Below are 57,671 nucleotides of genomic sequence, written 5' to 3'. Positions count from 1 at the left end.
CCAAACTGGGAAAGATTATATCGATTTTGCAGGTGGAATTGCCGTTAACGCTTTGGGCCACCGTCATCCAGAGGTGTTGCGCGCGTTAACTGAACAGGCTGATAAGGTATGGCATCTTGGAAATGGTTATACCAATGAGCCAGTCTTGCGTTTGGCCAAACAGCTGGTAGATGCGACCTTTGCCGATAAGATTTTTTTCTGTAACTCCGGGGCTGAAGCTAATGAAGCTGCCCTTAAACTTGCGCGCCTTGTCGGTCACTCTAAAAAGCCGAATGAAAAAAATGAAATCATTGCCTTTAAGAATGCCTTCCATGGTCGCACTCTCTTTACCGTTACGGCTGGGGGACAACCCAAATATTCTCAAGATTTCGCTCCGTTGCCACCTGCCATAACCCATCTGCCGTTCAATGATTTACAAGCGGTTGCCGAGCATATCTCCGCGCGAACCTGCGCCGTAATTGTTGAGCCGGTGCAGGGTGAGGGCGGTGTTGTACCAGCCAATCCTGAATTCCTGGCTGGGCTGCGTGAACTTTGTTCTCAGCATGACGCCGTGCTGATTTTTGATGAAGTCCAAACCGGCGTCGGCAGAACGGGTGACCTTTACGCCTACCAAACTTACGGTGTTGTTCCCGATATTCTCACCAGTGCCAAAGCCTTGGGAGGTGGTTTCCCAATCGGCGCGATGCTAACAGTCGACAGCCTTGCTAGCCATTTCCAACCGGGTACGCATGGCACAACTTATGGTGGCAACCCCTTGGCAACTGCGGTGGCAGGCAAAGTGGTTGAAATTATCAATACTCCGGAAGTTCTCGGCGGTGTGGCTCTGCGACATCAGTGGTTTATCGAAAGGCTTAATCAAATCAATCACCAATTCCACGTGTTTTCTGAAATACGCGGGTTAGGTCTGCTGCTTGGTGCCGAGATGAGCGAGCGGTATGCCGGACAGGCCAAGCACTTGACCCAGTTGGCTGCTGAAGAAGGGCTTATCGCGCTGATTGCCGGAACCAATGTTTTACGTTTTGCTCCTTCGTTGATTATCCCGCAGGAAGATATCGAAGAGGGACTTAACCGACTGGAACGTGCCGTTGCCAGACTCTGTGCCTGAAGTGGGCGTTATCCATTAGTAATGAGGTAATTATCATGATGTTGATTCGTCCTGTGAGGCTCGGCGATGTTGCCGATATCCTGCTGTTGTCAGGCAAGACCGGCATCGGTTTGACGTCTCTGCCTAAAGATGAAGCACATTTACGTAGGCGCATCGAACGGTCGATTGCGACCTGGAATGGCCATCTGGATAGGTCAGAGCAGGGATACCTGTTTGTGCTCGAGGATGTGAGTCAGCAGAAAGTAGTCGGCGTCAGTGCGCTGGAAGTGGCCGTCGGTCTGAGCGAGCCTTGGTATAATTTCCGGCTTGGTACATTGGTTCATGCCTCAAAAAGCCTGAATATCTATAAACCGGTGCCTACCTTGTTTCTCAGCAACGATCACACTGGTTACAGCGAGCTGTGCACGTTATTCCTTGATCCGGACTATCGGCACAGCAGAAACGGGCAATTATTGTCAAAAGTTCGCTTCCTGTTTATGGCCGCGTTTCGCGATCGTTTCTCACCTAAAGTTATTGCCGAAATGCGCGGCGTTTCTGACGATAACGGGCATTCGCCTTTCTGGGACAGTCTCGGGCAGCATTTCTTCGGCATGGAATTCGCTGAAGCCGATCGACTCACCGGCATGGGGCAAAAATCCTTTATCGCCGAGCTGATGCCGAAACATCCGCTGTACACCGATTTGCTTAGCCCGCAGGCAAGAGCCGTGATTGGGGAAGTGCATCCGCAAACCGCCCCAGCGAGGTCGTTGCTTGAAACCGAGGGTCTGCGCTATCAGGGATATGTCGATATTTTTGATGCTGGCCCAACCCTCGAAGGAGAGGTTGACCAGCTTAGAGCTGTCAAAGAAAGCCAGCTTATACCGGCGACCATAGCCTCTCGTGAATCCTCGCAAGAGGATGCTTTCTATCTGGTCGCTAATGAAAAGTATGCCGATTTCCGTGCAGCCTTAGTCATGGGGCCTGCCGATATCGAACACCTAACCCTTGATCCGCACACCGCAGAGACACTCGGTATTGCCTCCGGTGCCGCCATACGCGTGGTCCCGCTTTTCCCGCAGTCCGGGCAAAGCGTTATTACCCGACAATTATCACAAGCGAGTGAATTATGACCCATCCAGCGTTATTTATTAATGGACAGTGGCGCAGCGGACAAGGCGCGCTGCTGGAAAAGTCTAATCCTGTCAGCAATGAGAAACTGTGGTCAGCTCTGAGCGCCAGCACTGAAGATGTTGAATCTGCCTGCCTGGCGGCCCGAGAAGCCTTTCCGGCCTGGGCGCGTCAAACCGTGGCGCAACGAGCTGAAGTTATCCAACGCTTTGCCACATTATTAACCGAAAACAAGGCTAAACTGGCCGAGATTATTAGCCTTGAAACCAGCAAGCCGCGTTGGGAAACGTTAACTGAAGTGCAGGCAATGATAGGTAAAGTGGCAATATCACTGGATGCCAACCAGCAGCGTACCGGTGAAAAACAGACACCAATGCCTGATGGGCAAGCGGTGTTGCGTCATCGTCCGCACGGGGTATTGGCGGTGTTCGGACCCTATAATTTCCCCGGCCATTTGCCAAATGGTCATATTGTTCCGGCATTGCTGGCCGGAAATACGCTGGTGTTCAAGCCCAGCGAACTGACGCCGTTCACTGCAGAGGAGACTCTCAAGCTTTGGCAACAGGCAGGATTACCGGCTGGCGTGCTGAATCTGGTTCAAGGTGGGCGCTCAACCGGTGAAGCTCTGGCCGCGTCTTCACAGATTGACGGATTACTGTTCACCGGCAGTGCGAATACTGGCTATCATCTGCATCGCCAACTAGCTGGACAGCCTGAGAAAATACTGGCGCTGGAAATGGGCGGAAATAATGCGCTCATTGTCGAGCCGGTAAACGATGTGGATGCTGCAGTTAATCTGGCGATTCAATCGGCGTTTATTTCGGCTGGCCAGCGCTGTACCTGCGCCCGTCGTCTGCTGGTGAAGCAGGGAGCAGCCGGTGATGCGTTCCTCAAACGCCTGATTGAGGTCACGGCTACTCTGCGAGTAGGGGCATGGAATGATGAGCCGCAGCCGTTTATCGGTGGCGTTATCTCTGATGGCGCAGCCCGCAATTTACTAAAAGCGCAAGATAATCTGCTGCAATTGGGCGGGAAGTCTCTGCTGACTCTGACCCGTCCTGACCCTCAAAGCACGTTATTAACCCCCGGCATCATCGATCTAACCGGTATTAGCGGCGTTCCTGATGAAGAATATTTTGGACCGCTGCTTAGCGTAATTCGCTATAGCGATTTTGATCAGGCGATCGAGTTGGCTAATCAGACTCGCTTTGGCTTGGCAACCGGGCTTATCTCGCAACAGCGCGAACAGTTTGACCGCCTGCTGCTGGAAGCCAGAGCCGGGATAGTTAACTGGAATAAACCTTTGACAGGTGCTTCGAGCAATGCGCCATTCGGTGGCATTGGGGCATCGGGCAATCATCGGCCAAGCGCCTATTATGCCGCAGATTATTGCGCCTGGCCGATGGCTTCTCTGGAAAGCGAAACTTTGGAGTTGCCCGCTGCGCTTTCCCCAGGAATCGAGTTTTCCGCGCAACGTTAACCCTCGCCATCAGCAATGGAGATCATGATGTCTGGATATGAAGTAAACTTTGATGGCCTGGTCGGACTGACACACCATTACGCAGGTCTGTCGTTTGGCAATGAGGCTTCAACTCGCAATCAGAGTGCGGTAGCAAACCCCAAACTGGCCGCCAGGCAGGGTTTGTTGAAAATGAAGGCCTTGGCAGATTTAGGCTTTAAGCAGGGAGTTTTGCCGCCGCATGAACGGCCGCACCTTGCCACTCTGCGCCAAATGGGTTTTCACGGCAACGACGCTCAAATATTGGCGCAGGCCAATGCCTATTCGCCACGGCTGTTGTCCTCTTTGAGCTCTGCTTCAGCGATGTGGGTTGCCAATGCAGCCACTGTTTCCCCTTCGGCTGATAGTGCCGATAGACGCGTGCATTTTACCGTGGCGAATCTGAACAACAAGTTTCACCGCGCGATTGAGGCGGAAACTACCTCTGCTATTTTGCAGGCGACCTTCAAGAATTCACAGCATTTCGCTCACCATTCTGCCCTGCCGCAGGTAGCGAGTCTGGGTGACGAAGGGGCGGCCAACCATAACCGCCTTTGCGCCGAGTATGACAAGCCCGGCGTGCAGGTGTTTGTTTACGGTCGTGACGGGTTAGTCAATGGTGAAAATGAACCCGTGCGATATCCGGCCAGACAAACCCGTCTGGCGAGTGACGCAATTGCCCGTTTGCATCAGCTGGACGCCAGTCAAACGGTGTTTGTGCAGCAAAATCCTACAGCTATCGACCACGGCGTATTTCACAATGATGTGATTTCAGTCAGTAATCGTCAGGTGTTGTTTCATCACCAGCAGGCGTTTGTTAATCAGCAGAGTGCGTTCGACGAGATCCGTCGCAAAATGGCGAAACTGGAATGTGAGTTTCAGCCAATTGAAGTGCCTCAGGCGCGTGTGACTCTTGATGATGCCGTCGCAACTTATCTGTTTAACAGTCAGCTGCTGAGCCGGGCAGACGGTAAAATGACTATCGTGGTGCCAGAGGAATCGCGCCAGCACAAGGCTGTGTGGGATTATCTATCTGATTTGCGTGACAGCGGTGGTCCAATCGATCAGATTCAGGTCTTTGATTTGCGTGAAAGTATGCGCAACGGCGGCGGTCCAGCCTGTTTGCGCCTGCGCGTGGCACTTAACGATGACGAACTGCACGCGGTGAACCGTGGCTCGCTGATCGATGAAACATTGTTTAATCGCCTCAATCAGTGGGTCGATAAACACTATCGCGATCGCATGCAACAGGAAGATTTGGTCGATCCTCAGCTGTTGACTGAAGTGCGCCACGCCTTGGATGAGCTGACGCAGATCCTGCATCTGGGCAGCATTTACCCTTTCCAGCAGGGCTGAGTGCGGTGAAGTGATTTGAAAAAGGAACCTGTGTGATGTTTGATGTTTTAGCACAAACGCTGGAGGGCAGGCCGCCGTTAAATCCGGTAGGGCAATTGCCCCATCTCGACTGGCAGTGGCATGGCGAAGGGGTTCTTGAACTGTCGCCGCGCCACGCCTGCGAAAAGGCCGTGGTGATTTCAGCTGGCGTTCATGGCAATGAAACCGCCCCAATCGAGCTGCTCAATCAGCTGGTGGCCGAATTGCTCGCGGGGTCACGCCCGTTGAATGTGCGCCTGCTGGTGGTGCTGGGCAATCCGCCGTCAATGCGCGCCAACAAACGTTATCTGCATGCCGATATGAACCGGATGTTTGGCGGTCGCCACGCCCGTTTCGACGTTAGCGATGAAACAGTTCGCGCGCAGGAACTTGAGCAACTTTTAGCCGAGTTTTACCACAATGCTTCGGCGGCGGGCGCGACGCAACGATTTCACTACGATTTGCATACCGCAATCCGTGGTTCACTGCATCTGCGTTTTGGTCTATTGCCTTTCCAGCCACGGCCATATTCGGCAGAGATGCTTCATTGGCTTGAACAGGCGGGGCTTGATGCGCTGGTTTACCATCGTTCCCCCGGCGGCACTTTTACTCATTTCAGCAGTGAAGTGTTCCAGGCCGAAAGCTGCACGCTGGAATTGGGCAAAGCACTGCCATTTGGACATAACGAACTCAGCCAGTTTCGTCAGATTAGACAGGCGTTAGAAGCATTGGTGAGTGACTTGGCGCCTCCACAACGACGCGGAGAATCACTTAAGCACTATCAGGTGGTGCAGGATATTATTCGCGAACAGCCAGACTTCGTGCTCAATATTTCGCCAGAAGCTTTGAATTTTACCGCTTATCCGCAGGGTTATATTCTCGCCGAACAGAGCGGCAAGATTTATCGCGTCGAGCATGCCGAAGAGGTGGTGCTTTTCCCTAACCCCAACGTAGCGTTGGGGCTGCGGGCGGGTTTGATGCTGACGCTGAAGGATTGATAATAACCGTTAAATCAATGACTACCTGATCTCATTAACATAGATATAGTTGTCCGTGCTGAACCGGTGGTGGGCCAATATCACCGGTAAGGCACTTTGATCGAAAGATACCTCATCAATCACCATTACCGCGTGGGGCGCACTCAGTTCCAGCAGTTTAAGATCCTCTTCGTTCGCCAGCACGGCGGTGATTTGCTCACGCACTGCCACCACCCGCACGCCATATTTCTCCAGCAAAAAACGATACAGCAGCGGCGGCAGATGTTCCGCAGTCGGGAAATCTGGCAACCGCTCGATACCTGTTTCCCGACGGGCAGTGGATATCCCGCATTTGCTGACTTGATGCAGAACCTGCTTGAGCCGGTGAGATTCTCTTTCTCACGGGCAGTGGTTCCAGAGTAGGGTGAACACGTTAACCTGATAGCCAGCCTGGATAGCGGGCCGATCGTTCGCTCGGTGGGCGACAGCGATTTTTCATGCCGTTTCTCGCCAACGGCGGCGTGCGCCTGAGTCAGTTGCCGCGACAGATTTTCTCGTTATAACTGTTATCGCCAATTTCGATGATGTTTCAAAAGTTCTTATTCCACCATTAGCGAGTAATGCTATGATTTGTTCTAAAGAAATTTGCCATTACTCGCTAATCAATTTGGGAAATAATGAGCTTTAAAGCCCTGCAAAAATCCGATTGGGTGAATCTGTTGATTGCCATTCCTGCCGGGATCATAGCCGCGTTGGTGACAATCGGTTTTCGTCTCGCCATTAGCGGCATTAACGGGCTGATGTTTACCGACGGCAGCGATATCACTCGCGCTTTCAACGAATATCCAAGGCTAGTCTGGCCGATTATCACCACCGTTGGCGGTATCATTGCCGGATTTATTCTCTATTGGGCGCTGCGCTATGAATCGCGCAACGGCAAAATGCCCGACTATCTTGACGTAATCGATAAACGTCTGCCGGGCATTCCGGTCGTCAGCACGCTGTTGCGTTCACTGTCTTCACTGGCCAGTATCGCCAGTGGAGGATCAATAGGCCGTGAGGGGGCGATGGTGCAGCTTTCCGCGCTCAGCGGCAGCCTGCTGGGGCGCTTTACTCGTTTTACTTCGTTACATCAGTCCGATGTGGTGGCAATGGCAGCCGCAGGTGGCTTGGCTGCGGTTTACCACGCGCCTTTTGCCGGAGCGCTGTTCGTGGCCGAGATTGCCTTTGGCGTCACCGCCGTCCAGCGACTGATCCCGCTATTTATCTCTGCCTCGGTGGCAGTGCTTACCGTTCGTTCATTGACCCATTACGCACCGCTGTACCTCTATTCTTCCGCCATTTTCAGCCCAACGCCAGGCGCGATTTTTACCGTGCTGGCCATTGGTGCCGCGACCGGGATCATGGGGCCGATGTTTATTGCCGCTATCGACAGAGTGCGTAAAACTCTACAGCCAATCTCACATCCGGCGCTGCGTCTCGGTGTGGGGGGACTGGCGGTCGGGCTGGTTGCGATGATATCGCCGCTGGTACTCGGCAACGGTTTTGAAGTAATCGATTTGATTTTGAATAATGGCAATCTTCACACCTCACTGCTGGTATTGCTGGTGCTGAAAATTGTGGCAACCGCGATCACCGTGGGTTCCGGTGCGGTCGGTGGGTTATTTACTCCGTCACTGCTGATTGGCGCGGCAAGCGGGGCGTTGGTCTGCACCTGCCTGCAATGGCTTGGATTTGATCCCGGACCGATGGGGTTGTATGCGGCGATCGGCATGAGCGCGCTGCTTGCCGCTACCAGCCACGCGCCGCTAATGTCGATCATGATGGCGTTTGAAATGACGCTAAACAGTTCACTGCTGTTCCCGCTGATGCTGGCGACCGCCATTTCCTATGTCGTGGCCTCGCGCTTCAAGGCCAGTGGAACCTATCCGGTGCTGACGCGCCACAATGCGCGCTTTATGGCAAAAAGTGATTTTGAGAACGGAACCGTCGAGCTGCTGATCTGCCCGTGCTCCAAGATGTATATCGATTCCACGCTGGCCGAGGTCGTCAGCGAAGGGTTAAAGCAGCGCACTCGTTATGTCTATATTGTCGATCGCGATGAGCGGTTCCTCGGGGTCGTCGCAACCAACGTGCTGGCGAGCGGCATTATCGATGGTTGTCTGGATAAGCAGGGCGGAATTGAGACTTATATCGAGCACGAATTTACCGTGCTATATCAAGGGTCAAGCTACGAGCAGGCCTGGGCGGTGTTCAGCACTTCACCGCTTGAGCGCTTGCCAGTGCTGGAAAACGCGCAGTCACGCCGTCTGTTGGGGGTGATTACCAAGGCCTCGCTGTTGAGCAAGGCCAAGGATTTTCTCTAGCTATTGCGGCGCGGAAAATGCGCTCACTCAAAGCCGGGCGGTACGGTTTGCCACTCGCCTTGCCGTTCCAAGGCTTCAGCCAGCGCCAGCAGCGTGCTTTCCCCCTCGGCAGCGGCAATCAGCTGCATGCCGATCGGCAATCCGGCAGAAGAAAGCGCAACGGGAAGCGAAATCGCACAGCCATCAAGATAGTTGACTCCACGGGTGAAGGTAGCAAGTGCGGCCTTTTGCTCGTCAACGTCGGAAAGTGGGATTGCGGTCATGCTTAGAGTCGGGGTCAGAATCGCATCAACGTCGAGCATCATTGTGGCAAAAGCCTGTTGATATTGACGCCGAGTTTCCATCGCGCAAAGGTAGGCCTGACTGCTGGTAGACTGCCCCTGCATTAGTTTGCCGAAAATCACCGGGTCATAGCTTTCGGGATGAGCCTGCAAATCCTGACAATGGTAAGCGTAGGCGTCGGCCGTGATAATTTCTCCGCTCAGGCGTGACAGCTCGGGCAGTGAGAAGGGAGCCTTGATGGCAACAACCTCAATCCCGCACTGACGTAAATCATACTGTGTCTTTTCAAAAACTTGCAAAATCTCGGGCTCTACCGCAACCCCGTCCATATCACCCTGCAAAATGGCGACTCGCATCCTTCCAACCTGCGGTTTAGCCAGCGTGACGCCACTCATCAACTCAAACAGCAAAGCGGCATCTTTTACCGTGCGAGTTAGCGGTCCGATCGAGTCCAGGTTTACCGACAGCGGAATACAGCCCTGATTGCTGACCCGTCGTTGTGTGGGTTTTAATCCTACCAGGCCATTTAACGCGGCAGGAATGCGTACTGAACCGCCGGTATCGGTTCCTAACGAGGCCGGCACCAGCCCGGCAGCCACGGCGACCGCAGAACCGCTGGACGATCCGCCTGGAATGCGATGGCATTTTTTATCCCACGGATTCCACGGTGCGGTAAAGCGTGGATTGGTGCCCCAGCCGCCGAAGGCAAACTCAACCAACTGGGTCTTGCCGACAATGTTCATGCCACCCGCATGCAGTTGTTTTACCACCTCGGCGGTTTCGTCGGAGATTACCCCTTTCAACAGGTTTGACCCGGCGCTGCACGGTGTCCCTTGCCAATGCAACAGATCCTTGATGCCAATCGGCAGCCCCTGAAGAGGGCCGAGATTGACACCCGCCGCCAGCAAATTGTCCTGACCTTCGGCCGCGTCCAGCGCCCGCTGCTCAAAAACGCTGACGAACGAAGCCAGTTGCGGATCAAAACGGTTGATTCGTTCCAAAAAATGGGCAGCGATAGCGACGGCAGTGATCTCGCCGTCGTCAAGTTGCTGCTTCAATTCAGTCAGCGAGCTAAAAGCGTTAATTATCGGCATGAGGCGAGCAAGCCCTTAATGGTTAAGCAGAGGAGGAAGGCGCAGGTGATGCGTCGAACGGCGCTGGTACTGATGAGCGGCGCGTAAAAGCAGCGCTTCCTGACCCGGTGCGGCCATCAATTGCAGGCCAACCGGCAGACCCAGTGAATCGAATCCGGCAGGGAAGCTTATCGCGGGTAGCACCGCCAGACTCGGAATACAGGTAAAAATCAGATTACCCAGCAAGGTTGAGACTTCGCCGTCACCTATTGGCAGCGTTTCCTGACCAATCAACGGCGCGGTAAAGGGCAGCGTTGGGGTGATAATCATATCGACCTGAGTAAACAGCTCGCTGAATTTGTCGCGCAGCCAGGTGCGATAGCGCTGGGCCTGCAAATATTCCACTGCGGTAAAGGTCAATCCGGCCTGAAGCAGAATACGCACGTCGTCGCCGTAATCACTGGCGCGATCTTTGAGCCAGGGCCAATGAATGGCACTAGGTTCGCAGGCGTCGACAATAATCTGCGCATCCACCGCATTTTCCAGCCCCTCGACTTTAAGACTGACAATCTCGACGCCGTGCTGTTTTTCGAAATCGCTTAATGCACCGCGCAAAGTCTTTTCGACACCCGGCTGCAAACTGTAAAAGCTGTAGGGATCAAGCACGCCGATACGCAAACCTTTCAACGGGCGCGCCAGTTGCTGGTCGATATTCGCACGCTGTTTGGCGTCGGCACCTGAAAGCGTGGCATATAAAATAGCGCAATCTGCGGAACGAGCTGCCAGCGGCCCGACGGTATCCATGCTCCAGGCCAGCGGAAATACGCCGTCGGTGCTGATATTACCCACTGTCGGGCGCAAACCTGTGACACCGTTTAGCGCCGCAGGTAAGCGCACCGAGCCGCCAGTGTCGGTTCCCAGTGTGGCAAAGGCACTGCGCACGCCGGCCACGACGCCCGATCCGCCGCTGGATCCTGCGGGCACGCGCTGCGCATCCCACGGATTACGGCACGCCCCAAAGTGCGGATTATTGGTGGTGCCGCCCCAGGCAAACTCGTGCATGTTGGTGGTGCCAAGAATAATCGCCCCGGCCTGCTTGAGAAGGCGAGTCACCGTCGCATCCTGACTGGCGATATTGCCCTGCAAAATTTTGCTGCCGGCATTCATCTCCTGCCCGCAGATATCAATATTCGCTTTCAACCCCAGCGGAATACCCTGCAATGGCCCCAGGTCATAACCGTTTTCCAGCAGGGTTTGCTGCGCCTGCGCCAGCTTGATTGCCGGTTCGGCGTAAACTTCTAGCCAGCCGTTCAGCTCGCGCGTTTTCTGTTCTCTGTCGAGGCAGGCGCTGACTAATTCGGGAAAGCTGGTTTCCCCTGCACGGACTTTGGCACCGGCTTCGGCAATCGATAAATTCAGCAATTCGGTCATGATGTTTTCACCGCCGGAGAGATAAATACGGTAATGGGGGCGACCTCGGGGCCGATATTGGCATTAACAAAATCACTCAGCGCGCTGGCGCGTTCTGCCCAGTCAAGCACGGTAGGCAAAACCGCCTCGGCGTGCGCTGGCGTTATAGGGGTAATGGCTTTAAGGCGTAGGGAGTGGTGGTCAGTCATAGAGGCACACCTTGAGTCAGAAAGGCGGGGCAGGCAGGAGGCGCTGCCCCGTTGGGTTATTTCATTGCATCAACCGCGGCTTTGGCCTTGGTGGCCAGCTCGGTGTTGACGTTGGTTTTATAAGACGTGGCGTCAGACGGGTAGGCCTTGATATTTTTCGCATACAGCGAAATTTTCATGTTGTTATCCCAGGCTTTCTGACTGACCAACACGTTTTCCGGGTAACCCTTGGCATCGATCTCGCGTTTCACGGCTTCACGGACGATGTCTTTTGGCAGGTTCGGGAAGTATTTGGCGGCGATATTTACGGTGTCGTCAAAATTGCTGTAGATATAACGCGAGGCTTCCTCAAACGCTGTTACGACGGCCTGCGCCGCTGCCGGATTCTTGTCGATGTAGGCTTGAGTTGTGGTCAGGCTGGAGAAGGCAAACGGATACCAGTCCTGTGCCGCCGAAAACGAATACACCATGTGCAGCCCGTTTTGACGGATTGCCATGGTTGTTTGCGGCTCTACCGCCAACGCATAGTCGGCACGACCCGCCACTACCGCCGGGATTTCGTTACCGATTGATACGTGTACCAGTTTCACGTCTTTGAGGTTTTGCTGCTTGACCAGATAGCTCATAAACGCCCAGGTGGTGTCCGGCTCAGGGCTGGTGACCACGCGTTTATTGGCCAATGCTGCCAGATTATTTTGCAGGTTGGTGCCGTCTTTGCCGAAGATAAACACCGTTGGCGCATTCTGCACGCCAGCCACGACTACGCCACCGCCGCCGTTTTCATGAGATTTCGGCACAAACACCGGGTCTTGAATCGAGAAATCCGCCGAACCGCCAATCACCGCCGACCACGACTGTGCGCCGCCGCCGCCGGTGCTGATTTGTACCTTCACGCCTTGCTGGGTGAAGAAGCCTTTTTCCTGCGCGACGTACAGTGGCAGGTAAAGCAGTGACTGGAATGCCTGGTTGATGCGAACCGGTGTTTCAGCGGCGCTGGCCGGTTGCAGTGCAAGTGAAACCAATAAACAGCAGGCCGTAGAAGCAGCCAATGTGAAGCCTTTAACTGAGGAGATTGTCATTATTTTACCCTTTCCCATGAGAGAATCAGTCGTTCGAGGAACATCACCACTACGTTAAATACCAGCATCATCAACATCACCAGGACGATACCGGCCAACACGATATTCATGCCAAAATTGGAGCTGCCGAGCAGGATCATGTGGCCCACGCCGACGTCTGAAGAGATGTATTCGCCGACAATAGCGCCGACCAGCGCGAAACCAACGTTAAGGCGCAATCCTGAAACCACCCATAACATCGCTGAGGGCACCACCAGCTTGATGAAGATTTTTGAGCGCGAGGCGTCAAAGGATCGCATCAGGTTAATTAAGTCTGGATCAGTACGAACCGCGCCTTTGTAGGAAGTCGTCAGCGACACCACGATGCAGGAGAAGGCGACAATGACCACCTTCGACAGCATGTCAGTGCCAAACCAGATGATAGTAATCGGTGCGATCGCCAGAACAGGAATCGAACCAATTGCGGCGATAAACGGCGCAGTCAGGTCAGAGATAAACTTCGAATACCACAGCAGCAGGCCCAGAATCGAGCCGCCAACGGCACCAATCACGAAACCAATCAGCGTTTCCAGCGCGGTGGTACCAATATCGGTAAACAGCTCGCCTGACTGAAAACGTTGTACCAACACGTCCCAGACCATGCTTGGACTGGCAAACAGAAACTTGCTGATGAAACCTTCTCGCGCGCCGATTTCCCAATACAACAGGAGTGCAGCGACGATCGTCACCTGCAAAATCAGCAATACGTAACGACGAGAAGTCGGACTTTTGAAAAAGTTGGCTTCCTGAGCCGGCATGCGCGGGGAAATATGCCGCGTGGTGCCCGCTGGCGCTGGCTCGGTGTCTGCTGGTGTATCTTTCAAGGTTTGTTCAGAAGAAAGCGTGCTCATAAGTGAATCCCCGTAAAGGTCAGAACACCACTGGTGCAGCGCCAATGCTGCGCCAGATTAATTCGTAGTAATCGTTAAAACGCGGCGACAAACGGCGTTCGGGAATAATTCGGCTGTCGGTTTCCAAATCAACATTGATTTCATGAATGATTTCCCCAGGCCGTGCCTTCATGACATAGACACGGTCGGACAACGTCACCGCTTCTTCAATGTCATGGGTGATAAAAATTACCGTCTTTTTCTGTTCCTTGACCACGTTCAGCAATTCACTTTCCAAAGAGATCTTCAGTGGATAGTCGAGGGCTTTATAGGCTTCATCCATCAGGATGATTTCCGGATCGGTTATCATCGTGCGCATCAATGCCACCCGCTGTTTCATGCCGCCGGAGAGCTGGGCTGGGTATTTATCTTCATAGCCCTGCATGTGATAGGTATTTAATAATTCCCTCGCGCGTTCTCGAGCATCTTTCTTATTTATGCCGCGTATTTCCAGCCCCAGAATTACGTTCTGGATCACCGTTCGCCATGGGAAGAGCAAATCCTTTTGCAGCACATAACCCATTTTTTCAGAGGCGCTGCCGGTGGTTTCTTTATCACTAATTAAAATGTGCCCATTATCAGGCATTAAAAGACCAGTGATAATATTGAACAGTGTCGATTTACCGCAGCCGCTCGGCCCAACAAATGAAATAAACTCATTCGCATCAGCGTGAAAATTGAGTTCTTTAAGCACCGTGACGTTACCGGCAGCCGTTGAATATTCTTTGGAAATATTAATTGCTTCAAGCGCATGTGCCATAAATTACTCCCTTGAAGATTTAACGTGGCGTTGAGAAACCGTTAATGGGGAAGGCGGCGCATTAACCGGGACATAATCTTTCAGGAAGTGATAGCCGATATAGGCGACGCTGCGAGCCTTGATAATTTCAGCGGAAACATCGACGGTAGCCATTGCGATACCGCTGGCAAATCCGGTATCGGCGATAATTTTTCCGTGCGGATCAATAATGCGGCTGTGCCCGTGATAGTTGAGTTTTCCGTGCGGGCCAAACAGGTTGGATTCAACCATCCAGCACTGATTTTCCAGCGCGCGCACTCGGCCAAACAGGGTATAGGTATCCACCATATAATCCTGCTCCGGATCTTTGGTATCGCCCGCCAAACCCCATGCAGTGGGCATAATCATAATGTCGGCGCCTTTTAATGCCAGCTCGCGGGTGCTTTCCGGAAACACCTTGTCATAGCAAATCAGCATGCCGATCCGGCCAATTTTGGTTGCGAACACCGGAAAGTTGTCGCCAGGATAATAAATATGCTTTTCATCGCCGGGCTGGTGGACTTTACGATAGCGGCCAATTTCGCCTTCTGGTCCCAGCAACACGACACAGTTATATAAAACTTCTGCGCGCTCGGCGTCTCTTTCGGTCAATCCTATTACCGCGTGGACCTGAAGCTTCTTTACTTCCTGTATTAGTACAGCAATACATTCACCCTGCGGTATTATTTCAGCTTGGTCAAACTGGTAAGCAACATTCTCGAAATCATAATTAAGCGTGTCGGATAAATACCCTTGCAGACTTTGCTCAGGAAATACAATCAGATCGGCTCCTTCGCTGGCAGCCTGATTTAATTCTTTAATCATACGACGCATATTTTGCTGTTTATCGTAAACCGCGGGCATGGCGACGGTAGCAATAGTTATTTTGCTCATAACACTCCCTGGAATACAGCCAGAATTCAAGCTAAGTTGGCGGCTCATTGATAATGACGGTTGGCGTTAATAACTGGCCGCAACTCTCAATTAACCTGAAAAATAGTTGCAAAGAATATGCCAGTTTTCATCAATCCCAAATAATGGAACTTAGCCAAAAATACAATTTAACCGAGGTGAATAACGCTTATTAAGCGAAATTTTAATTTAGTGATTGTATTAATTTCACAGTTTGGGATTTTTAAAATTCCCAGCAAACAATGTGGTTTTTTTTAGTGCAGTCAAAGCAGCTAACTCGGTGCATCGTGGTCTAGACCAGAGATAATAATTATATTGATAATTATTTTCATTTAGAATGGATGCGTATCGTTTCCGATTTCGATATTGATAAGGATCTGTATGTGGGGCAGGCGCTCTTGAGGTTGAAGAGCAGACTACCCGGAAAACTCATTTTCTATTTTAAGGATGCATGATGCTCCGCCGTTTCTTCTCTTATTACACTCCTTATAAGAAGCTGTTTTACCTCGACTTTGGCTGCGCGATCCTCGGTGGCTTGTTGGAGCTGGGTTTCCCGATGGCGGTAAAGCTTTTTATCGATAAGCTGCTGCCCGCGCACGATTGGGTACTTATCCTTACCGCCGCCGTCGTGCTGCTGTTTATTTATCTGCTCAATACGGCGTTAATGGCAATCGTCAATTATTGGGGACACGCACTGGGGGTTGGCATTGAAACCGATATGCGCGAGCAGGCGTTTAATCATCTGCAAAAGTTGTCTTTTCGTTATTACGACAATACCAAAACCGGGCATATCATTACTCACGTCACAAAAGACCTTGAAGAAGTCGGCGAGATAGCGCACCACGGGCCGGAAGATCTGTTTATTGCCGTGATGACCTTTATTGGCGCGTTTATCCTGATGGCTACGGTGCATCTGCAGTTGGCGTTGATGACTATTATTATCGTACCGTTTATGGGCTGGTTGGTAGGACGTTATGGTGCGCAGATGACGGAAACCTGGCGACGCCTGTTCGGACAGGTGGGCAACTTTAACGCCCGCGTTGCGGAAAGTATTGGCGGCATACGCGTGGTAAAAGCCTTTGCCAATGAACAGCATGAAGAGAAACTGTTTGCCGGCGACAACAGTAACTATCGCGATACCAAACTTCGCGCCTATCGGATAATGACCGCCAGCATTACTCTCAGTTATTTAAGTACGCGACTGGTGCAGCTGGTGGTGATGATTGCCGGAACCTGGTATGTGGTGAATGGGTCTCTGAGCTATGGCGGTTTTGTCGGTTTCTTGCTGCTGGTAGAAGTATTTTTCCGCCCGGTGGCGAAAATTACCTCGGTAATGGAAAGTTATCCGAAAGGTATCGCTGGCTTTAAGCGCTTTACTCAACTAATCGATACGGCACCGGATATTGTCGATAAACCCGACGCGGTCGAGATGGAACATTTACACGGCGATATCTGCTATCGCGACGTTGTATTTGGCTACACGCCTGCCAGCACTATTCTTGACGGCATTAATCTGCGAATCAAAGCCGGTGAAACACTGGCTTTTGTCGGCCCGTCAGGCGCGGGTAAAACTACGCTGTGCTCTTTGCTACCGCGTTTTTACGATATTAATAGTGGCGCTATCACTATCGACGGTGTCGATATTCGCGATATGACTCAGCGCTCGTTGCGCCATAACATTGGCATCGTGCAGCAGGACGTTTTCCTGTTTGGCGGCAGCATTCGTGAAAACATTCTTTATGGACGACTCGATGCCAGCGATGCTGATATCTGGGAAGCGGCCAGGCGGGCGCGTCTCGATGAAATGATCGCCGAGCTGCCGCAGGGCATGGAGACCATCATTGGTGAACGAGGTGTCAAGCTTAGCGGCGGGCAGAAGCAGCGGCTCTCCATTGCCCGCATCTTCCTCAAGAATCCCCCGATCCTGATCCTCGACGAGGCAACCTCAGCGCTGGATACCGCCACTGAGCAGGCGATACAGCAGTCGCTGTCCGAGCTTGCGCAGGGGAGAACCACGCTGGTCATTGCGCACCGTTTGGCGACCATCCAAAATGCTGACCGTATTGTGGTCGTCGATAAAGAAGGAATAATAGAGCAGGGTACTCATCAGGCATTGTTGGCGAAAGCCGGGCGTTATGCCGCATTGCATGCCGCGCAGTTTAGAGCTCCGAGCTAGAAGAAACGTTTGCAGCCGAAGGCGCAGTTAGCACCTCGGCTGCAAATAATCAGCTCGACTCATTGCATTGCGCACAAATCAATTTTCTCAGCCATTGTTGCGCGTGGCTTTCATTTGAGCGTCGGTGCCAGAAAAGGTGAAACTGTATTTCTGGCAGACTAAGCGGCGGTTGCAGCATTAAGATATCTTCATCCAGATAGTTGAGCAAAACACTGCGTTTTAAAACCGTTGCAACAAAATCGGTGTGCTTAACAATTTCTGTGACAGCAAACATAGTGGGCAACGTCAGCCGCAGTTCCCGACTCAGACCCAACTCTTTTAGCCGTTCATCGACCAGTCCAAAATGATGGCCTTCCGGTGAGACCAAAACATGGCGCATTGCGAGATAGGTTTCCAATGTCATGCCATTTCGAACCGCCTCGCTGTCTCTGCGAACCAGAGTGACAAATTCATCACTGAATAACGGCCGAGAAAATATTCTGCTTTCAGTTTGTGTGGGTGCAATGCCGATCACCAGGTCAATTTTGCCGCTATCAAGCATAGCCACCGACTCATCGCGGTCGATAAATGTGCGTACATGAATTGTCACGCCCGGTGCCTGCAGATTGACAGCCTTCATTATACTGGGCAATAGCACCATCAATGCGTACTCGGGCATTCCCAGTGTGAAGGAGAGGCTGCTATGTTGTGGAAAGAATGCTTCGCCGTTGGCCAACAGGTTACTGAGTTCGCTCAACGCGCGTGAAACGTGCTGGCCAATCTCTTTCGCCCGGACAGTGGGCTGGAGCCCCGAGGCGCTGCGAATAAACAGCGGGTCGGCAAAATGCGTGCGCAGCCTTGAAAGTGCAGCGCTCATTGCGGGTTGGCTGACCGCCGCTTTTATGGCTGCGCGGGTGACGTTTCGTTCTTCCATCAGCGCATCAAAAGCGACCAGCAGATTGAGATCCAAGCCCTTAAAATCCATAAAACGTATATTCCTCTATATGGTTTTTCTATTTCAATTATTGCTGATCCGAATGGGATACTGGCTGCGTACCCCAGATTAATCACATTAAAACGCCATAAGTTAGAGGAACAGAGAGATGTCAGATAATCAAGAGATAACAAATCGTCTCATAAAAGAGCGCATCGCAGTTGAAACCATTTATCAGGCCTTCAGCCTGCATAATCCCGACTTGATTGATGAAGCCGTGACGCCGGACTGGGAGGACATTCCCCTTGCTCCCGGCCAGGCTGCGGGCCCGGAAGGACTCAAGCCAATTATTAGAGGGTTTATTGCTGCCTTCCCGGATGTACAAATCGTCATTCACGATTTGCTACAGGTGCCGGGGCAGATTGCAGTTCGTGCTGAAATTACCGGTACGCACAAAGGGATTTTCATGGGGATTGAGCCGACCGGTAAATTTGTCAGCATTCGGTTGCATGAGTTCCATCAATTGAACGGTGAGCGAATCACTTCAACCTGGCATCTGGAGGACTGGTTTGGTCTATTTATGCAGTTAGGCCAGTTTCCTGCAGTTGAATAAAAAATCCCTTCCAGGCGCTGAAAAACTCGTGAGCTAGCGAGCCAGGCGCCATTTTTTCCCCTATGCCCCTCACTTCTCTGCCTGGTGTTAATAGCAATGCCGCCCGAATTGTCTATTATTCGAACAAATTCGAAATTTCAACTTGCCTATCATTGTTCAGTTTAATAACTCTGGTAATTATGATCTAAATAAAGTGATTTAATATTTGGCTTTATTTTTTACACTATTACTGAAGTTAAAAAATATGACTTATACCAATAACAATATTGTTTACTCGTTAATTTGCATAGCCACCTAATGAATACAAAACAATTACTCTGCTATGCACTTTTTGAAGGCAGGTGATCTATTTCTCATTTAATTTTTTTAACGATTGTTAACAGAAAAAAATGCTTTAAAAAACGTGGCATACAGCACAGTAAAAACACAGTTCTTTAAGCTTTTTGTGGCATAAAATGGCATTGCACTGTTTTGGTGCAATTGGTTATGCGAAAACTGCATAAAATCAGTGAGTTACAACAATTAAAAATACACTTTTTGTTACATATCTTTACTTAATTTTGACCAATTGAACCGAACTTTTCCATTTTAACTTTTCGTGCTTAGTGCTAAGGTTCAAATCGATTTACAGATAGCATCAATTATAAATATTAAGAAACTCGCAGCCTGATATTTAAAATTTGGCACGGGAAACCTATACCTAAATTCTAGGAACTTAAATAATGATGAAGCGCAGTGTTTTGGCCGTAGCGGTCTCTTTAATTGTTGTAACCACTGGGGCGAATGCCGTAGAAATTTATAACAAAGATGGCAACCAGTTAGACCTGTATGGCCGCGTGAATGGCAAACATTATTTCAGCGACAATAAAAGCAATAATGGTGACGGTTCATACATGCGTTTCGGCTTTAAAGGCCAAACTAAAATTAGCGATACTTTGACGGGTTATGGCCAGTGGGAATATCAAAACAGCCTGGCTAACTCCGAAGGCTCGGACGCACAGAGCGGCAATAAAACCCGTCTCGGTTTCGCCGGTCTGAAATTTGCCAAGTTTGGTTCATTGGATTACGGCCGTAACTACGGCGTGGTTTACGATGCTATCGGTTACACTGACATGCTGCCAGAATACGGCGGTGACTCGGCTAACACGGATAACTTCATGGTCGGTCGTTCAAGCAGCCTGGCAACGTATCGTAACAAGAACTTCTTTGGCCTGGTTGACGGCTTGCACCTTGCCTTGCAGTACCAGGCAAAAAACGAAGCAACCAGCTCCAGCAGCACTTCCCGTCCTAACAGCCGCTCAAATGGCGACGGTTACGGCGCATCTCTGACTTACGAAGATATTGGCGGCACGGGTATTGCGGCAGTTATCGCCGGTTCACGTTCTGACCGCACCAATGCTCAGTCTGCGGCGGCCATCGGCGGTGGCAGCGAAGCTTCTGCATGGTCAGCGGCCGTTAAATACGACGCCAACCAGATTTATCTGGCCACCATGGTTGAACAAACTCACAAACAAACCAGCATCACCGCCAATGGTATCTCTGGTTATGCCAACAAAACGCAGATCTTTGAAGCCGTTGCCCAGTACCAGTTCCTGAACGGTTTCCGCCCATCGCTGGGTTATGTGACCAACAAAGCGAAAGACGTAGAGGGTGTGGGCGATGCTTACCTTTATAAATACGTTTCTGTAGGTGCTTACTACTACTTCAACAAAAACATGTACACCTACGTTGACTACAAAATCAACACTCTGAGCAACAGCGACAGCGCTAAACTGGGCGGCAACAAGAAAGACGTGACCACCGTTTCTCTGACCTACCGTTTCTAAGGTTTAAAACGCTTAAGAGTCATCGTATTACCCCTATCTGTGTCTGAAAAAGGTAATCTCAAAGGCAGGGCCAGTGGCTCTGCCTTTTTTATCATTAAAAAAGCCAGCCCGAAGTTCGGGCGATGAATCTAAACCAGGGCCTCGAGTTGATAATAATCAATGCGGGGCTTCTTGCTTTCTGCTCCTTATATAAATTGACTCCATGCTTTGAACTTCGTAAATCGAAACCTTTAAAACAGGTCATGATCGACGGCACGCAGTCTTGGTAAGAGTGAATTTAATCATTGAAAATCGACAGTCTTCAAATCAACAGGAGAATTTATCAATAATATTGAAGTTGAATAATTTGATGTTGCTCACATATAATCAACTGTGATTGAATATAATCATGATCGAGCAAGTTAATCTGACACACTTCATCGCGGAGCCATGATGGCTGAAATAGTGACAATTGCCGAACTGCCGATCCCACCTCAGATGCTGGTGATAGCGGATGACTTTACCGGGGCTAATGATACTGGAGTGGCGTTGGTAGGCAGAGGTTTAAAGGTTTGTGTGCAATTTGATGTTGCAGAAAATAAACCTATTGCTGGTCAGGCCCAGATTTATAGCACCGACAGTCGGGCATTAATGCCGATCCAGGCTGCGCTCAGGGTAACTAAAGTTATTCAGTCGACCCTAGCAGGGCTATCAGACAGCAGCTGGGTATTCAAAAAAATGGATTCAACGCTGCGGGGGAATCCTGGAGCAGAAACCGAAGCTGCTCTGAATGCTCTTGATTGTCGATTGGCAATAGTAGCTACGGCAGTGCCAGAGTTGGGGCGCATCGTGACGGGTGGTTACTGCTACGTCAATGGCTGTCTGCTGACTGATACCGAGTTCGCCACAGACCCAAAAACGCCAGTCAATACGGCCAGTGTCGGTGAATGCTTTGCCGAACAAACCACTCTTCGTCAGCATCATATTTCCCTGGATGCACTGCGATCCGCTGACTTTTCGCAGCGCCTTGCTGCGCTGGCAAACTCTGGCGTGCGTATGGTGATTGTCGATAGTCACACGTCCGCTGACCTGGCACTCATCGTCAAGGCGGCAGAAAGCCTGCCGTTCAGACCGCTGCTGGTCGGGGCTTCGGGATTGAGTCACGCGCTGGCGGAGCACTGCCTTAGTGTTCGAGAGATTTCTGCAACAGTTGTCGGGAGTGAAACCGCACCGGCACTGGCGGTGATCGGTTCGATGAGTGAAACCGCCGCCAGCCAGATTGCCTTTGCGTGCCAGCATCGACCGACGACGGTCATTGATATTGACATCCTTGAGCTGTTTTCTCCTGATGCACAAAGGCTGTTGCCAACACTGTGCGCTCAAATTTGTCGCGCGATGGGGCAGGGTAAACACTGCATCGTGAGCACCTGCCAGAACGGCCAGCAGCGCCAGGAAGTCGCTATGTTTTGCCAGCAAAAAAAAATCAGTCGCTCACAAATGGGAGAGCGCATTGCTGCGTTTCTCGGGCAACTTACTCAGCAGGTTTTTGAGGATTCTCCGGTTATGCCCGGCGGACTTTTTTTGTCCGGCGGTGATATTGCATTGGCCGTTGCACGCGCACTGGGTGCCACCGGTTTTGAGATTAAAGGGCAGATTGCAGGTTGCGTTCCGTGGGGATATTTGCTCGATAGCCAGTTTCAGCGGCTGCCAGTAATGACTAAAGCGGGCGGATTCGGCGCTGAAAATACACTATTTGACGTTTTACGCTTTATTGAGGAGAAGTTGAGTGACTAAAATTATCGCAGTAACCATGGGTGATCCTGCCGGTATTGGCCCTGAAATCATCATTAAAGCCTTGGCTGAAGGTGAGTTGTCTGGAACACCTGCCGTGGTCGTTGGCTGCGCCGCCACTCTGCGTCGAGTCCTGGCATTGGGCATCACGCCGGCCGCGGAACTACGCATTATCGATAAAGTTTCTCAAGCAAGTTTCGCGCCCGGAGTGATTAACGTTATTGATGAGCCGCTGGCAAATCCTGAAGCGCTTGTTCCCGGGAAAGTACAAAAAGAAGCGGGTGATCTTGCCTATCGTTGCGTAAAACGTGCCACCGAGCTTGCGATGGCTGGCGAGGTTCAGGGTATCGCCACCGCGCCGCTCAATAAAGAGGCGCTGCATTCTGCTGGTCATATTTATCCGGGGCATACTGAGTTGTTGGCGAAACTGACGCATAGCCGTGACTATGCGATGGTGTTGTTCACCGAGAAACTGAAAGTCATTCACGTTACAACACACATAGCCCTGCGCAAGTTTCTCGATACGCTTAATCATGAACGTGTAGAAACCGTGATTCAGATGGCAGATACTTTCCTGCGCCGTGTCGGCTATCAAAATCCGCGCATTGCGGTGGCGGGTGTCAATCCTCATGCGGGTGAAAACGGTTTATTCGGCGATGAGGAGATCAAAATTGTTGGGCCATCGGTGGAAAAAATGAAAGCCAGCGGGATTAACGTGACCGGCCCGTGTCCGCCGGATACCGTGTTCCTGCAAACCTATGAAGGCATGTATGACATCGTGGTGGCAATGTATCATGACCAAGGGCATATCCCTTTGAAACTCATGGGATTCTACGACGGCGTAAACATTACTGCGGGCCTGCCGTTTATTCGCACCTCCGCCGATCACGGTACGGCGTTTGATATTGCATGGACAGGAAAAGCCAAGTCTGAGAGCATGGCCATCTCAATTCAGTTAGCCGTACAATTGGCGTAATAAAACGCCAGTGGCGCAGGGAAAAAAGGAATCACGTTGACCGGACAAAGCCGCCTCGATCAGATTATGGACTATCTGAAAAGTCATAATCTGGTCACTGTTGAACAACTGGTTGCCGCTATCACGGCATCTCCGGCGACCATTCGCCGTGATTTGATAAAACTTGATGAGCAAGGCGTGATTAGCCGTAGCCACGGTGGCGTCACGCTTAATCGTTTTATCCCAAACCAACCGACTACCAACGAAAAGCTGCAGCTTAGCCTGCCCGAAAAGCAGGCTATAGCCCAAGTTGCTGCCGCAATGGTTAAACCGGGCGATGCCGTGGTCCTTGATGCGGGTACCACCATGCTTGAGTTGGCGCGTAATCTGACTCATTATCCGCTGCGAGTCATCACCGCGGATTTACGTATTGCACTGTTTTTATCCGAATTTAAGCAGATTGAAGTGACTATTATTGGTGGGCGCATCGACGACAGCAGCCAGTCTTGCGTCGGCGAACATGGCCGCAGATTGTTGAGAAGCATTTATCCCGATGTCGCTTTTATCAGCTGTAATTCGTGGAGTCTGGAGAAAGGGATCACCACACCTACAGAAGAAAAAGCCGGCATCAAGCAAGGCTTGTCTGAAAATGCGCGACGTCGGGTATTGCTGGCTGACAGCAGTAAATACGGGGCTTACTCACTGTTTTGCGTCAACCCGTTGGCTGATATGACCGATATAATTACCGATAAAGGGCTTAGCGCCGAGATCCAGCATTTGTTAGTTGGTCAGCCTTTTACCTTGACGCTGGCCTGAAAGCGCCGCGAGGCGCTTTTTCCCCCTATAACCTAAAGTTATACCCCCCCGCCAAACAAGTATTCGCCGCATTCTCCCCGTCATGAAATAGTCATTAGGTCAGGCAACATCGGTTGCTACCCCTACAACAATTGACGAGAGAAACTCATGCAACAAATCCCGATGCCGTATCTGCTGTTCTTAGGTGATGTGATGGACCCGCTGGCGGCAAAAACGGCGCGCGGTATTCACGTATTTCGCCCTGAGTCCTGTGTGGGCCAGATCCGTCTGGCGACCGATTCCGTATCGCTCGGTCTGGAAGAAATGGATATCGCCACGGCTACAGCGCGTGGTGCAAAAACCATGGTATTGGGCACGGCCAACGCAGGCGGCAAGCTGCCAGCACACTGGATTGAGTCAATCAAAACCGCTATCCGCGCGGGTCTTAATGTGGCAAATGGCCTGCATCAGGGCCTGAATGAGATCCCTGAGCTGGTGGAATTAGCCGCAGAGCACCAGGTGCAGCTGTTCGACGTGCGCCACATGCGCCCGGAACTGGATGTCGGCAGCGGTAAAAAACGCAGCGGCAAACGCATTCTGACCGTTGGCACCGACTGTTCGGTCGGCAAAATGTACACCTCACTGGCGTTGGAATCAGCGATGCGTGAGATCGGCATGAAAGCTGATTTCCGTGCTACCGGCCAGACTGGCGTGCTGGTTGCAGGCGCGGGTATTGCAATCGATGCAGTCATTGCCGACTTTATTTCTGGCGCGGTGGAATCACTCTCTCCTGCCAATGAAGAGGACCACTGGGACATTATTGAAGGACAGGGATCGCTTTATCACCCGTCTTTCGCTGGTGTCAGCATGGGCCTGATCCACGGCGCACAGGCACATCTGCTGGTCATGTGTCACGAGCTGGGGCGCAAACATATGCGTCATTTACCTCATCAATTTATGCCGACCCTCAAGCAGTGTGTGGATACCAACCTCGCGGCCGCCAGCCTGACAAATCCAGACGTAAAACTGGCGGGCTTCTCGTTGAACACCTCTGGAGTTGACGAAGCAGAAGCCAAAGCGGCGCTGGCAGAAATCAGCCGTGAGTTTGGTGTTCCTGCCACCGATCCGGTGCGTTTTGGTATCAGCGAGCTGGCGCAATCAATCAAGGACCGTGGCTTATGATCAAGATGGATTTCCAGACCATCGAGCTGCCATTGGCCCGTCCTTTTGCCATTTCTCGCGGTGTGCGCACTGCGGTAACGGTGGTGCGCGTGACCCTGACCGAGGGTCAGTTTGTTGCGTTGGGAGAATGCACGCCGACGGCGCGTTATCAGGAATCGGCAGACAGCGTGTGCGAGCAGTTGGAAAACGTCCGCGCTCAGGTTGAAGCCGGTTTATCCCGCGAAGCTTTACAGCAGGCGTTGCCGATCGGTTCTGCCCGTAATGCCCTCGATTGTGCAATGTGGCGTCTCGATGCTGCAAAACAGGGCAAGTCAGTTTGGCAACTGCTTGAAATGCAAGCACCTGACAGCGTGATTACGGCAGAAACCCTCAGTCTCGATACGCTGGAAAATATGGCGAAAGTTGCCGCCGATGCCGTGTCGCGCGGTGCAAAACTGCTGAAAATAAAACTCGATCGCGAGCAGATCATCGAGAAAGTGGCGGCTATCCGCGATGCGGCTCCACATGTCACGCTGGTGATTGATGCCAATGAGGCCTGGCATGGTCTGGACCTCGAAAGCCTGTTCCATGCGCTACAAGAATTTAATATTGCGATGATCGAACAGCCATTACCTGCGGGGCAAGATGCAGACTTGGTGCGTTGTTTGCATCCGATCCCTGTCTGTGCCGATGAGAGTTGCCACCAGCGTTCAGATATTGCAGCACTTCGTGACCGATACGAGATGATTAACATCAAGCTCGACAAGTGTGGCGGGCTGACTGAGGCATTGGCGATGGTCACCGAAGCCAAGGCACTTGGCCTGCGGGTGATGGTCGGGTGCATGCTGGGCTCTTCGCTGGCGATGGAAGCTGCGCTGCCCATAGCGGTACAGTCCGAACGCGTCGATCTGGACGGGCCTATCTGGCTGGCTCAAGACTATCAACCGGCGTTGCGCTATGAGCACGGTGAAGTCTGGCTTTAATCTTTTTTAAAACAAGGAGCACGCTTTTGATGACTGAAATGCCCGTTAGTAAGGCGCCCTCAACCGAGTCTGCTGACCCGTCGCTGTCGGAAAGCCGCAACAGGCCCATTCTTCAGGTAAAGAATTTGTCGGTGAGTTTTGCTGGCCGACAGGGAAAGACTCAGGCACTCAAAGGCGTCTCTTTTTCTATTAATAAAGGTGAGGTGGTCGCGGTAGTCGGCGAAAGTGGCTCCGGAAAATCGGTAACTTCGCTAAGCATCATGGGTTTACTGGCCGATTCGGCGCGCATTGACGGCGGCAGCATTGAATTTACCAACCGCGGCGGTGTGAAACATTCGCTGGTCAAGATGGGCCCCGATGCACGTCGCAAATTGCGCGGTCAGGAAATGTCGATGATTTTCCAGGAACCGATGACCTCGCTGAACCCGGTATTACGGGTGGGCGATCAGCTTACCGAAGGCTTGATCGACCACGGCATCAGCAATAAATCCGCTGCATTGAACAAGGCGCGCCAGCTATTGAAGCAGGTGCGTATCCCGGATGTTGAACGCATCCTCAAGTGTTATCCCCACGAACTTTCCGGCGGCATGCGCCAAAGGGTGATGATCGCCCAGGCGCTGGCCTGCGATCCGGCGTTGCTGATTGCCGATGAGCCAACCACCGCGCTGGATGTCACCGTGCAGGCGCGTATTTTACAAATCCTGCGTGACCTGCAACGCGGCTCGGATATGGCGGTGCTGTTTATCACCCATGACATGGGGGTTGTCGCGGAAATCGCCGACCGCGTGGTGGTGATGTATCACGGTGAGGTGGTGGAGGAGGGCAGTGTGGAGCAAGTTTTTGCTCACGCACGTCATCCATATACTCGCGCGCTGCTGGCAGCCGTTCCAAAACTCGGTGACATGCAGGGATTGGAATGGCCTCGTCGTTTTCCGCTGATCCAGAAAGAAGGGACCCCGTTGGCGCAAATTACCGAACCGGCGGCTTCCGGCGATCAAAAAACTGCGGATTACAACGCTGCGCCATTACTCGACGTTCGCGGCCTGCGGGTGTGTTATCCAATCCGTTCAGGGATTTTATCCTGCGTTACTCAGGAAGTGCACGCCGTTGAACAAATTGATTTCTCTATCTGGCCTGGTGAAACGCTGGCGCTGGTAGGGGAAAGCGGCTGCGGGAAATCGACCACCGGACGTGCGATTTTGCGTCTTGTCGGCAGTGAGTCGGAAAGTATTCATCTCGAGGGCAAAGAGATCACTCTGCTGCGCGACAAGCCTTTTCAGGCAGTGCGGCGTCAGATTCAGATGGTCTTTCAAGACCCCTATGCTTCGTTAAATCCGCGTCTGACGGTGGGTTTTTCGATTGCCGAGCCATTATTGATCCACGGGATGGCGCGTTCGCTGAAAGACGCCACGCCAACGGTTAACAAGCTGTTGAAAAGCGTAGGTTTAGACCCGTCTGTTGCCCGTCGTTATCCACACGAGTTTTCCGGCGGTCAGCGCCAGCGAATCGCGATTGCTCGCGCAATGGCATTGCAACCGCAGGTCATTATTGCCGACGAAGCCGTTTCGGCGCTGGACGTTTCGATTCAGGCGCAGGTAGTGAATCTGATGATGGATTTACAGCGCGACACCGGAGTTGCCTGGCTATTTATTTCTCATGATATGGCGGTGGTGGAACGTATCGCCAATCGCGTCGCGGTGATGTATCTCGGGCAAATTGTCGAAATTGGCCCACGCGACGCCATTTTTAGCAATCCGCAACATCCTTACACCCAACGTTTGCTCAAGTCTGTGCCAATTGCCGATCCCACCAAAAGGACGGCCCGCAGTTTTGATGACGCCGAAGTGAAGTCGCCAGTTCATCCGGCCGGTTTACAAGTAGAAAAAGTGAAATACCGTCAGGTGTCTCTACACCATTGGGTAGCAGAAGATGCTCTTCGTTTTTAAACGAACGGTCTAATTATTCAGTTCATTTTGCACGTTTCGGGATACTCACAGGAGAAGTTCATGCATTCGATGTTAAACCGCAAGACACTATTAGCTGCCAGCCTGGCACTGTGCTTTACCACTTCGGCGCTGGCCAAAGATCTGAGTATCTCGATGTATGCGGATGTCACGGGTTTTGACCCGCACGACACTACCGACACGCTGAGCTATTCGGTGCAAACGGGTATTTTCCAGCGTCTGTTTGAATTTGATAACCAGATGAAGATTATCCCTGTGTTGGCGACTGACTACACCAGCAATGACACGGCGACGGTGTTCACCATTAATCTGCGTCAGGGCATCACTTTCCAGGATGGCACGCCGTTCAATGCCGAGGCGGTGAAAGTTAACCTCGATCGTCTGGCTAATCCAGCGAATCACCTTAAGCGTAACGGATTGTTTAGTATGATTAAAACCGTTGAGGTGACCTCGCCTTACCAGGTGAAAATCACGCTTAACAAACCTTTCGGCGCAATGATTAACACTCTGGCGCACCCTTCTGCGGTGATGCATAGCCCGGCATCACTTAAAGCTTATCCAAACGAAGCAGATCTCAGCGTGCATCCAGTGGGCACAGGTCCGTTTAAATTCGTTGAGTGGCAGCAGGGTAAAGACGTCAAGCTGGTTAAATACGATAACTACTGGCAGAAGGGTTGGCCAAAAGTTGACTCTGTAACGTTCTATCCAACGCCAGAAGATTCGACTCAGGTTGCCAAGCTCAAGTCTGGCGCGGTGCAGGCGGTGTATCCATTGCCGTCAGATCTGGTTGATACGGTGAAAAACGATCCGAAACTGGATATTCAGCGCGACCCGGGCATCTACCTTTATTACATCGCGTTCAATACGCAGATGAAAGAATTCAAGGATGCACGCGTTCGCCAGGCGATCAACTATGCGATTGACCGTAATCTGTGGCTGAGAGTCGGTTTTGCCGGTATGGGTGAGACATCGACCTCGCCATTGCCGAGCCACGTCCAGTTCTATCAGAAACAGACTACACCGGATTACAGCTACAACATCGCCAAAGCGAAGGAACTGCTGAAGGAAGCGGGTTATCCGAACGGCTTTGACGTTGAGATGTGGAGTTCGAACAAAACCGACCGCATTCGCACCGGCCAGTTCATCAAGCAGCAGTTGGGGCTGATTGGCGTGCGCGTGAAGTTTGTACCCATGGATGCGGGCAGTATCAACCAGCGTCTGTGGAGCACGCCGAATCCGGCCGATGCCAAGGTGCAGATGTATTACGGTTCGTGGTCAACCTCGACCGGTGATGCTGACTGGGCGCTGCGTCCGCTGTTTGCCACCGAATCCTTTATTCCTAAAGGCTACAACGTTTCTTACTACAGTAACAAAGCGGTAGACGCGGACATAACTGCTGCGCTGCAAACAGCGGATATGACTAAGCGCAAAGCCTCTTACGATGATGCGCAGAAACTGCTGTGGGCTGACGCGCCGGTCGCCTTCCTGGGTTCTCCGGACAACCTGGTCGGTAAAACCAAAGACCTGTCAGGCGTGTTTATGCTGGCTGACGGCACGCTGTTGTTTAATCAGGCACAGTTTAAATAAGTTTTATTAGCGAAGTTTACAGGCAGGTTGCCAACTGAGTCGAGATACACGGGGCTGGCGCACCCGAAGGAGCTTTCCCTTAAACGCGCTTATAGATTGTCTGGATTGCAGGCGGTTGGACGTAGATTTGTAATCGGGGAATGGGATTTTATGCTGACATATTTTATCCGCCGAATACTGGAAATGATCCCGGTTCTGCTGGTGGTGTCATTACTGATATTTGGTTTTATCAAGCTGCTGCCGGGTGACCCTGCGCGTATCTATGCGGGGCAGGATGCGACATTGGGGCAGGTAGAGTCAGCGCGGCAACTGCTTGGTTTAAACGATCCTCTCCCGGCGCAGTATTGGCACTGGATAAGCGGAGTGTTTCACGGCGATCTGGGTACTACCTATCGCACTCGCCAGCCGGTGTTAAGCGTTATTGAAGCGGGTTTTATGCCAACGCTGTATCTGGCAATGGCCGGATTTGCCTGGTCAGTGGTGTTGGGGTTGGTGATTGGTGTCTGGTCGGCCTTGAAACGCGGTAAATGGCAGGACTGGACACTAATGAGTTTTGCAATCGGCGGGATTTCGATGCCGCCGTTTTGGTTGGGGCTGCTGCTGATTCAGTTTGTCGCCATGCCGTTTGGCATTTTCTCGGTCAGCGGCTTCAACAAACCCAGCGATATTATTTTGCCGGCAATCACTCTGGGATCGTCGGTGGCGGCAGTGATGGCTCGTTTTACCCGTTCGGCATTTCTTGATGTTGCGCAGGAAGACTATGTACGCACCGCCAATGCCAAAGGCCTGCGCGCGCGGTTGGTGACCTGGAAGCACATCATGCGCAATGCGCTGATCCCGGTGATCACCATGCTGGGTTTACAGTTTGGGTTCCTGCTCGGCGGCTCGATTATTGTCGAGGCAGTATTCAGTTGGCCCGGTCTGGGTTGGTTGCTTATTCAGTCGATTCAAACGCAGGACCAGCCGGTCATTCAGGCATTGGTGATGCTGTTTGTATTCGAGTTTATTGTGATTAATACGCTGGTTGACCTGCTTTATGCCGTGGTTAATCCGTCGATTCGACTGAGTTAGGAGCATCTATGGTTCAGCCTGCAAATACCCTGCCGCCGTTGGATCCTGCCGAGGTGGCGATCAGTTCGAAAGATGACATCCGCTCGCCGTGGCTAGATTTTTTCCAGAGTTTTATTCGTCATCCGATGGCGATTGTCTCTTCGATTTTTATTCTGTTACTGGTGCTGGTGGCCATTTTTGCCCCGTGGATAGCGCCGTACGATCCGCAGGTGCCAGACTGGATGGCGTTAGGCGCCGGGCCTTCTGCCGCGCACTGGTTTGGCACCGATGACCTCGGGCGCGACGTGCTGAGTCGTATTATTTACGGTGCGCGTATTTCACTTTATGTCGGCCTGCTATCGGTAACCCTGGGCATGGTGGCGGGGGTTATTCTCGGCCTGCTTGCGGGTTATTACGGCAAATGGCTCGATATGCTGATCATGCGCGGCTCAGACGTGCTGTTTGCTTTCCCCGGCGTAATGCTGGCGATTGCGGTGGTTGCCATCCTCGGCCCGGGTTTAAACAATGTGATTATCGCAGTGGCGGTATTCAGCGTGCCGGTTTTTGCCCGCATCGTGCGCGCTTCAACCCTGTCTATTAAGCAAAGTGCCTATGTCGAGGCGGTGCGCTGCGTGGGCGCGCCGGACAGAGTCGTCATTTTGCGCCATATTTTGCCGGGCACACTGTCGAACGTGATTGTCTATTTCACCATGCGTATCGGCACCAGTATTTTAACCGCAGCCAGCCTGAGTTTCATCGGCCTCGGCCCGGAGCCAGACGTGCCTGAGTGGGGCAATATTTTGGCAATGAGCCGCAACATGATGATGGCTGGAAAATGGAACGTCTCGGTGTTCCCGGGGCTGGCAATTTTCCTCACCGTGCTGGCATTTAATCTTTTGGGTGACGCTTTACGCGACACTCTGGACCCTAAATTGAAGAAGTAAATCACCGCCGTCATTAACCTTGCAATAGCGATCGCTTGACGTTTTGCGGCAGAGTCAATGACGTAGTTGATTGATTCGTAAGGATACAACGATGTCTTTAGATGTATTTAACCTGCGGGGCGTGGATGCCTTGCTGGAGCGTTGGCGTGAAAGGCGGCTACTGTTTACCCCGCGTTTCCCAACCGGTGCCACCAACAGCATCAGCGATATTGCGGGCGTGACGGTAGGTCATAGCACAATGTCAGCGGGCGAGATTCAGACTGGCGTGACGGCGATTGTCCCGCCCGGTGCCAATCTTTATACCCATCCTTTACCCTGTGGCGCGGCGGTGTTGAACGGTTTTGCCAAACCTGTCGGCCTGACGCAGGTGATGGAGCTGGGCGAGCTGCAAACCCCAATCCTGCTGGGCAATACGTTTTCTGTTGGCACACTGTTTAACGCCATGGTGCGACAGAGCTGTGCTGATTTTCCGCAGATTGGGCGTGGCAGTGCGACGATCAATCCACTGGTTTTAGAATGCAATGACGCCTATCTGAATGATATTCAGGCGATGGCGCTAAGTGAACAAAATGCCATGGCGGCATTAAATTCTGCCTCAACTGACTTTGCTCGTGGCAGCGTCGGCGCGGGACGAGGAATGAGCTGTTTTGGTCTTAAAGGCGGGATTGGCACAGCGTCGCGCCACGATGAAAAGCTAGACACGCAGATTGGCGTGTTGGTACTCGCCAACTTTGGCGTGCTTTCTGAGTTGACCCTGGACGGTGTGCGTATTGGTGCTGAAATCGAGCAACTACTGCCGGAGCTGGCACCGCAGGTTGATGCCGGTTCAATCATTATTATCATGGCCTGCGATCGCTATCTTGATAGTCGCCAGCTGACGCGGATTGCGCGCCGTGCCGGAGCAGGGCTGGGGCGACTCGGCAGCTATTGGGGCCATGGGTCGGGCGATATTGCGGTGGCATTTTCCACTTGCCGCGAGGGCGAGCTTTTAGCCGATGAACAGCTTGAACCGCTGCTGGCGATGGCCGCCGATGCCACCGAACAGGCGGTGCTTGATGCGATGTTGGCCGCTGAAACGGTCATCGGTTTCCAAAAACATTTCCGTTTAGGACTGGCAGGCGTACTCGACAGTCTGGCGACCCGTTAATTTAAAGAGATAATTGATGAAAGTATTTATATCCGCCGACATTGAAGGTATCGCGGGAGTGATGCGTCCAGAGCAGTGCAGTCCGGGTAACGTTGAATATGAAACCGCTCGCGGGCTGATGGAGCAAGAAGTTAACGCGGCGATTGCAGGAGCTTTCGAGGGCGGCGCAACCCAAGTCGTCGTCGCCGATAGCCATGCGATGATGCAGAACTTGCGCGCGGCCAATATTGACTCGCGTGCGCGTCTGGTGCAGGGAAAACCGCGTGGGCTATCGATGCTGGAAGGGCTGGAGCAGGGCGGCTATGACGGCTTGATGTTTGTCGGTTTTCACAGCGCAGCCGGTGAGTTTGGCGTGCTGGCGCATACTATTAATGGTCGGGCGTTTTATCGTATCAAAATTAATGGCAGCGTAATGGGTGAGACCGACCTCTATGCCGCGCTGGGTGCCGAGCTTGATGTCCCGCTGTGGATGGTCACCGGAGACGATCAGCTTGAAAAATGGGTAATGCGCCATTATCCCGCAGCGGATTACGTTTGCGTCAAGCGAGCGATTTCTGCCAATGCGGCCGAATCAATAAGTCCTGAATTCGCCCGCGATAAAATTCGTCAGCAGGCGGCTAAAAGTGTAAAAAATGCCGGTAAAGGCGTCGAACGTCGCTTTGGTTGTCCCTACAGGCTTGAGCTGATGGTCGCCAAACCCGTATTGGCCGATCTATTTTGTATGATACCTGGCGTTGAGCGTATTGATGCTATCACCGTAGGCTATTCCAGCCCGCAGATCGCGGCGATTATAAGCCTGCTCGGCACGTTCTCTTATCTGGCGACTACCCAGAAGTGATTTAAGCGCTTTGCGATAATGGTATTTTTGAAGATGAATTAGAATTGGCTCCCAATACCGGTCCTTAATTATTTCTGTTTGCTGCTCATTTTTGCTACGAAATAGCTCACGTACCGGGTTCAACGCAGGGAAGTCAATAATGCCAACAATTTTAAGGATCGGCGGTTTTCGTTTCTATTTCTATAGCCACGAGCCCAACGAGCCAGCTCATATTCATATTGATAAGGGCTGCGCAACGGCTAAAATATGGTTACATAATCTGAGCATAGCAAGTAGTGTGGGATATCGTTCACATGAACTGCGAACAATTCAACGTATGGTCTCAGATCATCGAACCGTTTTACAGGAGGCTTGGGATGCTTATTTTATGTAAGGAAAATGACCTGCGCGTAATGAATGTGCGAATTGATGATAGCCGACTGTCGGTGGATTTGATGGATGGCAGAACAATTACCGTGCCCATCGCATGGTATCCCCGCCTCTATGCAGGCACTCCCGAGCAACGAAATAATTGGGAATTGGCAGGAGCCGGATTAGGCATACATTGGCCAGATCTTGATGAAGACCTAAGCACAGAAGGATTGCTGATGGGGATTAAGGGCGTTGCTGGTCTTTCACCTCGCCATTAGAAAATCTCCTAACTTAATAAAGCAAGGCATGATGCTTTTTGGTACTTTCGTTACCTGCTTTTATTTTTTTTGCAGATACGGGACATCTAAGGGAAAACCAGCATGCGTTTGCGTCATATTGAAGTGTTTCAGGCGGTTTTGCAGGCAGGCAGCGTCAGCGGTGCTGCCCGGCTGCTTAATGTGTCGCAGCCAAATGTCAGCCGAGTCCTCAACCATGCCGAACAGCAGCTTGGTTTTAACCTGTTTGACCGCACTCCGCAGGGCCTGATCATTACTCCGGAAGGGCGCAGGTTAATGCCCGAGGTAGAGGCGCTGTTCAGTCACATTCAGTCAATCGGATTCCTGGCCGAGCAGTTGCGCCAGGGGGCGGGTCAACACGTCAGAATTGGGTCCGCTCACGCTCTGGGGCATAGCGTGATGGCGCCGGTGTTGGTTGATTTTCACCGCAAAACGCCAGCGGGCAGTGTTGAACTGGTGACCGGGCACTTTAATACCCTGAGTCAGGATTTGATGCAGTACAAAATGGATTTCGCGCTGGCCTTTGGCGAGCAGGCTTCAGCCGAGCTGGTTTCAGAAACGCTTTATTCGGCCAACATGGTGGCATTGTTGCCGCTGGATTGCCCGGTTGAAGGTCCGGTAACGCTGAAATGGTTAAGTGAAAATGATTTGCTGATGCTGCAACAGCAAGACCCGCTGGGGCAAGTGCTTAATCGGGTATTGCGCGAACAGGGGCTGACCCCGCACGCGTCATTGCATATCAAAACTTACTCGGTGATTGCCGATATGGTGCTAGCCGGAGGTGGCGTCGGCGTTGTCGATACCTTCACCGCCCAACGCTATGTCAATCAGCTAAAAATTGTTCCAGTGGTGGATGCTTTGCCGTTTGAGGTGATCCTGCTGAGCCGCCGCGATCAGCCACAGTCGCAGGTTGGTCTGGCCTTACAGCAATCAATCAGGCACAAGCTTTGGGAGCTGGGGGAGTCTTGAGAAAAGTAACCCGCTTATGTGCAAGTTTGGCTAACCGAAATAAGTGACTTCCTCTTATTTTTCATTATTGGAATACAATCAAAATAATATGTGTTTGTGGCTGATTCAAAGAATATTAATGAATTCAACATCAAGGCACGGCCGCGGTAATTACCATTTGAACAGAACGCCAGATACCTACTCACCTGTTGTCTATCTGGCGTTCTGTTCATGGAACATCGGTTTGAATCAAAAACTATTCCCGCAGTTTATCACGTAGGTCCTTCACGTCGCCGCTGCTAACCGCCGACGCCGAGTTGCCCCAGCTGTTGCGAATATAGGTCAGCACGTTGGCTACGTCGGCATCACTCATGTTGCCACCAAACGACGGCATGCCCGGTGCCGTTGGGGCTGCATCGGTATCAACCGGACGGCTGCCCGCCAGCACTACGTGAATCAGCGAGGTCGCATTGCTGCTAACGATTAACGGTGAATCAGCCAGTCGAGGGAACAGGCCTTCCTGACCTTTGCCATCAGGCGTATGGCAGCCGGAACAACGGTCGGCATAAATGGCTTTGCCAGCTATCATACTGCTGTCATTGGCTTTTATCGGTTCCGGTGGCTGACTGCCACTGTCGTGCCCGCTGTCCTTCAGGTAAACCGCCACCGCTTTCAAATCCGCGTCAGTCCAGTGATTCGACGAGTTTTTAACTTCTTCAGCCATTGGGCCAGAGGCCATATCGTAGCGGTTTATCCCATTTTTTAAGTACGCGGTGATGTCTTCTACCGTCCATTTGCCAATGCCGGTGTGATTGTTGACGGTGATATCTGGCGCCATCCAGCCTTCAACTACGCCGCCTTGCAGATACTGACTGTTTTTATCACCACCTAACAGGTTTTTCGGCGTATGGCAGGTGCCGCAGTGTCCTAATCCGGCAACAATATAAGCGCCGCGATTCCAGTCGGCAGACTTTTTCAGGTCAGGAATAAACGCGCCCTGTTCGAAATTCATCCAGTTCCAGACGATCAGACTGGTGCGAATATTAAACGGGAAGGGGAGTTGGTTCGATATCACGGTGTTATGCACCGGCTGTAGCGTCTGCAAATATTCCCAAATTGCCCGATTATCCTCGCGGGTGACTTTGGTATAGGCAGTAAACGGCATCGCGCCATAAAGACGAACGCCGTCGTGGCCGATGCCATGAGACATCGCGCGCTGGAAATCGTCAAATGTCCACTTGCCGATGCCGGTATCAGGGTCCGGGGTAATGTTGGCCCCCATCAGTAAACCAAACGGGGTCTGAAGTGCTACACCACCGGCATAAGGTTTACTGCCTTGAACGCCCGAGGTATGGCAGGCGGCGCAGTCGCCTAACGTGGCCAGATAACGGCCGCGCTCAACCTGTGAGTAATCGCCGTTCCCCCCCGCGTGCGCCAGGGCACTGATGCCCAGCGCCAATAATCCTAGTGAAAAAGATGCCAGTTTTTTCATACAATCATCTCCCCAGGATTTTTAAGATAACGATCGCGGATCGCTTCGGCAGCCTTGAATGCCAAGGCACCCACGGTACCGGTTGGGTTGTATCCCGGGTTCTGCGGGAAGGCAGAAGCCCCCACCACAAACAGGTTTGGCACATCCCAGACTTGCAGATATTTATTCACCGAGCTGGTAGACGGGTCGGCACCCATCACAAATCCGCCGCAAACGTGCGAGGACTGATAAGGGGTTCCGTTCCAATGGCCCTTGGTCGGGCTTTCAACGTACTGGCGCGGATTCATTGCCTTGGCGATTTCGCCGACTTTGCTGGTACAGTACTGGGCCATTTTCAGGTCATTTTGCGGAAAGTCGAAGGTGACGCGCAGCAGTGGCCGGCCCAGCGGATCTTTATAGGTCGGGTCCAGCGACAGATAGTTGGTGCGGATGGTGTAACTGCTGGCTTCACAGCCGATCGACATGCTGCTGAGGTAGTTCTTGACCGTGGTTTGCTTCCATTCTTTACCCCATTTTGGCGTTCCAGGCGGCACCGGGCGATAGCCAATCGGAGCTGCGCCGATAGGCGTTACTCGAATGCTGCCGCCGCCGAAGAAGCCAAGCCCGCTGTGGTCAAAGTTATCGTTGTTAAATTCGTCGATACCCATGCCCACCGCACCCGCGCCGATAAACGGGTTGAAGTTTTTGTCGTCGAAGAAAAGCTGCACGCCGTTCGCGGTCTGATAAGCATAGTTACGGCCGGTGGTGCCGCTGTTACTTACTGGATCATAAGGTTTGCCGATGCCGGAAAGCAGCATCAGGCGAACGTTCTCGAAAGTGTAGGCGCTAACGACTACCAGGTCAGCAGGCTGTTCCCACTCGTCGCCGGAGGAGTCGATATAAATCACCCCGGTGGCTTTTTTACCGCTGGCATCCATCACGACTTTCATCACTTCACAGCTGGTGCGCGCTTCAAAATTATCCTTGCGGATCAATGCGGGAAGTACAGTAGTGATTGCGCTGGCCTTGGAATAGTTGGCGCAGCCGTAGTTGGTACAAAAGCCGCAGAAAGTGCAGGGGCCCATTTTGATGCCCAACGGGTTGGTGTAAGGCTCGGAAATCAGCGATGACGGCACAGGGAAAGCCTTGTAACCCATGTTGCGTGCGGCTTCGGCAAACAGAGTTGGCCCGTAAGGTTGATCCATGGGGCGTGTTGGATATTCAATAGATCGCATGCCTTCAAACGGATTACCGCCTTCGTGATGTTCGCCGTTGACGTTCGAGGCTTTGCCCGACACGCCAGCCAACTGTTCGAACTTGGCGTAATGCGGTTCCATCTCGCTCCAGTCGGTGCCCCAGTCTTGCAGCACCAGCTCCGGCGGCATCTCTTTAGCGCCATACTTATCAAGCAGATAAGTACGTAATTGAAACTCGTGGGGCTGGAAGCGGAAAGTAATACCTGCCCAATGGTTGCCAGCGCCGCCAGTACCGTTACCCGGATGGAACGAGCCCCATTCGCGCATCGGTAGCGCGGTTTGCGACGGATTATTACGGATAGTGATGGTGTTTTGCCGGTTGCGCAGCATCAGCTCTTCGCGGGTGTTGTAGCGCAGTTCGTCAGCCACGGTAGCAATGTTAAAATCACGCGCGGTATCGCGCCATGGGCCGCGTTCAATAGCAACAACATCAAGCCCGGCATCGGCCAGTTCATGGGCAATAATCGATCCAGCCCAGCCGAGACCAATCACGACTACGTCGGTCTTAGGGAGTTTTTTCGCCATTTTTCTAGTCCTTAACCCTTAGCTTTTGGAAATCTTCCATGCATCGCCGCCGGAGATGCTGAGAGGTTCGAGATCGAGTTTCTGATTATGTTTGCCGATGTACTCGCGGTAGTCATAGCGCGCGCCAGGGAAACCCAGCATTTTCCACGACACCATATTGCGATTACCACCATAAATCGGGTCGGCAAAGAAACCTTCCATGGTGTTTTTCAGCACGATGGCGAAAAACATTTTGGAGTCGATCTGATTCTTGAAGCTTGAGGAGTCAAGGGCAATCTTGCCGCTTTCCAGCCCTTTCAGGACATCGTCCTGCTGGTCGCCGGTAAGATCCTTGAAGGATTTTTTGTAGGTTGCCTGAGTGTATTCTTCCAGTGCGGCAAGGCCGATGCGATAGCGCTGCTGAGGTACCAGTGGGGATTGATCCCCCTGTTCTGGCGTACCGGGCTGGAAGGGGCCTTGCATATATAGGCGATCAAACGTGCCGTAAAATCCAGCCAGCTGATGGTCGATAAACACCGCACAGCCTGCGTCTTTGCCACCGACGCTGAGATTGTCGGCGGGCACCAGACGATCGACGATGGCTTCAACCGCTGCGGCCTCTGCATCGGTAAAGAAGACCCAACCATCGGTTTCAATTTTTGGCGGTGGGCTGCTGTCGAAAGGACTCCAGACTGGCGTACCTTTAAGGCTGACGGCATTTGCCGCCTTGGCCGCGCCGAGAACGGCGGAAGCAGCGGTAAACGACAGAATTTGCCGACGCGAAATGCCCGGCAAGGTCTTCTTGCTCATAAAGTTCCCCTGTTAATTATAAATAAGGCAATCGCCTCTTTTTAATACGTTGAACTTGATAGGGAGTGATGCTTTCAACGAAATTTTGGAAACGTTAAGACAGAAAAATGACGCCCTGAACGATCAACGTGTTCAGTCGGGTGGTGACATTTTTCAAGAGTGCATAGCAAGAATAGGATATTAAGTTATGTAAATGAAATGTGTATTTTTGTTGTTTAGGTGTAAATCTCATTTTGTGGATGTAATTTTTGGAGATTTTTTATGGATTTATAGGCAATGCGCTTAGCCATCAACTCGCCTTCAAAGGCTTATTAATTAGAAGGTTATAGCTTGTTTTTTAGTCATTTAAACCATGGGTTTTGCAAGGGAACTAAGCGACTGTTTCTGCAATGAAAAAATCACACGAATTGCAACAACTCTCAGAGCTTTGAGCGTAATTTGCCGAGGTTTACAAAATCCTTACCCTTGTAATTCTGACCTCGTTCGGTAAGATCTCATTTTGCTGGCCAAATATGTGGATTATGACCGACGTCACAAAAAATTTTTACAGTTTTGTTAAGAGCCCTCTGTGCCCTCTGAAGTTAGCAGTCGGCATTGTGATTTCTTGTGCCCTGACCCCGCTTGACGCGCAGGCTTTGATCACTGATTCCGCCTTGCTGCTTAACCCCGGCACTGATTATTCCGCTCCGGCTTCAACCTATAATTCGATTTTTAACCAGCCGGTCAGTAATCCCAATGCCTTGCCCGATCTCGGCAGCTCACTGAATAAAAATCCAGCGGCGAAGAGCCAGGCGTTTGAGACCAAGGTTGCCACTACCCTTAAACAGTTTGGCGAAGACAGCACGGCCAGCGGCAGTGATGACCCTTTAAGAGAGCAGGCGGAAACGCTGGCACTGGAGCAGGCTGCGCGTCTGGTCAAACAGGAAACCACCAGTCTGCTTTCTCCGCTGGGGACTACAACTATTAATTTCGACGTCAGCGGCGGTAACTTGAGCGGGAGTTCGGCAACCTTGCTGAGCCCGTTGTATGCCAGCAAATCGCTGCTGACTTACAGCCAGGTGGGGATCCAGCATCAGAGTGGAGCCGATGTCGGCAATTTTGGTCTCGGCCAGCGTTGGTCAACCGGAGCCTGGATGCTTGGATACAATGCTTTTATCGATGATGATTTTGTCAGCGATCTGAAACGCGGTAGCGTTGGTGCCGAAGCATGGACCGATTACCTGCATTTATCGGCTAACTATTATCAACCGCTGTCTGGCTATAATGCCGAGTCGCAGGGTTCTGCAACGATGCGCCGCATGGCCTCGGGATATGACATCCGCACCAAGGCTTATCTGCCGTTTTATCGCCAGATTGGTGCCACCCTCAGTTATGAACAGTATCGTGGCGATCGGGTTGACCTGTTTGGCGACGGTAATTATCAGAGCAACCCTTCGGCGCTGTCACTGGGTGTTAACTACACGCCGGTGCCGCTGTTTACCGTAAGCGCCGAGCGGCAACAGGGTCAAAGTGGCGATAATCAGGATCTGGTGCAGTTATCCCTGACCTACAAACTTGGCGTGCCGCTAAACCAGCAGCTTTCGCCGAATTATGTCGCCGAAGCCCATTCACTGCGCGGCAGCCGTTTTGATGCCGTCGATCGTAACAATATTCCTGTCATGGAGTTCCGCCAACGCAAAACGCTGTCCGTTTATCTGGCGACACCGCCCTGGACATTGCAAGGCGGGGAAAGCCTGCCGTTGAAGCTCGAAATCCACGCGGTCAACAAAATACAGGCGCTAAGCTGGCAGGGTGATACTCAGGCTCTCAGCCTGACTTCAGCAAAATCCAACAGCGATGCCGACGGTTGGACTGTGATTGTGCCGAAATGGGACGACAGCCCCGGCGCAAGCAATAGTTATCGCCTCTCGGTGACGGCAGTGGACAGCAAACAGCAGAACGTGACTTCAAACTGGATCACTCTCAACGTTTCGCCGCCGCTGAGTGCCTATCCGCAGCAGGACGATCTGAGTTTCAGCTCTTCGTCCAGCTCCGGCCATTAATCTGCTCTTTCCTTTAATCAGCCTGTGCAACTAATCAGCCTGTGCAACATCATTTCACCAGACTGTTAACCCGGCGCAGGCTTTTTTAGATTTCCTCTTCCATAATGAGTGTAGGGTTTTCCACATCTGGAGCGTTATGTTCACTCATCGACTGGTTTTTCCGGGCAGCGTGCTGCGCGGGCGTGGAGCAATCAAACACCTTGGCGCGATGTGCGGCCGTTTAGGGCAACGCGCGCTATTGGTCGGTGGTGAGCGGGGGATTGCCAGCGTGGAGGCAAAAGTCGCCGACCAGTTAGACCAGCAAATGGTCAGTTATCTCGGACATGAAAAACTGGCAGGCCAATGCTGCGAGCAGGAAATCAAACGTCTGGCCGATCGTCTTAAAATGCAGGGTGTTGAAGTGGTGATTGCCACTGGTGGCGGCCGTGCTTTAGATACCGCCAAGGCCGCAGGCGTGTTGTGTAATATTCCGGTTGTGACATTGCCAAGCATTGCCGGGACCTGCTCGGCGGTCACACCGCTGGCGTTTCGTTATCATCAAAATGGCCAGTTTCGCGATATGTTTCCTCTGGCCTGTGGGCCGGCTGCAGTAGTAATCGATGCAGATTTACTGGCCACCGCGCCGCTACACTGGTTGTCTGCAGGCATGGGCGATACGCTGGCAAAATGGTATGAATATCGCGCCATCAGCGATTTAAATCTGTTGTCAGGTCTCGCCGGTGTCGCACGCACCAACAGCGAACTCTGCTTTACGCTGATCCAGCATTATGCTGCTGACGCCTGCGAAGCAGTCCGCGCCGGGCAGGCCAACCTGGCGCTGGAGCAGGTACTGGATGCCATTTTCCTTTACGCCGGACTGACTTCCATCATGAGCAATGGTGCGCACACTGGCGCGGCTCATGCCCTTTACGATGGTTTTACCGCCTGTGCAAAAACTCGGCCGGTTGCTCACGGATTGCTGGTGGGGTTTGGCAATCTTTGCCTGCTGGCTTTGGAAAATCGTCCTGATTCGGAGCTGCTTGCCGCCATTGAACTTGCGCGCGCCTGCGCCATACCGGTGGACCTCAAGTCGATTGCCAGCGGTCTGGATGAAGCCGATTTACAGCTGATCGTCGAGCAAAGCCTCAAGACGCCCGACATGGCCAATATGCCAATGGAAGTAACGAATCAGCAAATGCATGAGGCGATAGCGCGAGTCGAGCGCTTGAGTCTGGTCAAGGCTTAAACGGACATTTTAAAGTTATCGCGTCACCGCTTTTTAATGGATTGCTCATACAATCATTAGCTTGATCAAACATGATATTCAGCAAAAAGGAGCAGGGCATTGCAGCTTCACTCCTTCCTCAATCATTATCTAAAAATCTTCCTGCCTGTGCGCATTTCCCCGCAGGGTCATCAGCGCAAATAAACTCACCACACAGGTCGCAACCACATAATAAGCCGGAATATCCAGATTGCCGGTTTCCTTGATAAGGCCGGTGATAATCAGTCCGGCACAGCCAGAGAAAACGGCGTTGGAAAGTGAATAGGAAAGCCCCAGGCCGGTATAGCGCGTGTGGGTCGGGAACATCTCGGCCAGCATCGCAGGGCCAGGTCCGGCAACGACACCGATAGCAGCACCGGCAATCAGCACGGCAATTCCCTTGGCCATCAGGCTGCTTTGTGCGTCCTGCAGCAGGTGCAGTAAAGGGAAGGTCAGGATGATAATGACCAGCATTGCGGCGACCATCACGGCTTTACGACCTATTTTGTCACTGAGTTTACCCGCCGGAAGGATAGCCAGCGCAAACCCGACATTCGCCAGCACGGTAGCCACTAGCGCCTGCAGGAAAGTCGCGTGCAACGAGGTCTGCAGATACGAGGGCATGACCACCAGAAAAGTATAACCACCGGCTGACCAGCCCATCATGCGGCCAATCCCCAATGCAATTGCCTTGATAGTCTGCCCCGGCGAGGCTTTTAGCGGCTTTGATTCAATGCTTTTAGCCTGTTTAAACGCCGGAGTTTCGTCGAGCTGCAAACGCAGCCACAGCGCCACCAGCCCCATCGGCAATGCCAGCAAGAAAGGAATACGCCAGCCCCACTGAGTTAACTGTGTCGCAGTGAGAAAATGCGCCAGCAATGCAACCAGACCCACGCCGGTCAGGAGCCCTAAAGAAACGGTGAAAGACTGCCAGGCACCATAAATTCCGCGTTTACCCTTGGGGGCGAATTCGGTCATCAGTGACACCGCACCGCCGAACTCGCCTCCGGCAAACAGCCCTTGCAGCATGCGCATCAGGGTTAACAACAGCGGAGCGGCGACGCCGATCGCCGCGTAGGTCGGCAGCAGGCCGATAATTGCCGTGGCAACGGTCATCAGCAGCACGACAGCAATCAGCGTCGGCTTGCGGCCAATCTTGTCGCCGATTCGGCCAAAGATGATGGCACCAATCGGGCGGCAAAAGAATGCCAGCGCAAAAGAGGCGTAAGTCAGAATCAGGCCGGTTAGCCCGCTTTGACCTTCGAGAGTAAAGAAGTTACCGGCAATCACTGTCGCCAGATAGCCGTAAACGCCAAATTCATACCATTCAATAAAATTGCCGACGGAGCCTGCGACCAGCGCGCGCCGCGATTGTCCTGCCGTAACGGTTAGCATCATCATTTCCATTTTATTATTAATACACTTGCGTAAGTGATTAATTTTTAAGCCGATAGGGAAATAATGTCAATAAAATTCATTGTATTGACAGAGACGTGAGCGGATTTGGCGAAATACAAATGATGAGGAGATAAAGCGAGAGTTGCGCAAATGCGAACAATGGTGGCGGGAGGTGAATCGCCGATCCCTGGCGTACCGAATCACCGCTAATTATCTAGAGGGTATGAATATCGATACCGTCGCCGATATTGCTTTTCTGATAGTAAGCGCGTGGCACTTCTACCTGATACTGTTGATCACCGTAGGCAACTTCAAGAATGTATTTTTCATTCTCGTAAGACTCGATGGGAATAAATCCGAAAAAACCCTCTGCCACGCTGATAGTGCGCGATGAAGGCACCGCGTAGCGATGAACAATCTTGGCTCGAAGCGGCTCTTGCTTGCCAAGAATGTGGTTCCAAACCTGATTCACCGGCTGCGACAGGGTGTTTAAAACTCCGGTAGCCAATGAGTTAAGGTCGTTCAGATTGGTTTTCAGCGCTGAGGATGAATACCAGGCAGTTCGATCGTCGGGCTGTTGTTTAGACATATTCATTATCCCCTAGCTGTTTATATAACCTAATTACTATATTTTTCTGCCGCTAAGATCCAATCATTTTTTCAACTAAGTTAAGCCAAACAGTAAAAAAGTGTCGATAAATTGTGTGCCAATAGTTCATCGGGTGGGAATTCGGCGACGTTTTTCTGCCAGCAACAGCGGGCAGGAAGGGCACATGGCGACGTCGGGCAAGTCGTAACGCAGGCAGCATTGACGGCGATAAAGCGTACTGGCCGGATCGCAGGGATTTTCCGGGCGCAGCGGCTGGAACAGCGGATTTTTCCTGCCTGCCGACAGTTCGCGTGCGTCAATTAGCGCTTTGCCTTCACGGGTATCGATATTCAGCAACTCAGCCTGCTGAATGCCCCAGTTGACGCGAACCGCCGCATTGCCCCAATAAATACCTGGCTTGAGGTCGGACACTGCCGCCAGCGCCTGACAAACCGGACGTAAGTGTTGCTCAATCATCTCATCAAAACGATAAAATGGCGCGTCATCATGGGCAACAAACGCCTCGCCTTCGCTCTGCAGGTAAATCTGATTTGGCAGACCCTCTTCCTGCAAACTCAGATAAAGCTGGTCAGGGCGGATGGGCAACTGCCAGTTATGGGTCAGAGAGATAATTACCCAGCTTGGCAGAACATTGGCGAAATACCATTGGGACCACATTGAGATGCGGGCGCGGCGTTGGTCGATTTGGCGGACTTCTTGCGCATGCGCAGTTAAATAGCGGTCCAACAGGCTGGCACATCCGGCCTCAGTGGTCAGCAGACTAAGCGGCAGCGCATCGGACACATCAGAAGTCATAAACTTGAACTGGTCGGCAACCCAAGGCAGGGGGCCATCGCGGAAGCTATCGAAGAGTATCTGCATAATTCAAAGTGTTGAGTCAGCCAAAACGGTAAAGATAATTCAGAGTATCTAAATCTCAACAGAAATAATAATGATTTCTATTTGTATTGGCATCGATAGCTAATTGATTGCTGGATAATTATGCAGTTCGGGCAGCCAGCGTAAGTGAGGTGCCGCCTACGCATGGCTTTACTCGCTACAGCAGATTGGCCTGCTGCAAAATGGCTTTGACGTGTTCTTTTTTCGCTTCGCTCAGCGGCTGGGCGGGGCGCAAAGAGTGGACCTGCACGTCAACGCCGACCAGCTTAATCGCATGTTTAATCACGTTATAAAACGGGGTATCGAGTGCATACAGCGGCGGCAGCCAGGAAAGTTGCTGCTGCAACTGAACCGCTTTGGCAAAATCTTTATCCTGCCATGCCTGATAAATACCGCAGGTCAGCTGCGGAGCAAAATTGGCGCTGGCGGGGATAGAGCCTGCACCCCCGAGAATCAGCGTGCCAAAAAGATATTCATCGTAACCGGCAAACACCGCAAAATCAGGACGCAGTGGCTTGACTGCCTGGAGGGTCTCACGAATATGATTCAGGCTATCGACGGTGTCTTTCAGCCCAACAATGTTGCGATATTTTTGCGCCAGGCGGGTGATGACCGAAACCGGGATCGACTGCCCGGTCAGAGCCGGAAAGTTGTAAATGACAATCGGCAGGTCAAGGTTTTCAGCCAGATAGCTGTAATGCAGATAGATATTTTCTTCGGCCAGCGGATTGTAGTAAGGATTGACCACCACCACACCGTCCGCGCCGACACTCTTGGCATGGCGGGCAAAGCTCAGCGTCGCTTCAGTGCCCGGATGTGCAGCACCAATCAGCACGGGCACGCGTTTATCAACATACTGGGTGCAGAAGGTCGCTACCTCGTGGCGCAGAGCCTCGGACATGTGCGCGAATTCCCCGGCGCTGCCAAGAAAGAACAACCCATTGACGCCACCGGCAACAGTGAAATCAATCAGGTTTTTCATGCCCTGCCTGTCGAGCTGTTGGTGAGCGTCAAGCAAAGTGGGGACCGGCGGGATCACGCCGTGAAACTGGGGAGTGGTCATGAGCTTCTCCTGGATAATAAAAAAAAGAACATCGTTCATTTATAGAACGATGTTTCATTTTTTTATAGAGCGCGGAGAAAATTACAGCGCCTTAACTGGAAAAGTTGAAGCGCTGTCACATCTTAGGGCATTTTATCCTCGGTCAAAGGTGATAAAAAGAGATTGCTTTACATCACCAGCGCCTGGCCATCTTTACGCGATTCGGTCCCGGCGAGGTAGTGGCCCTGTGGATGACGAACGATAACCTGTGCGCCGCCGAAGTTGTGACCCTGTAACGGGTCTTCTACTATCAGCTCATGCCCCATGGCACGCAGCGCAGCGAGGGTGTTGGTGTCCAGCGTTGATTCAATGGCCACCTGACGGCCCTCAGTCACCCTCCAGCGCGGCGCATCGATTGCGGCCTGCGGATTCTGCCCATAAAGCATAACGCGTACCGCCAGCTGTAAGTGTCCCTGAGCCTGCATCGGGCCGCCCATCAGGCCAAACGACATCAGTGGCTTGCCTTCGCCGTCAGTTGCAAACGCCGGAATAATGGTATGCAGCGGGCGTTTGTTCGGCGCAACACAGTTGGCGTGCGTCGGGTCCAGCACAAAGCCGCAGCCGCGATTCTGCATGCTAATCCCAGTGCCTGGAACTACCACGCCCGAACCGAAGCCCATATAATTTGACTGAATAAATGACACCATCATGCCGCTGGCATCGGCGGTAGTGAGATACACGGTGCCGCCTGGTTTTGGTGAGCCGTAAGTCACATCGCTGGCACGTTTGGGGTCAATCAGGTCGGCGCGCTGTTGCAGATATTCGTCGCTCAGCAAATGTTCGGGGCTGAAATGCATATGATCGACGTCAGCAATATGCTGGTCGAGATCGGCCAGCGCCAGTTTCATCGCTTCAATCGATAAATGGATAGTCTGCACTGAATCTACCGGCTGCGAGCCAATATCCAGCTTCTCCAGAATTCCCAGCGCAATCAGCGTGGCGATCCCCTGACCGTTGGGTGGCAATTCATGCACCGTTCCACCGGCGAACGACTGGGTCATGGTTTCCACCCAATCAACCTGATGGTTAGCCAAATCGTCCAGCGTCATGGCACCGCCACAGGATTGACTGTGGGCGATGATTTTCTCCGCTAGTTCGCCGCGATAAAACGCTTCGCCACTGGTTTTGGCAATCAGCTCCAATGTGTCGGCCAGCGCTGGGTTACGGAAGATTTCACCAATTTGGGGGGCTACGCCGTTTGGCGCAAAGCACTCTTTAAAGCCCGGTTGATCGCTGAGTTTTTTCACCGCGATTTTCCACAGGCGGCCAATCAGCGGCGATACCGGAAAGCCATTGCGCGCGTAGTCGATAGCGGGTTGCGCCAGCGTAGTCAGCGGCAGGCTACCGAATTTTTTCGCCAATTCAACCCAGGCGGAAACTGCGCCCGGCACTGAGACCGAATCCCATCCGTACATTGGCATGGCTGATTTTCCGGCAAAATATTCTGCATTCCAGGCCGCCGGTGAGCGCCCCGAGGCGTTCAATGCATGGGCTTTTTTACCATCCCAGACAATGGCAAAGGCATCACTGCCAACGCCATTACCGCTGGGTTCAACCACGGTCAGTGCCATCGCGGTTGCCACGGCGGCATCCACCGCGTTACCGCCCAGCATCAGCATGCGCATTCCTGCCTGTGCCGCCAAAGGCTGTGAGGCACAGACGGCATTGGCGCCCATCATGCTTGGGCGCAGTGTCGGATAGCCGACGTTAAAATCATAAGACTGAGACATAGTTACTCCTGTAAAAGAGAGCCTGTTTTAAGGTGATATTCACGGTCAGGCGCGGGCTGCCAGAGATTAATCCGCTCGCGGATCAAGCGCATCGCGCAAGCCATCGCCCAATAAATTAAACCCTTGTACGGCGAGAAATATCGCCAGACCGGGAAACAGTGACATCCACGGCGACTGCCCCAGAAAGCTGCGCGCGGTGTTCAGCATCGCACCCCACGAGGCGTAAGGGGGCTGTTGTCCCAATCCCAGAAACGACAGGCTGGCCTCGGTAATAATCGCCGAGGCAATGGCCAGCGTCGCTTGAACCACAATCGGGGACATCACGTTGGGTAAGACATATTTGACGATTATCCAGCGGTCGGGCAAGCCGATAGCCCTTGCGCCTTCTATATATTCTTCATTGCGGATGTTCATCACCTGCGCGCGGGTCAGGCGGGCAAAAATCGGCATTGCAGACAGCCCGATGGCGATCATCGCGTTACCAATACTTGGGCCGAGAAACGCACCCAGCGCAATGGCCAGCACCAGGAATGGGCAAGAAAGCATGGCCTCGATGATTCTTGAAATAACGCTGTCGATCCATCCTTGCCAGTAGCCGGCCAGCAGGCCCAGCGGCACGCCGATGGCGATAGCAATAACCACTGAAACACAGCCCGCCATCAGCGAGGTGCGCGCCCCCCAAAACAGCCGCGAGAGAATGTCGCGGCCCAATTCGTCGGTGCCCAGCCAGTGCAGCGCGGAAGGTGCTTTGCGCACCGCCATAAAGTCAGCCCTGATCGGATCAAACGGTGAAATCCACGGCGCAAATAGGGCGAGCAAAGCAAAAATTATCACAATCGCTGCGCCAATCACCGCGCTTTTGTTTGACAAAAATTTGCCAAGCACGCGATTGGGCCGTTTTGCGCTAACTGACTGTGTAGTCGAGAAAATGACTTGGCTCATGTTATCCCCTTCGCATCCGTGGATTGACCAGCACATAAAGCACGTCGGCCAGCAGGTTCATCACTAGAAAACCCACCGCGACCACCATTACCACGCCCTGAACCACCGCATAATCTCGGTTGAACACTGAATCGACAATCATCTTGCCAAAGCCGGGGAGGGTGAACACCTGTTCGCACAACACCGCTCCGCCCAGCAGTTCGCCGAACAGCAGGGTTGTCAGAGTAATAATCGGTACCAGCGCATTGCGCAGTGCGTGTTTGAAGATCACTTTCTTGCGCAGCAGACCCTTGGCGCGTGCGGTACGAATGTAGTCGGTTTTCATTACTGCAATCATTGCCGCTCGCGTGTGGCGCATCAGCGTTGCAGAAAGACCCGTGCCAAGCACCGCCGCCGGCAAAATCATGGTACGCAGATTTTGCAGCGGATCCTCGGAAAACGGCACGTAACCTGAGGCCGGTAACCACTGCAATTTCACCGAGAAAAACATGATCAACAACACGCCGAGCCAGAAATGCGGGACCGAAATGCCGGACAGCGCAACAAAGTTGGCCCCGTTATCAATCCAGGTACCTTTATTTACCGCCGCCGTGATACCCATGCCGATGCCGATAATCAGCGCGATCAACATCGCCCACAGTGAAAGCTCCAGCGTAACCGGCAATTTGCTGGCGATCAGTTGCAGCACCGGTTCCTGAGTGCGCAGCGAGATACCAAAATCGCCGTGCAGCGCGTTGCCGACCCAGTGGAAATACTGACTCGGGATCGGATCGTCGAGGTGATATTCCGCCCGCAGCTGCGCGATCACCGCCGGATCGCGCTCTTCGCCCGCCATTGCAGTGATAGGGTCGCCCGGCAGCAATTTTTGCAGCGAAAACACCATCAGCGTGACCAAAAACAGCGTCGGCACGGCGGATATCAGACGTTTGCAAATCAACTCCAGCATAAGAATCCCCTGTTGCTGTTTAACGAATTACTGCGTCAGCGTCATGCCCTGCAAGCGGATTAGCCCGTCAGGATACGGCGTAAAACCGGCAATTTTTTTGCTCATCCCGAAAATGCGCGGCTCGAAATACAGATAAATAATCGGCAAGTCGACGTTTTCCTGCTCAACGATATTTTTGTACAACGCCTTGCGCGCAGAGACATCGCTGGTCTGGCGCGCGCTCAGCAGCCATTGATCAACCTGGGGATTGCTGTATCGGCCATCGTTAAGCGCGCCTTTGCTGTTGAGGAACGAATAAATGCTGCCATCAGGGTCAGGACGACCCGACCAGCCGGACATGCTGAGTTGATAGTCGCCGCGCTGCTGTTTGTCTAACAGGGTTGCGAATTCAGTCATCTGCAAGTTGAGGTTAATACCGGCCTCGCTGACCATGGCCTGTAACACCTGCGCCACCTGCTGGGAGGTAGGGTTATTCGGCACCAGCATGTCGATATTCAGCGGCGTTTTTACCCCGGCCTCGGCCAGCAATGCCTTGGCTTTATCAATGTTGCGTGCCTGAATGGGCAAATCAACGTGGTAAGGACTGACGGGTGAGAACGGCTGATTGGCTGGGGTAAACAGGCCCTGGAACACCACCTGATTTAATGCATCACGGTCGATAGCCAAAGAGAGTGCCTGGCGAACCTTGGTTTCTTTAGCCAGCGCGCCTGTGGTGTTGGCGGTTCCGTTATTCAGATTGACGGTTAACCCCATGTAACCCAGACCTGTCACCGTCGCCAGTGCCAGCTTGCTGTCTGCCTTCACGGTTTTTACGTCGGTGGCGGCAATACCCTCGGTGACGTCCAGATCCCCTGCCTGCAGATTGGCCAAACGCACCGAGGCGTCAGGGATCGGCAAGAAGATAATCTTGTCAAAATGGTAGGCGCTTTTATTCCAGTACTGGTCAAAACGCTTTAGCACGATGCGGTCCTGCTGTACGCGGCTGACGAATTCATAAGGGCCGGAGCACACAGGATGCGCCGCCACGTTGCCTTTGGCGGTGGCGATTGGGGCCATCATTGCACCGGCGCGGTCGGTCAACTGCATCAGCAGTGCGGCATCCGGGTTCTTCAGGTGTATTTTCACGCTGTAAGGGCCGGTAACCTCAACCGAATCAATGGAAGAAATCTCGCTTTTGCGCAGCGAACCGGTCAGCGTCAGGTAACGGTCAAGGTTGTATTTCACCGCGTTGGCATCAAATTTTTCACCGTCGTGGAACAGCACGCCCTGACGCAGATTCATGCTCAGAGTTTTGCCGTCGGCGCTGTATGACCAGTCGGTAGCGAGGCCGGGAACGATCGCCAGATGCTGATCGACGTCGACCAGACGATCGCACATCGCGCTAAAGACAAAGCGACCGTAATAGGTGCGGGCAGTGGCCGGGTCAAGCTGGTCCGGGTCAGCGCCCAGTCCGATGCGCAGAGTACTTTCTGCGTGAGCACTTTGCGCATAAACAGAAGCAGCGCTGGTCAGCAACAGCACGGCGCTAAGAGCTGCCGACAGCCGGGGACGAAATTTCATGGCGTTGTTCCTTCAGTGGTATTGGCGTTAAGCGAGGTCGCCAGCTGGTTGCTGGCCTGTTCGAATAGGGCGCGGCGCAGCGTAAAGGCCGCCGAGGGAGGCGGAATAAGCACCGCCGTTCTGGAACGTAATAGCTCAGACCAGCGATGGCAGGCCACCTGCCGCGAGTCGCCGACATTTTCCAGCAGCGGTTCCACCCGCCGACACTGATCGGTGGCGTAGGCGCAGCGCGTATGAAAACGACAGCCGCCGGGCATATTGGCCGGATTTGGCATATCGCCCTGCAACAGGTCTACCGGCCGCTTTACTCCCGGCGTCAGCAGCGGGGCGGAGGCAATCAGCGCCTGAGTGTAAGGATGCAGCGGGGCATCAAAAATATCGTCCACCTTGGCCAGTTCGACGATTTGCCCGAGATACATCACTGCCACTCTGTCACTCATATGGCGGATCACCGCCAGCCCGTGGGCGACGACAATCATTGTCAGGCCAAACTGCTGCTTGAGGCTTTCCAGCAGATTTACCACCTGCGCCTGCACCGAGACGTCCAGCGCCGAAACAGGTTCATCGCCAAGCAGCAGTTTAGGTTGTGAAGCCAGTGCGCGGGCAATGCCAATCCTTTGCCGCTGGCCACCGGAGAACTCGTGCGGATAGCGCCCACTGAAGGCGGCTGGCAGGCCGACGGTGGTCAGCAGCTCGCGAACTCTCTCACGGCGCGCGGCGGCATCGGGCACAATATTGTGCAGCCACAGTGGTTCACCGACGATTTGCTCAACGGTCATGCGCGGATTCAGCGAGGCAAACGGGTCTTGAAAAATGATCTGCATCTCGCGGCGCAGTGGCTTCATCTGTGCATTCGACAGGCGGCTGATATTTTGCCCTTGATAAAACACGTCACCCTCGCTGGCGCGCAGCAGTTGCAGTAACAGGCGGCCAAGAGTGGATTTTCCCGAGCCTGACTCGCCAACAATCGCCAGCGTTTCGCCCTGAAAAATACGCAGAGAAACCCGGTCTACGGCCTGCACGCCGGGAGTCTTACGAAACAGTGATGGCGGACCGGCAAATACTTTGCTCAGACCGACGGCTTCGAGGATAGGGTGCGGATGAGTGTTCATGGCATCGCCTCCAGTGAGGTTTGCAGGGAAAAGTGCTGTTCCAGCGGTGCTTTAAAACAGGCGACCTGATGAGTTGTATTGTTCAGCGAGGTCAGCGCGGGGCGATGCTGATGACAGCGCAGATCGGCAAACGGGCAGCGGGTGGCGAAACGACAGCCCTGCGGCATGTCGGCAGGCAGCGGCACCGCGCCCGGAATGGTTGAAAGCGGACCCTGACGTGAGGCCAGAGACGGCATCGATCCCATCAGCCCGATGGTGTAAGGATGCTGCGGATCGTTGAACAGCGCGGCAACGTCACCCTGTTCGACGATTTGCCCGGCATACATCACCGCCACGTTATCGGCAACTTCAGCCACTACGCCGAGGTCATGAGTGATCAACAGCATTGCGCTGCCGCTTTGTTGCTGCATGCGATTGAGCAGGGCGAGGATTTGCGCCTGAATAGTGACGTCGAGCGCGGTGGTGGGTTCATCGGCAATCAGCAGCCTGGGTTGATTCACCAGCGCCATTGCAATCATCACCCTTTGGCGCATGCCGCCGGAAAGCTGATGCGGATAGGCTTTCATCCGCAGTTCAGGAGCCGGAATCTGCACTTGCTGTAAAATTAGCAGGGTTTGCCGCAGGGCCTCGGCTTTATCGACATTCTGATGGCGCATCACCGCCTCGCTTATCTGGTCGCCGAGGGTCAATGCGGGATTCAGCGAGGTCATCGGCTCCTGAAAAATCATGGCAATATCCTGGCCGCGCAGATCGGCGTACTGCCGTTCACTCAGGGTCAGCAGCCCGTGGCCGTCAAACTGTACCTCGCCCTCCATCACTTGCGCGCTTTGTGGCAGCAGGCCCATCAGCGCCAGCGAGGTCACGCTCTTGCCGCAGCCGGATTCTCCGACCAGTGCCAGCGTTTTTCCGGCTTCTATTTTCAGCGAAATACCGTCCAGCACGGTGGCCGGGCTGCCGCGAAACTGGACTTTTAATTGATCAATTGCCAGCAAGGGCAGCGGCGGAACAGGGTGTGAGTCCATCAAATAAGCTCCTCATCGTCATTGTTCAGGGCGGCGGTAAAGGCGTTCTGTAAAAAAAGCAGGTGTTCGCGCATCATTCTGGCGGCTTCCAGCGGTTGGCGGGCGGCGATATGTTCCACGATGCGCCGATGATGATGGTCATAAATGTCGAGGCGTTCTTGATTTCGCGCCTTGTCACGCACCGCCTGCCAGCTTGGGTCACGGCGGATTGCATCTACGGCGTCAAACAGCCCGAGCAGCAGGCGGTTTCCGGCAGCATCGGCGATAGCGCGGTGAAAAGCGCTGTCCCACAGTTCAATCTGGTCGGCGTCGTCGGCCGCCAGCGTGGTCATGCGGTCAAGCAAGCGCCACATCAGCTGCACCTGCTCGGGCGTGGCCCGCAGCGCCGCGTATTTCGCCAGCCCCGGTTCAATCTGCAACCGCGCTTCCATCACTTCCAGCAGGTTCGACTGTCGCGGTAGAGTTTGCAGGCTAAGCGGCTGGGCCGGGGCCTTGGGGCCGATAAAAGTCCCTTTGCCTTGCTTACGCCAGATACGTCCTTCCTCAGCCAACACGTCAAGCGCGCGGCGGATCTCACGCCGACCGACGCCAAAGCGCAGCACCAGATCGCGCTCCGGTGGCAGCGGCTGGCCCTCGTCGGAATGTTGCTCAAGCAGCTGTCGCAACTGTTCCAGTGCGGAATGCGAGTTGCCGTGGATTTTTAAAGTGTCGAGCTTCTCAGGCATGGTCCGCGTCTCAATCTGCTGGTGATGTTGATGGAAAATAGGTTGCACAAATCGAACCAATTTGTACTTGGTTCGGAAATTAATTGTGTATGAGCCATAGATAACAATAATTTTCAGCGAGTTAATGTGATTCAGATCTTGAATCAATCAGTAAAGGTTCATTGCTGACTCTGCCCCAATTTGATCGTCTTTTCTAAAACCTTGCACCTTGTTGGGGATTGTTTTCAGTAAAGCCAATTTGATTATTTAATGTACAAGCTGTGCAGGCCGCGTACAGCCTGTTAATTAATCGGTTAGTTAAATTTGGCATGATGGTTGCAGAATGGAACTGGGTTTTTTAGAGATGGCAAACTTTTACCAGGGGTCCAAAAACATGAAAATGAAATCTGTCGCGGTGTCTGCCTTGTCTTATCTTTGCGTTACTCTTGCCAGTGTTTCCGCTATTGCACCCGCCCTTGCAGCAGACGCACCCTTGGCGATGAACGCCCAGCTGCACGCGCAATTACCTGAAAAAATCCGCCAAAGCAAAGTGCTCAATTTGGTCACCGATGCACACTATCCGCCGTGTGAATCTTTCGCCGATGACAATAAAACCATGGTCGGCTTCGAACCAGACCTCTGGGATGCCATGGGCCAGGTGCTCGGCGTGAAGGTTAAACCCGTATCAATCGATTTTGACGGGCTAATCCCCGGTGTGAAAAGCGGGCGCTATGACGTGGCGGTGGAGTGCATTTCCGACAGTCTGGATCGTGAGAAGCAAGTCACTTTCGTTAACTACGCCTACGCAACCAATGAAGTTTATACGCTGGCGACCAACACCAGCGTCAAGGCCGATCCGCTGACGCTGTGCGGCTTGAATGCTGGCGTGCAGACCGGCACCGATTTCGAGCACGCCATCAATGAAATCTATACCCCTAACTGCGTCAAGCAGGGTAAACCGGCGATTAAAACGGTCACGCTGCCTTCTGCCGATGCAGTGTTGCTGGCGCTGTATGCCGGGCGAGTAGACTTTGTGCTCAACGACGCCGCCGCTGCGGGTGAAATCAAGAAGAAAGCGCCGCGGCCAATCCGCACTATTGAAATGCCGCTGATGCCAAAATACTACCTTGGCATGGTGGTTGCCCACGAAAATGACGCGCTGGCTCAGTCGCTGCTAAAGGCGCTCAACGTACTGCATGAAAACGGCACCTACGACAAAATAATGACCAAGTGGCAGTTGACTGACGTGCGTCTGTCCAAGCCGGGCATCAACCTGATGAAAACCAACCCAATCTGACTGAGGCACCAAGATGCTTCAGTCTGAAAATCTCGGTAAAGAACTCATCGAGCAATGCGATGTGCTGATTATCGGCTCTGGCGGTGCGGCGCTTAGCGCGGCGCTGAAGGCCGCAGCAGCAGGATTATCGGTGCTGATTGTCGAAAAAAGCGCCTGGCTGGGCGGCACCACCGCGATGTCAGGCGGCGCGACCTGGATACCCGCCAATCATCACGCCAGACAGGCGGGAGTCGAGGATTCACCCGCCGAGGCGTTGGCATACCTGCGCGCCACGGCACCGCAGGGCTGGGCCGAGAGTGAAGACGCGCTGTGGCGGGCTTTTACCGACTCTGCCGCCGAGATGCTGGCATTCGTTGAAAAACATTCACCGCTGCGCTTTGCGTTGACTGACGAGGCCGATCCGCTGGCCACTTTTGTCGGAGCCAAACGACAGGGGCGAATGCTGGCCCCGTTACCCCTGGCGGCCAGCGTGCTTGACAAGTTTGGACATTTCAAACTTAGGCCTTCACCGTTGCCACAATTTTATACCTACCACGAAGTGATTAAGCACGATATCTGGCATCACCCGATTGGTGTGGCCTGTCGCCTTTCGCCGCAGCTGGTCTGGCGATTTGCCCGTCGTCTGCGCACCAAGGGTGGGGCGATGGTAACCGGTCTGCTGGCGGGATGTCTGGCGCTAGGCTGTCGTGTGGTGAGCGACGCCCGAGTCGAGAGTCTGCTTACCCACGGCAGTCATCAGGTGATCGGTGCTCGTTATTCACAATTGGGAAAACAGATTGAAGTTCGAGCTTCGCAAGGTGTGGTGATTGCCAGCGGTGGCTTTGAAGGGGACGCGCAGCGCCTCGAGCAGCATTTTCCTGGCGCGATGGACTACGTTTGCAGCCCGGACAGTAATACCGGCGACGGGCAGCGGATGGCGGAAGAGATTGGCGCGCAGCTGGCGCATATGGATCAGGCCAACATGGGCGGCGCGGTGCCGTGGCGCTATCTCGGCAAGCCTTATGGATTGTCGGTTTACTTCCACTATGAGCCCAACGCCATTCTGGTGGATGCTCGCGGCAATCGCTTTACCAATGAATTTACTTTCAACCTTGGCGCAGTGTTGGACGCCCGCAACGAGCAAGGGATGCCGTTACATCTTCCGGCCTGGCTGGTGGCCGATAGCCGTTTGTTGCAGCGTTCACCCATGCTGCGTCTGACAGCGATGCGCTTTCAAAACTGGATGATTAAAGCGCCGACTTTGGCCGCGCTGGCGGCGAAACTCAAACTGCCGCACGGCAGTCTCGATGCCACGGTGAATCGCTTTAACGGTTTTTGTCAGCACGGCGTCGATGAAGATTTTCATCGTGAACAGTCGGCGGCGCACGGGGAAGCGGATACGCGTTTTCACGGCGGTTTGATGGATATCTGCCAGCCGCCGTTTGTTGCAGTGCCGTTTAATCGCTCGTTTCTGGCGACCAAAGGCGGCCCGAGAACCGATGAGTCTGGGCGAGTGCGTCATCACGACGGCGAGATTATTCGTGGACTATTTTGTGCCGGGGTGGCGATGGCCAATCCGATTGGCACCAAGGCAGTCGGTGCGGGCACCACGCTTGGGCCGAATCTGACCTGGGGATACATTTGCGGC

The 57,671-nt window shown here is 52.9% G+C and carries 49 protein-coding genes and 1 pseudogene (2 of these 50 running past the window's edge); 27 read left to right on the top strand and 23 right to left on the bottom strand.

Translation table 11 applies throughout. The annotated features are described in order from the left end of the window. The 5 genes in view from AB3G37_RS14655 to astE are tightly spaced (at most 35 nt apart) and all read left to right on the top strand, a layout consistent with a single transcriptional unit that may run on beyond the window. Positions 1–1,105, top strand: the 3' portion of a protein-coding gene (locus tag AB3G37_RS14655; protein WP_369788258.1) for an aspartate aminotransferase family protein. 104 nt of this gene lie to the left of the window's left edge; 1,105 of the gene's 1,209 nt are visible here — the last part of the coding sequence; its start codon lies off the left edge, out of view; it ends in the stop codon at positions 1,103–1,105. Positions 1,106–1,140: 35 nt separating this feature from the next. Beyond that, the gene (gene astA, locus AB3G37_RS14650; RefSeq protein ID WP_369788257.1) at positions 1,141–2,214 is read left to right on the top strand and encodes an arginine N-succinyltransferase; all 1,074 of its coding nucleotides are present in this window, start codon (positions 1,141–1,143) and stop codon (positions 2,212–2,214) included. Further along, positions 2,211–3,692 carry a succinylglutamate-semialdehyde dehydrogenase gene (gene astD / locus AB3G37_RS14645; RefSeq protein ID WP_369788256.1) on the top strand — a complete coding sequence of 494 codons (1,482 nt, stop codon included), beginning with the start codon at positions 2,211–2,213 and terminating at the stop codon, positions 3,690–3,692. The genes astA and astD overlap by 4 nt, the downstream gene beginning before the upstream one ends. Before the next feature lie 27 nt (positions 3,693–3,719). Further along, positions 3,720–5,066 (top strand): N-succinylarginine dihydrolase, encoded by a 1,347-nt coding sequence (astB, locus tag AB3G37_RS14640; protein ID WP_009635300.1) that lies wholly within the window; start codon positions 3,720–3,722, stop codon positions 5,064–5,066. Positions 5,067–5,101: 35 nt separating this feature from the next. Further along, on the top strand, positions 5,102–6,082 hold the full coding sequence (gene astE, locus AB3G37_RS14635) for a succinylglutamate desuccinylase (RefSeq protein WP_369788255.1): 981 nt from the start codon (positions 5,102–5,104) through the stop codon (positions 6,080–6,082). Between the two features lie 21 nt (positions 6,083–6,103). Here astE and AB3G37_RS14630 read toward each other — a convergent pair. Next, positions 6,104–6,376 (bottom strand): annotated as a pseudogene (locus AB3G37_RS14630) (UTRA domain-containing protein); the annotation flags it as partial. Positions 6,377–6,738: 362 nt separating this feature from the next. On the opposite strand from AB3G37_RS14630, the gene AB3G37_RS14625 reads away from it, so the two are divergent. Further along, positions 6,739–8,427 (top strand): chloride channel protein, encoded by a 1,689-nt coding sequence (locus AB3G37_RS14625; protein WP_369788254.1) that lies wholly within the window; start codon positions 6,739–6,741, stop codon positions 8,425–8,427. A gap of 23 nt (positions 8,428–8,450) precedes the next feature. Here the strand turns inward: AB3G37_RS14625 and AB3G37_RS14620 are convergent, their stop codons facing one another. From AB3G37_RS14620 to AB3G37_RS14590, 7 genes are read right to left on the bottom strand one after another with little or no spacing between them, the layout of a single operon-like run. Continuing rightward, positions 8,451–9,803, bottom strand: a complete 1,353-nt coding sequence (locus AB3G37_RS14620; protein WP_369788253.1) for an amidase — start codon at positions 9,801–9,803, stop codon at positions 8,451–8,453. Positions 9,804–9,818: 15 nt separating this feature from the next. Beyond that, on the bottom strand, positions 9,819–11,213 hold the full coding sequence (locus tag AB3G37_RS14615; RefSeq protein WP_369788252.1) for an amidase: 1,395 nt from the start codon (positions 11,211–11,213) through the stop codon (positions 9,819–9,821). After that, positions 11,210–11,401, bottom strand: coding sequence for a hypothetical protein (locus tag AB3G37_RS14610; RefSeq protein ID WP_369788251.1), 192 nt, complete (start codon positions 11,399–11,401; stop codon positions 11,210–11,212). The genes AB3G37_RS14615 and AB3G37_RS14610 overlap by 4 nt, the downstream gene beginning before the upstream one ends. A 56-nt stretch (positions 11,402–11,457) precedes the next feature. Next, a complete protein-coding gene (locus tag AB3G37_RS14605; protein ID WP_369788250.1) occupies positions 11,458–12,480 on the bottom strand; it encodes an ABC transporter substrate-binding protein in 1,023 nt (340 codons plus the stop codon). Continuing rightward, complete coding sequence (locus AB3G37_RS14600) at positions 12,480–13,370, bottom strand: ABC transporter permease (RefSeq protein ID WP_369788249.1); 891 nt, start codon at positions 13,368–13,370, stop codon at positions 12,480–12,482. Before AB3G37_RS14600 ends, AB3G37_RS14605 begins: the two co-directional genes overlap by 1 nt. Before the next feature lie 19 nt (positions 13,371–13,389). After that, positions 13,390–14,169, bottom strand: a complete 780-nt coding sequence (locus tag AB3G37_RS14595) for an ABC transporter ATP-binding protein (protein WP_009635316.1) — start codon at positions 14,167–14,169, stop codon at positions 13,390–13,392. Positions 14,170–14,172: 3 nt separating this feature from the next. Further along, positions 14,173–15,081 (bottom strand): carbon-nitrogen hydrolase family protein, encoded by a 909-nt coding sequence (locus AB3G37_RS14590; RefSeq protein WP_369788248.1) that lies wholly within the window; start codon positions 15,079–15,081, stop codon positions 14,173–14,175. A 472-nt stretch (positions 15,082–15,553) separates the two neighbouring features. Here AB3G37_RS14590 and AB3G37_RS14585 point away from each other — a divergent pair, with 472 nt between their 5' ends. Further along, positions 15,554–17,275 (top strand): ABC transporter ATP-binding protein, encoded by a 1,722-nt coding sequence (locus AB3G37_RS14585; RefSeq protein WP_369790967.1) that lies wholly within the window; start codon positions 15,554–15,556, stop codon positions 17,273–17,275. Between the two features lie 49 nt (positions 17,276–17,324). Here AB3G37_RS14585 and AB3G37_RS14580 read toward each other — a convergent pair whose 3' ends face one another. Further along, positions 17,325–18,239 carry a LysR family transcriptional regulator gene (locus tag AB3G37_RS14580; RefSeq protein WP_369788247.1) on the bottom strand — a complete coding sequence of 305 codons (915 nt, stop codon included), beginning with the start codon at positions 18,237–18,239 and terminating at the stop codon, positions 17,325–17,327. Between the two features lie 118 nt (positions 18,240–18,357). Between AB3G37_RS14580 and AB3G37_RS14575 the strand changes: the two genes are divergently transcribed. From AB3G37_RS14575 to AB3G37_RS14500, 16 genes are all read left to right on the top strand, one after another. After that, on the top strand, positions 18,358–18,801 hold the full coding sequence (locus AB3G37_RS14575; RefSeq protein WP_369788246.1) for an ester cyclase: 444 nt from the start codon (positions 18,358–18,360) through the stop codon (positions 18,799–18,801). A 722-nt stretch (positions 18,802–19,523) separates the two neighbouring features. Further along, complete coding sequence (locus AB3G37_RS14570) at positions 19,524–20,627, top strand: porin OmpC (protein ID WP_009635321.1); 1,104 nt, start codon at positions 19,524–19,526, stop codon at positions 20,625–20,627. Between the two features lie 429 nt (positions 20,628–21,056). Further along, on the top strand, positions 21,057–22,400 hold the full coding sequence (locus tag AB3G37_RS14565; protein WP_369788245.1) for a four-carbon acid sugar kinase family protein: 1,344 nt from the start codon (positions 21,057–21,059) through the stop codon (positions 22,398–22,400). After that, positions 22,393–23,373, top strand: coding sequence for a D-threonate 4-phosphate dehydrogenase (locus tag AB3G37_RS14560; protein ID WP_369788244.1), 981 nt, complete (start codon positions 22,393–22,395; stop codon positions 23,371–23,373). The genes AB3G37_RS14565 and AB3G37_RS14560 overlap by 8 nt, the downstream gene beginning before the upstream one ends. A 66-nt stretch (positions 23,374–23,439) precedes the next feature. Continuing rightward, on the top strand, positions 23,440–24,168 hold the full coding sequence (locus AB3G37_RS14555) for a DeoR/GlpR family DNA-binding transcription regulator (RefSeq protein ID WP_083836179.1): 729 nt from the start codon (positions 23,440–23,442) through the stop codon (positions 24,166–24,168). A 147-nt stretch (positions 24,169–24,315) separates the two neighbouring features. After that, positions 24,316–25,329: an N-acetyltransferase DgcN gene (gene dgcN / locus AB3G37_RS14550; RefSeq protein WP_009635325.1), complete on the top strand. Its 1,014-nt coding sequence runs from the start codon at positions 24,316–24,318 to the stop codon at positions 25,327–25,329. Continuing rightward, positions 25,326–26,291 (top strand): N-acetyl-D-Glu racemase DgcA, encoded by a 966-nt coding sequence (dgcA, locus tag AB3G37_RS14545; protein WP_369788243.1) that lies wholly within the window; start codon positions 25,326–25,328, stop codon positions 26,289–26,291. Before dgcN ends, dgcA begins: the two co-directional genes overlap by 4 nt. A gap of 29 nt (positions 26,292–26,320) precedes the next feature. Further along, positions 26,321–28,237: an ABC transporter ATP-binding protein gene (locus AB3G37_RS14540; protein WP_369788242.1), complete on the top strand. Its 1,917-nt coding sequence runs from the start codon at positions 26,321–26,323 to the stop codon at positions 28,235–28,237. 60 nt (positions 28,238–28,297) lie between these two features. After that, positions 28,298–29,842 (top strand): glutathione ABC transporter substrate-binding protein, encoded by a 1,545-nt coding sequence (locus AB3G37_RS14535; RefSeq protein WP_009635328.1) that lies wholly within the window; start codon positions 28,298–28,300, stop codon positions 29,840–29,842. A gap of 150 nt (positions 29,843–29,992) precedes the next feature. Next, positions 29,993–30,913 (top strand): ABC transporter permease, encoded by a 921-nt coding sequence (locus AB3G37_RS14530; protein WP_009635329.1) that lies wholly within the window; start codon positions 29,993–29,995, stop codon positions 30,911–30,913. A gap of 8 nt (positions 30,914–30,921) precedes the next feature. Then, entirely contained in the window at positions 30,922–31,836 is a 915-nt protein-coding gene (locus tag AB3G37_RS14525; protein ID WP_009635330.1) for an ABC transporter permease subunit, read from the top strand. A 91-nt stretch (positions 31,837–31,927) separates the two neighbouring features. Next, on the top strand, positions 31,928–32,983 hold the full coding sequence (locus tag AB3G37_RS14520) for a P1 family peptidase (RefSeq protein WP_369788241.1): 1,056 nt from the start codon (positions 31,928–31,930) through the stop codon (positions 32,981–32,983). Between the two features lie 16 nt (positions 32,984–32,999). Beyond that, complete coding sequence (locus tag AB3G37_RS14515) at positions 33,000–33,821, top strand: M55 family metallopeptidase (protein ID WP_369788240.1); 822 nt, start codon at positions 33,000–33,002, stop codon at positions 33,819–33,821. Between the two features lie 139 nt (positions 33,822–33,960). Beyond that, positions 33,961–34,194 carry a DUF4160 domain-containing protein gene (locus AB3G37_RS14510; protein ID WP_009635333.1) on the top strand — a complete coding sequence of 78 codons (234 nt, stop codon included), beginning with the start codon at positions 33,961–33,963 and terminating at the stop codon, positions 34,192–34,194. Next, a complete protein-coding gene (locus AB3G37_RS14505) occupies positions 34,178–34,450 on the top strand; it encodes a DUF2442 domain-containing protein (RefSeq protein ID WP_369788239.1) in 273 nt (90 codons plus the stop codon). The genes AB3G37_RS14510 and AB3G37_RS14505 overlap by 17 nt, the downstream gene beginning before the upstream one ends. Positions 34,451–34,552: 102 nt before the next feature. Next, positions 34,553–35,437, top strand: a complete 885-nt coding sequence (locus tag AB3G37_RS14500) for a LysR family transcriptional regulator (protein ID WP_369788238.1) — start codon at positions 34,553–34,555, stop codon at positions 35,435–35,437. A 235-nt stretch (positions 35,438–35,672) separates the two neighbouring features. On the opposite strand, the gene AB3G37_RS14495 is transcribed toward AB3G37_RS14500, so the two are convergent. From AB3G37_RS14495 to AB3G37_RS14485, 3 genes are read right to left on the bottom strand one after another with little or no spacing between them, the layout of a single operon-like run. Further along, positions 35,673–36,908 carry a cytochrome c gene (locus tag AB3G37_RS14495; RefSeq protein WP_009635336.1) on the bottom strand — a complete coding sequence of 412 codons (1,236 nt, stop codon included), beginning with the start codon at positions 36,906–36,908 and terminating at the stop codon, positions 35,673–35,675. Continuing rightward, positions 36,905–38,668 (bottom strand): GMC family oxidoreductase, encoded by a 1,764-nt coding sequence (locus AB3G37_RS14490; RefSeq protein ID WP_009635337.1) that lies wholly within the window; start codon positions 38,666–38,668, stop codon positions 36,905–36,907. Before AB3G37_RS14490 ends, AB3G37_RS14495 begins: the two co-directional genes overlap by 4 nt. A gap of 18 nt (positions 38,669–38,686) precedes the next feature. After that, entirely contained in the window at positions 38,687–39,457 is a 771-nt protein-coding gene (locus AB3G37_RS14485) for a gluconate 2-dehydrogenase subunit 3 family protein (protein WP_369788237.1), read from the bottom strand. A 521-nt stretch (positions 39,458–39,978) separates the two neighbouring features. Between AB3G37_RS14485 and AB3G37_RS14480 the strand changes: the two genes are divergently transcribed. Both AB3G37_RS14480 and AB3G37_RS14475 read left to right on the top strand, forming a co-directional pair. Further along, positions 39,979–41,499 (top strand): YchO/YchP family invasin, encoded by a 1,521-nt coding sequence (locus AB3G37_RS14480; protein WP_369788236.1) that lies wholly within the window; start codon positions 39,979–39,981, stop codon positions 41,497–41,499. 136 nt (positions 41,500–41,635) lie between these two features. Then, positions 41,636–42,724: an iron-containing alcohol dehydrogenase family protein gene (locus AB3G37_RS14475; protein ID WP_369788235.1), complete on the top strand. Its 1,089-nt coding sequence runs from the start codon at positions 41,636–41,638 to the stop codon at positions 42,722–42,724. A 129-nt stretch (positions 42,725–42,853) separates the two neighbouring features. Here the strand turns inward: AB3G37_RS14475 and AB3G37_RS14470 are convergent, their stop codons facing one another. The 11 genes from AB3G37_RS14470 to AB3G37_RS14420 form a co-directional block, all read right to left on the bottom strand. After that, positions 42,854–44,137, bottom strand: a complete 1,284-nt coding sequence (locus tag AB3G37_RS14470) for an MFS transporter (protein WP_369790966.1) — start codon at positions 44,135–44,137, stop codon at positions 42,854–42,856. A gap of 217 nt (positions 44,138–44,354) precedes the next feature. Further along, positions 44,355–44,729, bottom strand: coding sequence for a hypothetical protein (locus AB3G37_RS14465; RefSeq protein WP_009635342.1), 375 nt, complete (start codon positions 44,727–44,729; stop codon positions 44,355–44,357). Positions 44,730–44,855: 126 nt separating this feature from the next. Beyond that, positions 44,856–45,611, bottom strand: coding sequence for a siderophore-iron reductase FhuF (gene fhuF / locus AB3G37_RS14460; RefSeq protein ID WP_369788234.1), 756 nt, complete (start codon positions 45,609–45,611; stop codon positions 44,856–44,858). A 175-nt stretch (positions 45,612–45,786) separates the two neighbouring features. Beyond that, the gene (locus tag AB3G37_RS14455) at positions 45,787–46,692 is read right to left on the bottom strand and encodes a dihydrodipicolinate synthase family protein (protein ID WP_369788233.1); all 906 of its coding nucleotides are present in this window, start codon (positions 46,690–46,692) and stop codon (positions 45,787–45,789) included. Positions 46,693–46,859: 167 nt separating this feature from the next. After that, the gene (locus tag AB3G37_RS14450) at positions 46,860–48,461 is read right to left on the bottom strand and encodes a gamma-glutamyltransferase family protein (protein WP_009635345.1); all 1,602 of its coding nucleotides are present in this window, start codon (positions 48,459–48,461) and stop codon (positions 46,860–46,862) included. Between the two features lie 66 nt (positions 48,462–48,527). Continuing rightward, positions 48,528–49,403 carry an ABC transporter permease gene (locus AB3G37_RS14445; protein ID WP_369788232.1) on the bottom strand — a complete coding sequence of 292 codons (876 nt, stop codon included), beginning with the start codon at positions 49,401–49,403 and terminating at the stop codon, positions 48,528–48,530. 1 nt (position 49,404) lies between these two features. Further along, positions 49,405–50,349, bottom strand: a complete 945-nt coding sequence (locus AB3G37_RS14440; protein WP_369788231.1) for an ABC transporter permease — start codon at positions 50,347–50,349, stop codon at positions 49,405–49,407. Positions 50,350–50,376: 27 nt separating this feature from the next. Beyond that, on the bottom strand, positions 50,377–51,909 hold the full coding sequence (locus AB3G37_RS14435) for an ABC transporter substrate-binding protein (RefSeq protein WP_369788230.1): 1,533 nt from the start codon (positions 51,907–51,909) through the stop codon (positions 50,377–50,379). Continuing rightward, positions 51,906–53,021, bottom strand: a complete 1,116-nt coding sequence (locus AB3G37_RS14430) for an ABC transporter ATP-binding protein (RefSeq protein WP_009635349.1) — start codon at positions 53,019–53,021, stop codon at positions 51,906–51,908. Before AB3G37_RS14430 ends, AB3G37_RS14435 begins: the two co-directional genes overlap by 4 nt. Further along, positions 53,018–54,043, bottom strand: coding sequence for an ABC transporter ATP-binding protein (locus AB3G37_RS14425; protein ID WP_369788229.1), 1,026 nt, complete (start codon positions 54,041–54,043; stop codon positions 53,018–53,020). The genes AB3G37_RS14430 and AB3G37_RS14425 overlap by 4 nt, the downstream gene beginning before the upstream one ends. Next, on the bottom strand, positions 54,043–54,768 hold the full coding sequence (locus AB3G37_RS14420) for a FadR/GntR family transcriptional regulator (protein WP_050956134.1): 726 nt from the start codon (positions 54,766–54,768) through the stop codon (positions 54,043–54,045). Before AB3G37_RS14420 ends, AB3G37_RS14425 begins: the two co-directional genes overlap by 1 nt. A gap of 373 nt (positions 54,769–55,141) precedes the next feature. Between AB3G37_RS14420 and AB3G37_RS14415 the strand changes: the two genes are divergently transcribed. Continuing rightward, the gene (locus AB3G37_RS14415; protein ID WP_037377545.1) at positions 55,142–56,044 is read left to right on the top strand and encodes an ABC transporter substrate-binding protein; all 903 of its coding nucleotides are present in this window, start codon (positions 55,142–55,144) and stop codon (positions 56,042–56,044) included. Positions 56,045–56,057: 13 nt separating this feature from the next. Further along, on the top strand, positions 56,058–57,671 hold the 5' portion of the coding sequence (locus tag AB3G37_RS14410; RefSeq protein WP_369788228.1) for an FAD-dependent oxidoreductase. It continues 54 nt past the right edge of the window; only the first 1,614 of its 1,668 coding nucleotides appear in the window; its start codon is at positions 56,058–56,060; its stop codon lies off the right edge, out of view.

It is taken from the genome of Rouxiella sp. WC2420 (genome assembly GCF_041200025.1).
Taxonomy (GTDB): domain Bacteria; phylum Pseudomonadota; class Gammaproteobacteria; order Enterobacterales; family Enterobacteriaceae; genus Rouxiella.
This window is presented reverse-complemented; position numbering and strand designations above follow the sequence as displayed.

Coding starts and splice junctions, on each gene's coding strand:
- astA (WP_369788257.1), top strand. CDS start 1,141: ATGATGTTGATTCGTCCTGTGAGGCTCGGCGATGTTGCCGATATCCTG.
- astD (WP_369788256.1), top strand. CDS start 2,211: ATGACCCATCCAGCGTTATTTATTAATGGACAGTGGCGCAGCGGACAA.
- astB (WP_009635300.1), top strand. CDS start 3,720: ATGTCTGGATATGAAGTAAACTTTGATGGCCTGGTCGGACTGACACAC.
- astE (WP_369788255.1), top strand. CDS start 5,102: ATGTTTGATGTTTTAGCACAAACGCTGGAGGGCAGGCCGCCGTTAAAT.
- AB3G37_RS14625 (WP_369788254.1), top strand. CDS start 6,739: ATGAGCTTTAAAGCCCTGCAAAAATCCGATTGGGTGAATCTGTTGATT.
- AB3G37_RS14620 (WP_369788253.1), bottom strand. CDS start 9,803: ATGCCGATAATTAACGCTTTTAGCTCGCTGACTGAATTGAAGCAGCAA.
- AB3G37_RS14615 (WP_369788252.1), bottom strand. CDS start 11,213: ATGACCGAATTGCTGAATTTATCGATTGCCGAAGCCGGTGCCAAAGTC.
- AB3G37_RS14610 (WP_369788251.1), bottom strand. CDS start 11,401: ATGACTGACCACCACTCCCTACGCCTTAAAGCCATTACCCCTATAACG.
- AB3G37_RS14605 (WP_369788250.1), bottom strand. CDS start 12,480: ATGACAATCTCCTCAGTTAAAGGCTTCACATTGGCTGCTTCTACGGCC.
- AB3G37_RS14600 (WP_369788249.1), bottom strand. CDS start 13,370: ATGAGCACGCTTTCTTCTGAACAAACCTTGAAAGATACACCAGCAGAC.
- AB3G37_RS14595 (WP_009635316.1), bottom strand. CDS start 14,169: ATGGCACATGCGCTTGAAGCAATTAATATTTCCAAAGAATATTCAACG.
- AB3G37_RS14590 (WP_369788248.1), bottom strand. CDS start 15,081: ATGAGCAAAATAACTATTGCTACCGTCGCCATGCCCGCGGTTTACGAT.
- AB3G37_RS14585 (WP_369790967.1), top strand. CDS start 15,554: ATGCTCCGCCGTTTCTTCTCTTATTACACTCCTTATAAGAAGCTGTTT.
- AB3G37_RS14580 (WP_369788247.1), bottom strand. CDS start 18,239: ATGGATTTTAAGGGCTTGGATCTCAATCTGCTGGTCGCTTTTGATGCG.
- AB3G37_RS14575 (WP_369788246.1), top strand. CDS start 18,358: ATGTCAGATAATCAAGAGATAACAAATCGTCTCATAAAAGAGCGCATC.
- AB3G37_RS14570 (WP_009635321.1), top strand. CDS start 19,524: ATGATGAAGCGCAGTGTTTTGGCCGTAGCGGTCTCTTTAATTGTTGTA.
- AB3G37_RS14565 (WP_369788245.1), top strand. CDS start 21,057: ATGATGGCTGAAATAGTGACAATTGCCGAACTGCCGATCCCACCTCAG.
- AB3G37_RS14555 (WP_083836179.1), top strand. CDS start 23,440: ATGGACTATCTGAAAAGTCATAATCTGGTCACTGTTGAACAACTGGTT.
- dgcN (WP_009635325.1), top strand. CDS start 24,316: ATGCAACAAATCCCGATGCCGTATCTGCTGTTCTTAGGTGATGTGATG.
- dgcA (WP_369788243.1), top strand. CDS start 25,326: ATGATCAAGATGGATTTCCAGACCATCGAGCTGCCATTGGCCCGTCCT.
- AB3G37_RS14540 (WP_369788242.1), top strand. CDS start 26,321: ATGACTGAAATGCCCGTTAGTAAGGCGCCCTCAACCGAGTCTGCTGAC.
- AB3G37_RS14535 (WP_009635328.1), top strand. CDS start 28,298: ATGCATTCGATGTTAAACCGCAAGACACTATTAGCTGCCAGCCTGGCA.
- AB3G37_RS14530 (WP_009635329.1), top strand. CDS start 29,993: ATGCTGACATATTTTATCCGCCGAATACTGGAAATGATCCCGGTTCTG.
- AB3G37_RS14525 (WP_009635330.1), top strand. CDS start 30,922: ATGGTTCAGCCTGCAAATACCCTGCCGCCGTTGGATCCTGCCGAGGTG.
- AB3G37_RS14520 (WP_369788241.1), top strand. CDS start 31,928: ATGTCTTTAGATGTATTTAACCTGCGGGGCGTGGATGCCTTGCTGGAG.
- AB3G37_RS14515 (WP_369788240.1), top strand. CDS start 33,000: ATGAAAGTATTTATATCCGCCGACATTGAAGGTATCGCGGGAGTGATG.
- AB3G37_RS14510 (WP_009635333.1), top strand. CDS start 33,961: ATGCCAACAATTTTAAGGATCGGCGGTTTTCGTTTCTATTTCTATAGC.
- AB3G37_RS14505 (WP_369788239.1), top strand. CDS start 34,178: ATGCTTATTTTATGTAAGGAAAATGACCTGCGCGTAATGAATGTGCGA.
- AB3G37_RS14500 (WP_369788238.1), top strand. CDS start 34,553: ATGCGTTTGCGTCATATTGAAGTGTTTCAGGCGGTTTTGCAGGCAGGC.
- AB3G37_RS14495 (WP_009635336.1), bottom strand. CDS start 36,908: ATGAAAAAACTGGCATCTTTTTCACTAGGATTATTGGCGCTGGGCATC.
- AB3G37_RS14490 (WP_009635337.1), bottom strand. CDS start 38,668: ATGGCGAAAAAACTCCCTAAGACCGACGTAGTCGTGATTGGTCTCGGC.
- AB3G37_RS14485 (WP_369788237.1), bottom strand. CDS start 39,457: ATGAGCAAGAAGACCTTGCCGGGCATTTCGCGTCGGCAAATTCTGTCG.
- AB3G37_RS14480 (WP_369788236.1), top strand. CDS start 39,979: ATGACCGACGTCACAAAAAATTTTTACAGTTTTGTTAAGAGCCCTCTG.
- AB3G37_RS14475 (WP_369788235.1), top strand. CDS start 41,636: ATGTTCACTCATCGACTGGTTTTTCCGGGCAGCGTGCTGCGCGGGCGT.
- AB3G37_RS14470 (WP_369790966.1), bottom strand. CDS start 44,137: ATGCTAACCGTTACGGCAGGACAATCGCGGCGCGCGCTGGTCGCAGGC.
- AB3G37_RS14465 (WP_009635342.1), bottom strand. CDS start 44,729: ATGTCTAAACAACAGCCCGACGATCGAACTGCCTGGTATTCATCCTCA.
- fhuF (WP_369788234.1), bottom strand. CDS start 45,611: ATGCAGATACTCTTCGATAGCTTCCGCGATGGCCCCCTGCCTTGGGTT.
- AB3G37_RS14455 (WP_369788233.1), bottom strand. CDS start 46,692: ATGACCACTCCCCAGTTTCACGGCGTGATCCCGCCGGTCCCCACTTTG.
- AB3G37_RS14450 (WP_009635345.1), bottom strand. CDS start 48,461: ATGTCTCAGTCTTATGATTTTAACGTCGGCTATCCGACACTGCGCCCA.
- AB3G37_RS14445 (WP_369788232.1), bottom strand. CDS start 49,403: ATGAGCCAAGTCATTTTCTCGACTACACAGTCAGTTAGCGCAAAACGG.
- AB3G37_RS14440 (WP_369788231.1), bottom strand. CDS start 50,349: ATGCTGGAGTTGATTTGCAAACGTCTGATATCCGCCGTGCCGACGCTG.
- AB3G37_RS14435 (WP_369788230.1), bottom strand. CDS start 51,909: ATGAAATTTCGTCCCCGGCTGTCGGCAGCTCTTAGCGCCGTGCTGTTG.
- AB3G37_RS14430 (WP_009635349.1), bottom strand. CDS start 53,021: ATGAACACTCATCCGCACCCTATCCTCGAAGCCGTCGGTCTGAGCAAA.
- AB3G37_RS14425 (WP_369788229.1), bottom strand. CDS start 54,043: ATGGACTCACACCCTGTTCCGCCGCTGCCCTTGCTGGCAATTGATCAA.
- AB3G37_RS14420 (WP_050956134.1), bottom strand. CDS start 54,768: ATGCCTGAGAAGCTCGACACTTTAAAAATCCACGGCAACTCGCATTCC.
- AB3G37_RS14415 (WP_037377545.1), top strand. CDS start 55,142: ATGAAAATGAAATCTGTCGCGGTGTCTGCCTTGTCTTATCTTTGCGTT.